The following is a 57,671-nucleotide window of genomic DNA, read 5'->3' on the forward strand; positions in this document are numbered from 1 at the left end:
GGTGGGAGGGTGCGGGAGGTGGGGGGTTGGGCGCGCAGTTCCCCGCGCCCCTTTGTGGGTGCGGGGCTAGGCGCCGTGGGGACGGTGCGGGAGGTGGGGGACTGGGCGCGCAGTTCCTCGCGCCCCTTTGTGGGTGCGTGGCCGGGCGCTGTGGGGAGGGTCTGGCTGGCGCGGACGAGTCTGGTGCGGGGGGTGGGGATCTGGGGGTCCTGGGGGGTGTCCTCGGCGGAGAGGGCGAGGCTGAAGGCGGGGACCATGAGGAAGGCCATGGCGTCCTCGATCAGCAGCGGGGCCGCGGTCTCCGGCACGGTCCAGGCGACCAGGAAGGCGTCGGTGCCCTGGCCCGCGCCGAAGTAGCGGGCCAGCAGCAGGTCGCGGAACAGGCCGAGCAGCGAGCCGCCGGCGCTCATCACCGCGGTGATGCCGAAGGCCCGGGCCAGGACCGAGCGGGTGCGGCCGCGGGCCTCGGTGGGGCGGGGTGCGGTCAGGGTCACGGTGCGGCCTTCCGGTCCGCACCGAAGGTGCCGTACGCGGCCAGGCCGAAGACCACCGAGACCAGCACCGTGGTGGTGCCGCCGATGTCGGCGTAGAGGAAGTCGACGAGCTGCCAGACCAGCAGGCCGAGCAGCGCCGCGCCCAGTCCGCCGCGTTCGCGCAGGGTGCGGCGGACCGTGCCCAGCAGCAGCGACAGGAAGAGCACGGCGAAGGCGGTGAGGCCGACCAGCCCGTCCTCGCTGAGCAGCAGCAGGTACATGTTGTGCGGGGAGAGCAGCGGCTCGCGGGAGTAGCCCGCGCCCGCGCCGCCGGTGTCGCTGCCCGAGGACAGCCGCAGCGGGGCGTGGCCGTCCCGGTACTGCGGGAACTCCTTGGGTCCCACCCCGGTCACCGGGTGGTCCCGCCAGATCCGGCCGGCCGTTGTCCACAGGTCGTAACGGTCCGTCACCGAGTGGTCCGGGGCGGCGCCGGCCACCGTGGTGATGGAGCCGAGCCGCGCGGCGACACTGGCTCCGCCCAGACCGAAGCCGCCGACCAGGACCACGGCAGCGGCGGCGGCGAAGAGCGCCCCGCGCAGCGCGAGCCGGACGTCGGCCAGGACCAGCGCCACGACGGCGGCGCAGCCGGTGGCGATCCAGCTGCCCCGGCTGAAGGAGACGGCCAGCGGGAAGACCAGTACCGCCGCGGTCAGGCCGAGCAGCCAGCAGGCCCGGCGGCGGCCCGCGCGGCGGGCCTCCAGGGCCAGGCCGAGGGCGGCCAGCAGCCCGTAGCTGACCACGGCGGACATGGCCATCACGTCCTGCGCCCCGAAGGTGCCGACCGCGCGGGCGCTGCCGCCGTCGTAGGAGGCGCCGGTGCCGGTGAGGAACTGCTCGGCGCCGACCGCCCCCTCGATCAGCGCGGCGGCCACCATCGCGCCCAGCACCAGCACCAGGTCCCGGCGCTCGCGCAGGGCCAGCAGCACCGCCAGCGGGACCAGGACGAACACCTGGATCAGCCGGACGAAGCCGGACAGGCTCTGGGACGGGTCCTGGGAGGCGATGGTGGAGGCGGCCACCGCGACGGCGATCACGCAGAACAGCACCGCGGCGCGGGTCGGCAGCAGCGCCCGTCCGGCGCGGAACGCGGACAGCACCCGCAGCCCGCAGACGGCCACCAGCCCGACCGAGGCGACATCGGCCGGGGTGACGTGGACGGCCGCGGTCACGTCCTGGTTGCCGAGCGGAACGCAGACGAGCAGCACCGTCAGCGCCGCGAGGGCGCTGGGACGGCGCAGCAGCGCCAGCAGCGCCTCCCGCCGTCCTGGCGGTGCGCTGGGTTGTGGCTGGGCCTGCCGCGGCTGCGGCACGCTGAGAAGGGTCACCGCGGAGTCAGCTCCCGTCGGACTGGAGCACCGAGGAGATGGTGCGCAGCAGGATCTTGACGTCCTGCCAGAGGCTCCAGCTCTCGATGTAGTAGTTGTCGAAGCGGGTCCTGTCCTCGATCGAGGTGTCCCCGCGCAGGCCGTTGACCTGGGCGAAACCGGTGATGCCGACCGGCACCCGGTGCCGGTCGCGGTACTGCGGGTAGGCCTGGGCGAAGCGGGTCACGAAGTAGGGGCGCTCGGGGCGGGGGCCGACCAGGCTCATCTCGCCGCGCAGCACGTTCCACAGCTGTGGCAGCTCGTCCAGGGAGGTGCGGCGCAGGAAGCGGCCGATCGCGCTCATCCGCTGGTCCTGGGAGATGTTCCAGCGGGTGGCCGACTCCTGCTCGTCGGCCGGGCGCAGGCTGCGGAACTTGAGCACGGTGAAGCTCTCGCCGTCCAGGCCGATCCGCTCCTGACGGAAGATCACCCCAGGGCCGCCGTCGATCCGCACCGCGATCGCGCAGGCGGCCAGGATCGGCGAGGCCAGCAGCAGGCCGAGGCCGGCCAGGCCGGCGTCGACGGCGCGCTTGACCGCCCAGGAGGGCCGGCGCATCGCGGTGGGCCCGAGCCGCAGGCAGGGGAACCCCCAGAGCTGGTCACCGACCGCGGTGCGGCGGTTGCCGTACTCGAAGGCGCCGAACTCCGGGAAGCCGGGCACGAACCAGACGTCGCAGCCGTGGCCCGCGCTGGTCCGCAGGGTCTGCGCCACCTCGGTGTCGTCGGCGCCGCCGGAGGTGAGGATCACGTCCCGGATGCCCTGCGCGGGGATCTCCAGGTCCAGCACCGCCGGGCCGCCGAGGACCGGGACGGCGGAGTCGACCGGGAGGAAGATCGGCTCCGGGTCGATGAAGCCGACCGGGCGCAGCCCGTACTCGGGGTGGTCCAGCAGGGCGGCGGCGATCCGCTGGCCGATGTGTCCGGCCCCGGCGATCAGGGTCGGCCTGGGCCGGCGCCGGCGGCGGCGCCGCACCAGGGCGTAGACGGCGCCGCGGCCCAGCACGTCCAGGCCGAGGTGGCAGAGCACCAGTGCGACCAGCAGCCGGAGGTCCACCGGGACCACGGAGAGCCAGAGGCCGTGCAGCCCGCGGTCCAGGGTCAGCGCCAGCGAGACGGCGACGGCCGCCCGGGCCGCGAGCGAGGGGATCTCGTCGAGGACCGAGGGCGCCAGCCGCAACCGGTAGAGACCGCCGTAGGAGTTGAGCATGACCAGCACCGGCAGGATGACGCAGGCCGCCCAGAGCACCCGCAGCGGCTCCCCCGAGCCGAGCAGGGCCAGGGCCAGGACGGGTGCCACCGCGTCCACGGCGAGCAGGGCGGCGGGGATCCCGGTGCCGGGGCGGCGCCGGCGGCGCGCGACGGGCGCGGCGGCCGTCGCGGGGCGCTCCACGGCGCCGGTCGGGGAGGGCAGTTGGGCCGTGCTCATGGTCCCGGTGGTCGTCGGCCCGTTCGGAGTCGGCACAGTGGGGCGCGGCAGTTCGTTGTTGTCAATGGTGGTCATCCGCGCACGTACTCCTCTGCTGTGTGCCCATGGGGACGGGGCCCTCCCGAAGCCCGGGCTCGGTCGAGGTAGCACCTGCCGCCGCGATCGACGACTCGGCCCGATTGCGACAAAAGGAATGAAGCAGGCAAATACGACAGTACAGAATGTCTCCAGTCGTTTTCTCAGCCGACGTGCTCATTCACACCGATGAGCATTAGTCAGATTTTCCGGCTGGAATTCGCGCGGCCGAGCCGCCCGCCGCGGGCGCCGGAATGCGCCGCTCGGCGACCACTTCCTGATACACCGTCAGTACCGCCGCACGGGTCGCTCTCACGTCGTGGTGTTCGGCCATCCGTTCCCTGGCCCTGGCTCCGGCCGCGAGGCAGGCGACCGGATCCGCCAGCCGGGCCGCGAGCGCCTCCCGCAGGGCGTGCTCGTCGTCTACCGGCAGCAGCGTCTCGCCCGGCTCCAGGCACTCGCGGGCGCCGGCCACGTCGGTCAGCAGCACCGGGCAGCCGCAGGCCATGGCCTCCAGCGGGACCAGCGCCATGCCCTCCCAACGGGACGGCAGCACCAGCAGATCCGCCGCCGCGTACCAGTCCCTGGGGTCCTCGGTGCGGCCCGCGAAGACCACGCTGCCGGGGTCGGGCAGCCCGGCGGCCAGCGCCTCCAGCGCGGCGCGCTCGGGGCCGTCGCCGACCAGGGCGAGCCGTGCCCCCGGGATCCGGGCCGGGATCGCCGACCAGGCCCGCAGCAGGACGTCCTGCCCCTTCTGCCGGCACAGCCGGCCGACGCAGACCACCAGCGGGGCGGCGTCGCCCGGACCGTCCCGGCCCTCCGGCCCGGGCCCGGACAGCCCGAGCAACTCCCTGGCCCGGTCCTGCAACGGCAGCCGGACCGGGTCGAAGCGCTCCAGGTCCACCCCGTTCGGGGCCAGCGCCCAGCGTCCGCGCACCCCGGCGGACTCGCCCTCGGCGCGCTCCTGCTCGCTGACGCACAGCAGCCGGTCGGTCCAGCGGACCGCCCAGCGCTCCCAGAACCGCGAGGCGGCCGCCAGCGGTCCGCCGACCGCGGCGAACGACCAGGCGTGCGGCTGGAACACGGTCGGGAAGACGCCCCGGACCGCCAGCCGTCCGGCCAGGCCCGCCTTGGCGCTGTGCAGGTGCACCAGGTCCGGGTGGGCCTCGGCGACCAGCCGGCGCAGCGCGGCGACCTCGCCCGGCAGCCCGGGGCCCGGGGCGCGGACCGCGGTCCAGGGCAGCACCGTCGCGCCCACCGCCTCGGCCGCGTCGGCCAGCGGACTGCGCGGCGGGCAGGCCAGCAGCACCCGGTGGCCGTCCTCGGCCTGCCCCCGGAGCAGGTCGACGACGACCCTGGCGACACCGCCGTCGACGGGTTGGGAGACATGAAGAATGGTCAGGGGCACGACGCGCAACCTACGGGCCGTGAGTCGTGCGTGCGGCATTCCCTCACCCCCAGGAATGAGTAACTCCACCCGGGAGGGTGACGCACCGGATTGCCGCGTAACTATGTACGGAAGTGATTACCGGGGCTTTCCGTCCGCCCGGAAATGACGCCGCCCCGGATCGGGACGGCTCAGTCGTCCAGCCGGTGCGAGAGATGGAGGTCCCGCTCGGTGTGGCCGTCCTCGATCCGCAGCGCGGTGGCCACCGGCGGGTAGCCGCTGGCGATCACGGTGTACTCCCCCGGCTCCAGGTCGGTGAAGCGGAACTGGCCGTCGGAGCCGGTGGTGGCGGCGGCGACCACGGTGCCGGTGGAGTCCAGCAGGGTGACCCTGGCGTCCTCGACCGCGTGCCCGGCGCTGGTGCGCACTGTCCCGCGCAGGGTCCCGCTGCCGGCCATGGCGACGTCCTGGCGGGTCTCGCCGCTGGGGGCGACGTCGACGGCCAGGGCGGCCGGCCGGTAGGCGCGGGCGCTGACGGCCAGGGTGTAGCGGCCGCAGACCAGGTCGCGGAAGTGGTACGCGCCGTCCGAGTCGGCATGGGTGGTGGCGGCGACCTCGCCGCGGGCGTCGGTGAGGGTCACCGTGGCGTCGGCGACCGGCGCGCCCTCGGCGCTGCGGACCGCGCCGGAGAGCCGTCCGGTGCCGCCCAGCACCACGTCCAGGTCGACCGGACGGCTGCCCACGGTGACGGTGACCGCCTGCGGCTGGTGGCCGGGCGCCGCGGCGATCAGCACGTAGTTGCCGCCCCGGGGCGCGGCCAGGGTCCAGCGGCCGTCCTGGCCGCTGCCGGCCCGGGCCACCTGCCGGCCGTCCATGTCGATCAGGGTCAGCACGGCGCGCGGCACTCCGGTCCGGTCCGGCTCCAGCACCGAGCCGCTGACGGGAGTGCCGGGCGCACCGGGGACCCCGGCGGTGTCCAGCGGGGAGGACGAGGACTGGTGCGGCACGGGGGCCTCCTGCGCGGACGGCTGGGCGGACGGCTCCGCCTCGTGGGGGAAGGCGGCCTCGTAGGGGAGGCCGTCGTCGGTACGGGCCTGCGAGGCCGCGTGGGTGACCAAGGGTTTCTCCTTGAGCAGGAAGGCGAGCAGGAATCCCAGCGCCAGGACCGGCACCAGGTAGAGGAAGACCCGCGGCATCGCGGCCGCGAAGGAGTCGACATAGGCCAGCCGCAGCGGGGTCGGCAGCGACCGGACCAGCTCCGGGGTGATCGAGTCGGTCGGCGGGACGCTGCCGGAGGCGACGGCGAGGTGCGCCAGCCGCTGCTGGAGCTGGTCGGTCAGCCGGGAGTTGAACAGCGTGCCGAAGACCGCCGCGCCGATCGAACCGCCGATCTGGCGCAGGTAGTTGTTGGCCGAGGTGGCCGCGCCCAGGTCGCGCGGGGCCACCGAGTTCTGCACCGCCAGCACCATCACCGGCAGCGCCAGCCCGACGCCCAGGCCCAGCACCGCCATGCCCGCGCTCTGCACCAGGTAGGAGCTGTCCGCGTGGAGCAGCCCGAGCATGGCCATCCCGGCGGTGGACAGTGCGCCGCCGACGATCGGATAGAGCCGGTAGCGGCCGGTGCGGCTGATCAACTGGCCCGAGACGACGGAGGCGACGACGATGCCGCCCATCATCGGCAGCATCTTCAGACCGGAGACGGTGGCGCTGGCCCCGTCCACCATCTGCAGGAAGCTGGGCAGGTAGCTGGCCGCGCCGAACAGGGCGACACCGACCACCACGCCGATGGCGCCGGAGACGTTGAAGACGCTGTCGCGGAACAGCCGCAGCGGGATCACCGGCTCGGCGGCCCGGCGTTCGGCCAGCGGGAAGAGCAGCAGCGACAGCACCGCGCCGCCGATCAGCCCGAGGATCACCGGCGAGCTCCAGGCGTACTGGCTGCCGCCCCAACTCGTGGCCAGGACCAGGCAGGTGCCGGTGGCCGCGAGCAGCAGCGAGCCCAGCACGTCCAGCCTGGGCCGGCGTTCGCCCTCGGCCCGGCGGCGCTTCGGCTTGAGCACCAGCGAGGTGACCACCAGCGCGACCAGGCCCAGCGGCAGGTTGACGTAGAAGCACCAGCGCCAGCCGGGACCGTCGGTGAACCAGCCGCCGAGCAGCGGGCCTGCCACCGAGGAGAGCCCGAACACGGCGCTGATCAGGCCCATGTAGCGGCCGCGCTCGCGGGGCGAGACGACATCGCCGATGATCGCCTGGACGCCGATCATCAGCCCGCCGCCGCCGATGCCCTGGATCGCCCGGAAGGCGATCAGCTCGTCCATGCTGTGCGCCCAGCCGGAGAGCGCGGAGCCGATCAGGAAGACCGCGATGGCGAACTGGAACACCGACTTGCGGCCCAGCAGGTCGCCGAGCTTGCCGTAGACCGGCAGGCCGACGGTGGAGGCCAGCAGATAGGCGGTCACCACCCAGGACATGTGCTGCAGGCCGTGCAGTTCGCCGACGATCCGTGGCAGCGCGGTGGCCACGATGGTCTGGTCGAGAGCCGCGAGCAGCAGCGCCATCATCAGTCCGGCGAACACCAGCCGCAGTTGACGCGGGGTCAGGTCGGACTCGGCGGCGACGGCGCCGGACCTGGCCGACGTCGCGGCAACGGGTGTCGCGGGAGCGGTGGTTTTCTTGGCCGGACGGCTCGTCTGGGTCACGGACATGGCACGGATCATTGCATTGACCACGCACCGCCCTCGAACTGGTCATACGATCAGTTCGAGGGCGGTCGAGGTGCTGAATTCGTCCAGCTGACGCCATTACCAGCGGAAATGTGACGCCATGTCGATTAGTGGCGAAACTCGCTTCGTCGACATTTGCGTCAGGTTCACTCCTGCGGGATATCCCTCGTCTCTGTGTTCCCCTCCAGGACCAGTTCGTCGCTGTGGCCGTCGGGCCAGCGGACCACGACCCGGTCGCCCTCCACGGCGGCCTCCGGTGCCGGTCCCGCGGCCTCCGCCGAGCGCCCCAGGGCGACGGCGGCGACGTACACGCTGCCGACGCGGACCCCGGGGCCGGTCTCCAGGAAGGCGACGGCGGCGTGCGGGGCGAAGGAGGTGCGCCCGGTCGACGCCCGCACCCCGGCGCGCAGCCCGTCACCGTGCAGCGCGACCACCACGCCGAGCAGCCCGTCCGGCGCCTGCACCCGGGCCCGTCCGGCCTCCGGCTGCACCGAGGCGGTGGGCGGCTCGGCCCCGGCCACCGCCCAGCCGCCGATCCGCAACCGGCTGCCCGGGGCCGGCTCCCCGAGGATCCGGACGGCGCGCACCTCCCAGGGGCCGCGGAGCAGCGATCCGGTGCTGAGCCAGGGGCCGTCCGCGGTGTCGGTCTGCGGCCAGCGGGCCCGGTGCACCGAGCGGTCCGCCCCCAGCCGGTGCAGCGGGCGCCGGTGCGAGGGGCGGCCCTCGGCGTCCAGCAGGGCGACGTACGAGTCCAGCGGGCCGCCGCCGGGCAGGTCCAGGTCCGGGCTGGAGGGATGGACCGCACCGTCCGCGTCGGTGGCCGGACCAGGGCCGCCGAGTTCCGGGCCGGTCGCGGTCGAGTACGCCCAGCGGCAGTAGAAGGGGTCGTAGGAGTGCTGCCCCGCCCCCGCCCGGTCGTCGGCGTGGTCGGCGCCGTGGTTGGCGATCCGGACGATGCCGTCGGCGCGGGTGCCGCTCGCCACCCAGCCGGGGGCGTGCAGGGTGCGGACGAAGTCGCCCCGCTCGACCGGCAGCGGCTGCTCCACCGCGGTCCAGACCGGATGGTCGGCCGGCAGCAGCAGCCCGGCGAAGCCCTTGCTGGCCCAGTACGGCGAGGCCGGCCCCGAGTAGCTCTGCCGCAGCGGCAGGTGCTCGCCGTACCAGCCGAGCGGCAGCAGCCCGTTGCCGTCCAGGCTGCCCCGGTCGACGAAGTGCCTCAGCATGCCGCTGCCGATCCGCCTGGTCAGGCCCGGTTCCAGGGCCTGCGCCCGGAAGACCTGGTCGGCCCAGAACGCCGCGGCGGCGGCATTGCGGTAGGTGAGCGAGCGGCCCTGGTGCAGCGGGGCCCCGTCGGCGCCGACCAGGTGCTGAAGGTCCGTCAGGTAATCGCGCAGCCGGGACCGGTAGCGGTCGGCCAGGCCCGGCTCGGCGTCGGCCCCGGAGATCCGGCAGTACCAGAGCGGGTAGAGGTGCATGGCCCAGCCGCTGTAGTGGTCGAAGTTGCGCCGCGGCGGGGCGGTGCCGGCCCCGTCCGCGTACCAGCCGCCGCCGGCGTACCAGCTCTCGGTGCGGTCGATGGTGTGCTCGATGTCGGACGGCTTCCAGGGGCCGCCGACCGAGCGCAGGAAGGACTCGACCACGGCCTGGAACCAGACCCAGTTGTTGTCCGGGACCCAGGCGCCGACCATCTCGGCGAGCCAGTCCACCACCCGCCCCTGCACCGCGGGGGTCAGCCGGTCCCAGATCCACGGCCGGGTCTCGTGCAGGCCGAGCGCGATCGAGGCGGCCTCGACCTTGGCCTGGTTGCAGTCGGACATCCGCGGCCAGCGGTCCGCCGCCGCCGGATCGGTGCCGGCCGCCAGCCCGGCGGCGTAGCGGTCGGCGAGTTCCTGGGTACCGTCCGCGCCACCGGCCCCGGCGATCCGGAAGGCAGCCAGCAGGAAGGTCCGCGCATAGCCCTCCAGCCCGTCGCTGTGCCGCCCCGAGCCGCTGGGCGGGCCGGGGAGGTGGATCAGCGCCCGGCCCGGGGTGGCGTACCGCTGGACCGCCGTCAGCATCCGGTCGGCCGTCCGCTCCCAGTGGGCCCGGGTCCAGCCGGTGTACGGCGACAGTTCCCGGTCCTCGTCCGGTAGTTGAAGATCCGTCAGTCGTGGGTCGGTCATCGGAGGCCTCCTTCGGCCAGGCCGCGGCGCCACCAGCGCTGCAGGGTCAGGAACAGGATCAGCAGCGGCACCACCGACACCGCCGAGCCGACCACCACCATCCGCAGGTAGTCCGGGTTCTGCGAGGTGGACGAGTTCCAGGTGAACAGGCCCAGGCTGGTGGTGAACAGCCGCGAGTCGGTGAGCATCACCAGCGGCAGGAAGAAGTTGTTCCAGATCGACACGAACTGCATCAGGAAGATGGTCAGCGCTCCCGGGCCCATCAGCCGCAGCCCGACCGTGAAGAAGGTGCGCAACTCCCCCGCGCCGTCCACCCGGGCGGCCTCCAGCAGTTCGTCCGGGATCGAGCCCGCCGCGTAGACCCGGGCCAGGTAGACCCCGAACGGGTTGGCGGCGACCGGGATCAGCACCGACCAGACGGTGTTGGTGAGGTGCACCCCGGAGAACAACAGGTACAGCGGCACGGCCAGCGCCGTCCCGGGCACCAGCACCCCCGCGACGACCAGCCCGTAGAGCTTCTCCCGGCCGGGGAAGCGGTACTTGGCGAAGGTGTAGCCGGCCATCACCGAGGCGAGCGTGCCGAGGCCGGCCCCGGCCCCGGCGTACAGCACGCTGTTGAGCAGCCAGCGCGGGTAGACCCCGCCGTCCTGCGCGAACAGGTCGCGCAGATTGGCCCAGAGGTGGAAGCCGGACGGCGCGAAGCCGTTGCTGCCGTACAGGTCGGGCAGGGTCTTGGTGATCGCGAACAGCAGCCACACCAGCGGCAGCAGGGTGTAGAGGCCGGCGACCGCGCAGACGCCGAGGTTGAGGCCCCGGCCCAGCGGGCTGTGCCGTACCCGGCGCGGCGCCGGCCTGGCCGGACGGACGGCCCGGGACGACGGGGCGGACGGACGGGCCGGCGGGTTGAGGGTGGTCATGAGTCCGCCTCCTGGGACGACCGGTCCACCCGGCCGACGAGCTTCATGGCGAGCAGCGACAGCACCCCGGCCACGGCCGCCAGCAGCAGCGAGACGGCTGCCGCGTAGCTGTAGTCGTTGGAGTTGAAGGCCTCCGAGAAGGCCAGCAGATTGGGCGTCCAGGAGGCGGTGACGGTGCTCCCGGCGCTGCCCTGGAGGATCTTCGGCTCGGTGAACAGCTGCAGCGAGCCGATGATGGTGAACAGCCCGGACACCACCAGCGCCGGGCGGATGTGCGGGACCTTGATGCTCAGCGCGGTGCGGATCTCGCCCGCCCCGTCCAGCCGCGCGGCCTCCAGGACGGACGGCGAAACGCTCTGCAGCGCCACGTACAGCAGCACCGAGTTGTAGCCGATCCACTGCCACAGCGAGATGTTGACGATCGATCCGAGCACGCTGCCGCTGGAGAAGAAGTTGACGTGCAGTCCGATGTCGCCCAGCCAGGAGGTGAGCGGGCTCAGCCCCGGGGTGTAGAGGTAGACCCAGATCAGTGCGGCGATCAGCCCCGGCACGAAGTGCGGCAGGAGCAGCAGGGCCTGGAAGAAGCGGCGGGCGGTGGTCAGCGCGCTGTCCAGCAGCAGGGCCAGGACGAGTGAGACCGCCAGCATCAGCGGCACGTCGATGACGGCGTACAGCAGCACCCGACCCAGGCCGTCCAGGAAGCGGGAGTCCTGGAGCGCGCGGGCGTAGTCGTGGAACCCGGCGAAGGCGAGATGGGAGCCGTTCCAGCCGAGGCCGGTGAAGCGCTCCCGGAACAGGCTCAGCACCAGGCCGTAGACCAGCGGGGCCACGAACGCGATGACGAAGAGGAGCGCGAACGGGGCCAGCAGCAGCGGGATGTGCAGCCTTCGGCGAGCACGGGCGCGGGTGGGCGCGGGGACGGACGCGGCCTGGGGTGGGGACGCGGTCAGGGCGGACAAGGCAACTCCTCCTTGGCGTGCGGGGGCGCGGGGCGCGCGGGTGGGCGGGGGCTCAATCGCTGACGTTCATGCCTCGTTCGCGCAGGTCGGCGCGGGTGGTCCGCTCCCAGGAGTCCAGCGCCGAGCGCAGTCCGCCAGGTGCGGTCATCGACCCTGCCAGCGCGTCGTTGAGGTCGCTGAGCGACTGGGCCATGTCGGGTCCCCACTGCCAGGCGGTGCCGACGGTCTGGCTGGCCCGCGCGGCGACGTCGAAGAGGGAGGTGCCGGTGTAGTAGGTCTGGGTGCTGTCGAAGACCTGCTTGGCGACCGGGATGCTGGCCAGCGCCGCCGGGTAGGCCCCCGGGCTGACCGGTTCGACGGCCTTGATGGAGTCGGGGCTGTTGGACACCCAGTCCAGGAACTCCATGACCTGCGCCGGGTGCTTGCTGCCCTTGAGCATCACCATGGTGGAACCGCCGTTGGTGCCGTCGCCGGCCGGCTGCCCGGGCCACTGCGGCATCGGCGCCACCGCCCACTTCCCGGCCTCCTTGGGAGCCAGCCGCTGCAGGTAGGCCGCGCTCCAGGGCCCGCCGATGGCCGTGACCAGGTTCCCGGCCTGCAGGTCGGCGGTCCACTGCTGGGCGTACGCGGGCTCGTTGGCGACCAGGCCGCCGCTGACCAGCGGCTGCCAGAAGGCGGCCACCCGGTCGCTGGCCGGGTCCTGGGTGGAGACCTTCCAGGCGTCGCCGGGGGTGCTGAACCACTGGGCCCCGGCCTGCCAGGCGAGTCCGGCGAGCAGCGCGCTGTCACTGGTGGAGAAGGCGCCGATGACCGCCTTGGGGTTCTGCCGGTGGATCGCCTTCGCGTCCGCCGCGTACTGCGCCCAGGTGGTGGGGACGGTGAGGCCGTACTTCGCCAGCAGGTCGGTGCGGTAGTAGAGCACCATCGGGGCGATGTCGCGGGGCAGGCCCCAGACCTTGCCGCCCTGGTCGACCATGCCCCAGACCCAGGCCGGGTACCTGGACTCCAGGTCGGCGCCGCCGTAGGGGGTCAGGTCCTGGATCGCGCCCTGGGTGGCGAAGGCGGGGAGCTCCGGGTACTCCACGGTGGCGGCGTCCGGCGCGTTGCCCGCCCGCACGGCGGTGAACATCTTGGAGTAGCCGCCGGAGGTGCCGGCCGGGATCTTGCTGAGCACGACCCGGACATCGCTGTGGGTGGCGTTGAAGCGGTCGACGACCTGCTGCATTCCGCCGAGCCAGGTCCAGTAGCTGATGGTGGTCGGACGGTTGGCGCCCGCGCTCGCAGCACCGGACCCGGATCCGCAGGCGGTGAGCAGCAGGCAGCAGACGGCCAGCAGCGCCCCGGCGAGACGGCGGGGTGCGGACGTCCGCTGTGACGCGTCCGGTGACGCGTCCGGTGACGCGTCCGGTGGCGTGTCCCTGGTGTGCATCGGCTCTCTCCCCTCGAGTAGCCGCTCACGATGCCCAGCAATCCGCAATGCGTCAACAGCTTCAACCAAGAAACCCAAGAATCTGCTATTTTCCGTAACGGGGCAGCAGTTCAGGCAGGGAACGAGCAGGATCGGTCCCGGACGGGATGGAGGGAACGTGCTCGCACAACAGCGGCATGACTACGTACTGGAGCAGCTGCGCACCCACGGGGCGGTCCGGGTCGCCGACGTGGTCAACGGCCTCGGGGTGTCCGACGGCACTGTCCGCAGGGATCTCGAACTCATGGAGCAGCAGGGGCAGTTGACCAGGGTCCGGGGTGGCGCCGTACTGCCCGGCGGATCCGGATCGGCCGCGGTGGATCCCGCCGGCGCCGAGGCGACCGTGCCGGCGATGCCGGCCGAGGGCGCCGTCGTCGGCATGCTGGTGCCCTCGGCCACGTACTACTACCCCGAGGTGCTCAGGGGCGCGCGCAGCGCCATCGCCCGCGCCGGGGCCCGGCTGGTCCTCGGCGTCACCGACTACGACCCCGGCCGCGACCTGGACCAGCTCCGCGACCTGATCCGCTCCGGCTGCGACGGGCTACTGGTCACCAGCGCCGGCGGCCCGGTGATCCCGGCCCCGGTACGGGAGTTGCTGGACCGCTCGGGCCTGCCCTACGTACTGGTCGAGCGGCGCTCGGCGGCCGCCTTCGACCACGCCGAGTGCGTGCTCAGCGACCACCGCCAGGGCGCCTACCGCGCGGTGGAGTACCTGGCCGGTCTCGGCCACCGCCGGGTCGCCCTGTTCACCGTGTCCACTCCCACCGCCCGCCCGGTGACGGAGGGTCATGCCGAGGCGGTGCGGCTGCTGGAGCTGGACCCGTCGGCGCCGCGGCACATCGCCGAGGAGGGCGCCGACCGCATCGCCGCGGTGGACGCCTTCGTCCGCGACTGCCGCGCCTCGGCCGCCACCGCCGTCCTGGTCCACTCCGACCAGGAGGCGATCCTGCTGGTCCAGCGGCTGCGGTCACTGGGTGTGCGGGTCCCCGAGGACCTCTCGCTGATCGCCTACGACGACGAGGTCGCCGCTCTGGCCGAGGTGCCGCTGAGCGCGGTGGCACCGCCCAAGTTCGAGGTCGGCCGCACCGCGGCCGCGGCGCTGCTGGACCGGCTGGGCAGCCCGACCGACCTCCCGGTCCGGCAGACCGTGCTGCAGCCCCGGCTGCTGGTCCGGGACTCCACCGGGGCACCGCCGGGAGCCGGGGCGGTCACGGCGGCAGGGTCCGGGGCGAGCGCCGCGGCGGCCGCCGTATGAGCCGACCGCTCGCCGCCCTGGCCATGCGGCCCGCCGTCGCCCCGGTCCTCTTCGACGCCGGGGCCAGGCGACGCCTGAACGGCCTGGTCGACCTGGGCCCCGACCCCGACCTGGTGCTGGACGAGTTCGACTCGCCCCGTGCCCGTTCCGTGCTGGCCGGCGTGGAGGTCCTGGTCACCGGCTGGGGCTGCCCGCTGCTGGACGAGGCACTGCTCCACCACGCCCCCCGGCTGCGAGCCGTGGTGCACACCGCAGGGACCGTCAAGAACCATGTGACCGAGGCCTGCTGGCGCCGCGGGCTGCAGATCACCTCGGCCGCGGGGGCCAACGCCGTGCCGGTCGCCGAGTACACCCTGGCCGCCATCCTGTTCAGCAACAAGCAGGTGCTGGCCACCCGGGACGGCTACCGCAGGACCCGCGAGCGCGCCACCGACTGGCACGTCCGGCTCGCGGGGGCCGGCAACTACCGCCGCCGGATCGGCATCGTCGGCGCGTCCAGGATCGGCCGCCGGGTCGTCGAACTGCTGCGCCCCTTCGACCTGGAGGTGCTGCTCAGCGACCCGTTCCTGGACCCTGACGAGGCGTCACGGCTCGGGGCCCGGCTGGTGCCGCTGCCCGAACTGTTCGGCAGCAGCGACGTGGTGAGCGTGCACGCGCCCTGGCTGCGCAGCACCGAGGGCCTGGTGTCGCGGTCCCTGCTCGGCTCCATGCCGGACGGGGCGACGCTGATCAACACCGCCCGCGGCGCACTGGTCGACCAGCCGGCCCTGGAACGGGAGCTGGTCTCCGGCCGACTGAACGCGGTGCTGGACGTCACCACCCCGGACCTGCTGCCGTCCGGCTCACCCCTCTACGACCTGCCGAACGTGCTGCTCACCCCGCACATCGCCGGCTCCATGGGCGGCGAGCTGCACCGGATGGCCGACTTCGCCCTGGACGAGCTGGAGCGCTGGACCAGGGGTGTGCCCTTCGTCGACCCGGTCCACCCGGACGCCTGGGACCGGACGGCCTGAGGGGCTGAGGGGGGCTGGCCCGAGGGGCCGTCAGGCCTGCTCGGCCAGGGTCGGCGCCAGCTCCTCCAGGGCCCCGGTCACGATCGCCCGCATCGCCCGCTCCGCAGCCGCGGCGTCCTGCGCGCAGACCGCCTCGGCGACCTCGCGGTGCAGCGCCACCGCGTAGCGGGCCGGGTGGTGCGGCATCAGCTCGTGCTCGGTGCGCCCGGTGAGCACCGCCCCCACCGCGTCGGCCAGGTGCGCGAACATCTCGTTGCCGGAGGCGCGCAGCACCAGTGCGTGGAACGCGATGTCATGCCGCAGGAACTCCTGCAGGTCCCCGCTCCGGGCGGTGACCGTCAGCTCCACCGCGAGGGCGCTCAGCTCGCGGCAGTGGTCCTCGGACGCCTGCGCCGCCGCCAGCGCCGCGGCCACCGGCTCCACCGCGATCCGCAGCCCGCCCAGCGAGCTCAGCTGCGCCGCCCGGTCCGCCCCGGCCAGCCGCCAGCGGATCACCAGCGGGTCGAACACGTCCCAGGCCTCGCGCGGCTGCACCGTGGTCCCCACCCGGCGGCGTGAAGCGACCAGCCGCATCGCCTCCAGCACCCGGACGGCCTCCCGGACCACGGTCCGGGACACCCCGTAGCGCGCCTCCAGCTCCTCGCTGCGCAGCACCGTGCCCTCCGGGATCTCGCCGGAGGCGATGGCAGGCCCGAGGTCCGCGAGCAGGCGGCCGTGCAGGCCCTGAATCTCCATGGGGTCAGGCTATCCGGACCCGTGGGGACACACTCGTATGACGATTGAATCTCATCCACTTGAATAAGTCATACCTTTGGAGTCATAGTCCTCCCATGGCTTACAACGTCGTCGTCATGGGCGTCTCCGGTGTCGGCAAGACCACCGTCGCCCGGCTGCTCGCCGAACGCGTCGGCCTCCCCTACGCGGAGGCCGACGACTTCCACCCGCCCGCCAACATCGCCAAGATGTCGGCCGGGACGCCGCTCGACGACGCCGACCGCCAACCCTGGCTCGAAGCCATCGGGGCCTGGCTGCAGCAGCAGAACGTCGCCGGTGTCGGCGGCGTGGTCACCTGTTCCGCGCTCAAGCGCCGCTACCGCGACACCCTGCGCGTCGCCTGCCCGGACATCTGGTTCCTGCACCTGGCCGGCGCCCATGACCTGGTCGCCGACCGGATCGGCCACCGCACCGGCCATTTCATGCCGGCCTCGCTGCTCGACTCGCAGTACTCAACGCTCGAACCGCTCGCCGCGGACGAGCAGGGCGCCGTACTGGACGTCGGACCGACCCCCGACCAGCTCGTCGACGCGGCGGTCCGCCTGCTCACCGCCTCCTGAGCAGCCCCCGACCGGCCCCCTTCCCACCCCGCACCCTTGTCAACGGAGACAACGCGTGACCCTCCTGCTGGCCGCCGACGCGGCCCTCCCCCACAGCGGCAGCGACGCCCGACTGGTCACCGCCATGCTGCTCGGCATCGCCGTGATCGTGGCTCTGATCAGCTGGCTCAAGCTGCACCCCTTCCTCGCCCTCACCCTGGGCTCGGGCGTGCTGGCGGCCGTCGCCGGCGTCCCCTTCGACAAGCTGATGAACAGCTTCTCGACCGGCTTCGGCGCCACCGTCACCAGCGTGGGGCTGCTCATCGGACTCGGCGCGATGCTGGGCAAGCTGCTCGCCGACTCGGGCGGCGCGGACATCATCGCGGACACGGTGCTGGCCCGTTCCGGCCCGCGCTCGATGCCCTGGGCGATGGGGCTGATCGCGGCCGTGCTCGGGCTCCCGCTGTTCTTCGAGATCGGCGTGGTGCTGCTGGTCCCGATCGTGGTGCTGGTCGCCCGGCGCGGAAACCTCCCGCTGCTGCGGGTCGGCATCCCCGCGCTGGCCGGGCTCTCGGTCCTGCACGGACTCATCCCGCCGCATCCCGGCCCGCTGGTCGCCGTGTCGGCGCTGCACGCCAACCTCGGTGTGACGCTGGCCCTCGGCCTGCTGGTCGCCGTGCCCACCCTGGTCGTCGCGGGCCCGCTGTTCGCCCGCGTCGCCGAGCGCTGGGTCGGCCCGCTGGAGCTGCCGGCGGTGGACCAGGGCGAGGCGGAGGCCGAACAGGTGGACCGCCGCAGGCCGGGCTTCGGCGCGACCCTCGGCACCATCCTGCTGCCGGTCGTGCTGATGCTGGGCAAGGCCCTGGTCGACATCACCGTCGACAACCCCACCGCCACCCCGCAGCGCATCCTCGACTTCGTCGGGTCCCCGCTGATCGCGCTGCTGCTGGCGGTGCTCGTGGCGATGGTCACCCTGGGCCGCGCGGCCGGCTTCGACCGGGGCCGGATCTCGGCCACCGCGGCGGCCGCACTCGGCCCGATCGCCGGGATCGTCTTCATCGTCGGCGCCGGCGGCGGCTTCAAGCAGACCCTGGTGGACGTGGGCGTCGGCAATGTGGTCAGCAGCTGGGCGACCCATCTGCACATCTCGGCGCTGCTGCTCGGCTGGCTGATCGCGGTCCTGATCCGGGTCGCCACCGGCTCCGCGACGGTCGCCACCATCACCGCCGCCGGGATCGTCGCCCCGCTGGCGACCGGTATGAGCACCGCCCACACCTCGCTGCTGGTACTCGCCATCGGCGCCGGATCGCTGTTCTTCTCGCACGTCAACGACGCCGGCTTCTGGCTGGTGAAGGAGTACTTCGGGATGAGCGTGGGTCAGACCCTCAAGTCCTGGTCGGCGATGGAGACGCTGATCTCGGTGCTGGCGATAGCCCTGATCATGCCGCTGAGCCTGCTGGTCTGACGCGGTGACGGGAGCCCGGCCCGGGCTCCCGCTGCACGGCCGGTCAGCCGACGGAGGACGCCAGGCGCTCCAGGACCTCGTTGTTGATCCGATTCAGGCCCTTGGGCGCGAAGGTCCGCTCGAAGAAGCCGCCGACCCCGCTCGCGCCGGCCCAAGTCGTCTCGACGACGACCTTGGCCCTGCCCTCGCCGGCCGGGGTGACCGTCCAGGTGACCACCATGCTGGAGTTGGCGTCCGTCTCCACCAGCTGACCCGGCGTGGGCTCGGTGACGGTGAACAGGCAGTCGCGCACCCGCTTCTCGGTCGCCTGCAGCTTCCAGTGCACAACCGTGCCCGCGCCCTTGCCGCCCTCGCGTACCTCGTACTCGCTGAACTGGGCCGGGAGGATCGCCCCTCGGGACGACTGGTAGTCGGCCAGCACGTCGAAGACCCGCTCCGGCGACGCGTCCAGCACCCGCTCGGTGACCGCGTAGACCTGGCCCATGGTTGTACTCCTCAAGCTCACTGTGCGTTCCTGCTTACCCGGAAAGACAACCATCGCGCGGCCCGCCGTCCAAACCGGGGCGGCCCTGCCGCGGCCGTCGGGCGTGCTGCGATGATGTCCGCCATGACGACCACCTGGGACGCGGCCGCTTTTGACGCCTTCGAACGGTCGGGCTGGGTCGGCCGGAGCGATGCCTACCAGCGCGGCTTCGCCCGGCTGACCGCCCACACCGTGGAACCGCTGCTGGACGCGGCAGAGGTGGGCTCCGGCACCGCGGTGCTGGACGTCGGCACCGGGCCGGGCATCGTCGCGGCGGCGGCGCTGGCGCGCGGCGCGGTGGTCACGGCAGTGGACGCCTCTCCGGAGATGGCCGCGCTGGCGGCGGCCACCTGCCCCGGCGCGGAGGTGCGCACCGCGGTCCTCCCCGAACTCCCCTTCGCCGACGCCTCGTTCGACGCGGTGGTGGGCAACTTCGTGATCAACCACCTGGGCGATGCGGCGGCCGGGCTGGCCGAGCTGCAGCGGGTGCTGCGGCCGGGCGGCCGGATCGCGCTGACCTGCTGGGAGCGGGAGGCGATGCGCGCCACCGCGGTCTTCGGGGAGGCCGTCGCCGCCGCGGGCATCCCGCAGCCGGACGACCTGCCCTCCTCGGGGCTCTTCCTGGCGGGGGCGACCGACCGTGCCGCCGCCTTCGGCGACCTGCTCGCCACCGCCGGATTCGTCGACGAGCGGTCCCGGCGGGTGGAGTGGGACCACCGGGTGGACCCGGACGCCTGGTGGGCCGCCGTGGTCGCCGGGACCCCGCTGACCGGCTCGCTCATCGTCCGCCTGCCGGACGGCGTGGTCGCCGGGATCAAGCAGCGCTACGACGCGCTGGTCGCGCCGTTCGCGCAGGGAACCCCGGGCCAGGTCGCCCTGCCCGCCGTCGCGGTGCTGGCCACGGCCCGCAGGGCGGGGAGCCCGCTCAGCACCGACGAGATCCTGGACATCGTCGACGCCGAGGACAACGTGATCGGCCGGGCCCCGCGCGGCGAGGCCACTGCCAAGCGGCTGCGCCACCGCTGCGTCTTCATCCTCGCCAGGGACGCCGACGACCGGATCTTCGTGCACCGCCGTACCGCGGAGAAGCTGGTCTTCCCCTCGATGCACGACATGTTCGTAGGCGGCGTCGTCGGGGCCGGCGAGAGCTACGACGAGGCGGCGAAGCGGGAGGCCGAGGAGGAGCTGGGCGTCTCCGGCCTCTCCCCGGTCCCGCTGTTCCGCTTCCTCTACGAGTCGCCGGAGCACACCTGGTGGTCCGCCGTCTACGAGACCAGGACCCCGACCGAGGTCGCCCCGCAGCAGGAGGAGGTCGCCTGGCACACCTTCCTGACCGAGGACGAACTCGCGTCCCGCCTCAGTGAATGGGCCTGGGTCCCGGACGGCCTGGACGCCTGGCGGCGGCTGACCGCCTGGCGCAACGCGGAACCCGCCGACTGACGACCACTCAGGCCCGGTCCTCGTCCAGCCGCAGCGCCGCCCGGGTCAGCCTGCGGCAGGCGCCCAGGTCGCCGAGCGCGTCGGTGCTGTCGACGAACTGGTCGATCCCGCCGGCCAGCGGCAGGGCCCGTACCGCCGGGTCGTCCACCGTCTCCAGCAGGGCCGCGGTGAAGCGTTCGGCGTGGACCACCGGGAACGGGCGGCCGTGGTAGCGGCGGACCGAGGGGTCGACGGTGGCGCAGAGGGCGAGCCGGTTCTGCCAGGCGCCCGCCAGAGCGGCGGCCTCGGCCACCGCCCGCTGCCGGTCCGACGGTGCGTCGGCCCCGAGTGCGGTGCGCAGCGCCGCCGCGATCGGCGCCGCCTCCGGCAGCCGGGCGAAGGCCGTGCCCAGCCACTTGCTGTAGGGGGCGTACCGGCGCGCCAGCAGCAGGCACAGCCGGACGACCTCCCTGGCGAGCCGTGCCGCGACCACCCGGCTGCCCAGTTCGTCGCCGACCTCCGCGGCCCGGCCGACGAAGGCCTCCTCCTGGGAGATCCGCTGCCACTGGCAGGCCAGCAGATAGCGCCAGACCTCGTCCGGGTACCAGGCGAGAGCGGCGCGGGCGTCGGTGAGCCGGCCGAGGCCGTCGTGGTAGACGGCGCCCGCGGTGACCTCCAGCAGGCGCTGGCCGGGGACGGCCAGCCAGTCGAGCAGGCCGGGCCGGTGGTCGAGCGGGTCGAAGCCCAGCGCGCCGGACAGCCAGTCCGCGGTCCCGGCGACATCGATGCGGTGGTTCACCGGCCCGGTGGTCGGTGTCATGACCTGCACCCGTTCGCCCGGCGGGGCGAAGTTGGTCGGCCATCCGCGGACCTCCTGGGGCAGCCGCTCCGCGAAAAGCCGGCGCAGGGCGGCGCCGTGCACGGCGGCGTCCTCCGGACGGAGCAGCAGTTGCAGCCGCGGGCCCCAATCATGGTCGGCCGAGCGCTCCGTGTCGTAGCCAAGCACCTCCGACCCCGACCCGATCCGGGCCGCCGCGTACGGCATCCCCGGGCACGCCTCGTCCAGCAGCGGACGGACCGCCTCCCGGTAGAGGATTCCGCACAGCTCCAGCCCCGGCAGGAAGGTCGCAGTCATGGGCGGGAGCGTAGGCGCTGCCCGGACCGTCCGCATGTGGGTTTCTCCCCCGCCGCGGCGGGGTCGCCGGGCTTCCCCCTTCCTACTTCCGGGTAACCCGGCTACAGTGTCCGCACCGCCCCAGTCCGCGTCGGGAGCCGCAGCGACGGGTCGGTTGTTTCCTTCTGGCATGCCGTCACATCTGTGGATCCGGCAGTGCCCCTTCCCACGGTGACCTCAGTCGCGCCGTGCGTCAGCACCACTCCCCCCTCATCATTTGTTGCGTGGACCGTCCGAGCGACGCGACGGGCGCAACGCTCCCCGAGGAGTACCCAGCCATGACCCTGACTGAGCCCACCCCAGAGCCCGCCCCCGAGCACAGCGCCGACCTGGACGTCTTCCCCGTCGTGGCCGTCGTCGGCCTCGGCACCATGGGCGCCGGGATCGCCGAGATCACCGCCCGCAGCGGCCGCCGGGTGATCGGCGTCGAGCTGGACGCCACCGCTGCCGACGCCGCGCTGCGGCGGATCGAGGAGTCGACCGCGCACTCCGTGGAGCGCGGCCGGATCACCGCCGACGAACGCGCCGAGCTGCTCGGACGGATCAGCGTCGGCCACGACCTCAACGCCGCCGCCGAGGCGCAGCTGGTGATCGAGGAGATCCCCGAGCAGCTGGACTCCAAGCGTGAGCTGTTCGCCGAACTGGACCGGATCTGCCCGGCCGGGACGGTGCTGGCGACCGGCACCACCGCGCTGTCGGTGACCCGGATCGCCGCGGCGACCCAGCGGCCCGAGCGGGTGATCGGGCTGCACTTCTTCAACCCGGCGCCGGTGATGCAGCTGGTCGAGGTCGTCCGCACGGTGCTGACCAGCGCCGAGGTGGCCGAGGCCGCGGCCGGGTTCACCCGGGGGCTGGGCAAGTCCCCGGTGGCCGCGGGCGACCGTCCCGGCTTCATCGTCAACGGTCTGCTGTTCGCCTACCTCAACCAGGCGGCGGCGATGTACGAGTCGCGCTACGCCACCCGGGAGGACATCGACGCGGCCATGCGGCTGGGCTGCGGGCTGCCGATGGGGCCGCTGGCGCTGCTCGACCTGATCGGCGTCGACGTCGCCAAGACCGTGCTGGAGGCGATGTACGCGCAGTCGCACGACCGGCTGCACGCGCCCGCGCCGGTGCTGGGCCAGCTGGTGGCGGCCGGGCTGCTGGGGCGGAAGACCGGTCGCGGCTTCTACAGCTACGCCGCGCCGGGCTCCTCCCAGCCGGTGCCGGACCAGCCGGTGGACGGCGGGGCCGTCGCGGTGCCGGGACGTCAGGTCCGCAGCGTCGGCGTCTGCGGCTCGGGCACGATGGCGACCGGGATCGCCGAGGTCTTCGCCAAGGCCGGCTACGACGTTACCCTTGTCGCTCGCAGCCAGGAGAAGGCGGACCGGGCCAGGGCCGCGCTGGCGAAGTCGCTGGAGCGGATGGTGGCCAAGGGACGCCTCGGCGAGGCCGACCGGGACGCGGCGCTGGCACGGGTCACCGCCTCGGGTTCGCTGGAGGACCTGGCCTCCGCCGACCTGGTGCTGGAGGCCGTCGCCGAGGACCTGGCGGTGAAGCAGGAGCTGTTCGCCACCCTGGACAAGATCTGCCGGCCCGGCGCTGTGCTGGCGACCACCACCTCCAGCCTGCCGGTGATCCAGTGCGCGATGGCGACCGGGCGCCCGCAGGACGTGGTGGGGATGCACTTCTTCAACCCGGCCCCGGCGATGCGCCTGGTCGAGGTGGTCAGCACGGTGCTGACCGCGCCCGACGTCACCGCCACCGTGCTGGAGCTGTGCACGGCCGTGCGCAAGCACCCGGTGGAGTGCGGCGACCGGGCCGGCTTCATCGTCAACGCGCTGCTCTTCCCCTACCTCAACGACGCGGTGCGGATGATCGAGGAGCACTACGCCTCGGTCGACGACGTCGACACCGCGATGAGGCTGGGCTGCGGCTACCCGATGGGCCCGTTCGCCCTGCTGGACGTGGTCGGCCTGGACGTCTCGCTGACGATCGAGAAGGTGCTGCACGGCGAGTTCCGCGAGCCGGGACTGGCTCCGGCGCCGCTGCTGGAGCACCTGGTGGCCGCCGGCTGCCTGGGCCGCAAGACCGGGCGCGGCTTCCGCGACCACGCGCGCCGGTGACAGCGCCGCTGAGGGGACGGATGACCAGGGCGCCGAGGGTGCCCGTTCGGGGGGCCGCGGCGTGTAGCGTTCCGGTCATGAGCGGGGCAGAGAACGGCGCAACGGCAACGGCGGTCGACCAGGCCAACGGCGTTCCGCGCCGGGTGACGGCACAGCGGCAGCAGATGCGCCAGGACCTGGCGGCGGCGGCGATGGAACTGTTCGCCAACCAGGGCTACGAGGAGACGACGGTCGATCAGATCGCCGCCGCCGCCGGCGTGGCCAGGCGCACCTTCTTCCGCTACTTCCGGTCCAAGGAGGAGGCGATCTTCCCGGACCACGACGACACCCTGGTCCGGGTGGCCGACCTGCTGGCCGGGGCCGACCCGGCGGAGCACCCGCTGGACGTGGTCTGCCGCGGCATCAAGGAGGTGCTGCGGATGTACGCGGCCACCCCCGGCGTCTCGGTGGCCCGGTACCGGCTGATCCGGCAGGTGCCGACGCTGCGCGAGCGGGAGATCGCGGTGGTGGCCCGGTACGAGCGGCTGTTCACCCGCTACCTGCTGGGGCGCTTCGACACCGCCGGGCAGGCCTCCGGCGGCTGGGAGCGCGGCGTCGGCGACGACGCGATGCTGGCCGAGGTGTCGGCGGCGGCTGTGGTCGCCGCGCACAACCACGTGCTGCGCCGCTGGCTGCGCTCCGGCGGCCGGGGCGAGGTCGAACCGCAGCTGGACCATGCCTTCGAGGTGATCCGGCGGACCTTCTGGGGGAACGCGCCCTCGGCCGGGGCATCGCAGCTGGCACCCAGTGCCACCAAGGGCGTCACAGAGACGCTGAGCAGCGCCGTGGAGAGCGCCGTGAGTGCCACTCCTTCGGGTGAGGTGCTGATCACCGTGGCCCGTACCGACGCGCCGCTGGACGAGGTGCTGCAGAGCATCCGGGCCGCGCTCGGGGCCAAGTAGGGGACGTAACCGCAGGTCAGAGCAGAATCGTCAGGCCCCTCCCGGCGCGCCGGAGGGGCCTGACGTGTGCCCTGGGGTATGTGTTGCCACGTGATGACGCTCACGTGTCCTGAGTCCATATTGGTGGCACGCAGTGTCTTTACGGGTGGCACAGGGTGCCAGTACCTTGTTACTCACTGGTCGCGGCGCCGCGGCTCCCCACCCTGGCGCGCCATGCCCAGGGCCCGGGCGACACCCCTGCACGGGCGGTCGGCAGCAGCCCAACCAGCACACGACTGAAGCCCAGCCCAGCAGTACCCCCCTCATCACCGGTGTCCGTTCCCGGTACCCCCAACAGACGTCCCCGCACCCCTCAAGCGGGGAAGCCGCCGGAGGCAACCATGAAGGCTCCAGCCATGAAAAGCATTCTCGAAGCGATCACCAGCGGTGATGCGAGCCCGGCCGATTTCGCCGCGCTCGACGTGCCGGAGTCCTACCGGGCGATCACGCTCCACAAGGACGAGGAGCAGATGTTCGCCGGCCAGGACAGCCGCGACAAGGACCCGCGCAAGTCGCTGCACCTGGACGAGATCGCCGTGCCGGAACTCGGCCCGGGCGAGGCCCTGGTCGCGGTGATGGCCAGCGCGGTGAACTACAACACCGTGTGGAGCTCCATCTACGAGCCGGTCTCCACCTTCTCCTTCCTGGAGCGCTACGGCAGGCTCTCGCCGGAGACCGCGCGCCACAACCTGCCGTACCACGTGCTGGGTTCGGACCTGGCGGGCGTGGTGCTGCGCACCGGCCCCGGGGTGCACGCCTGGAAGCCCGGCGACGAGGTGGTCGCGCACTGCCTGAGCGTCGAGCTGGAGAGCGCGGACGGCCACAACGACACCATGCTCGACCCGGAGCAGCGGATCTGGGGCTTCGAGACCAACTTCGGCGGCCTGGCCGAGATCGCCCTGGTCAAGTCCAACCAGCTGATGCCCAAGCCGGCCCACCTCACCTGGGAGGAGGCCGCCTCCCCCGGCCTGGTGAACTCCACCGCCTACCGGCAGCTGGTCTCCCGCAACGGCGCCGGGATGAAGCAGGGGGACAACGTGCTGATCTGGGGCGCCAGCGGCGGCCTCGGCTCCTACGCCACCCAGTACGCGCTGGCCGGCGGCGCGACGCCGATCTGCGTGGTCTCCAACGACGCCAAGGCCGACATCTGCCGGGCGATGGGCGCCGAGGCGATCATCGACCGCAGCGCCGAGGGCTACCGGTTCTGGAAGGACGAGAACAACCAGGACCCGCGGGAGTGGAAGCGGTTCGGCGGCCGGATCCGCGAACTGACGGGCGGTGAGGACGTCGACATCGTCTTCGAGCACCCGGGCCGGGAGACCTTCGGCGCCAGCGTCTACGTGACCCGCAAGGGCGGCACCATCGTCACCTGTGCGTCGACAAGTGGCTATATGCACCAGTACGACAATCGCTACCTCTGGATGTCGCTGAAGCGCATCGTCGGCTCGCACTTCGCCAACTACCGCGAGGCATGGGAGGCGAACCGGCTGATCGCCAAGGGGAAGATCCACCCGACCCTGTCGAAGACCTACACCCTGGAGGAGACCGGCCAGGCGGCGCTGGACGTCCACCACAACAAGCACCAGGGCAAGGTCGGCGTGCTCTGCCTGGCCCCGAGCGAGGGCCTGGGCGTCCGCGACGAGGAGCTGCGGGAGAAGCACCTGCCTGCCATCAACCGCTTCAGGGGTGAATAGCGGATGACCCAGCGAGACCGCCCCTGGCTGATGCGGACCTACGCGGGGCACTCCTCCGCCACCGCGTCGAACGAGCTCTACCGCAGGAACCTGGCGAAGGGTCAGACCGGCCTCTCCGTCGCCTTCGACCTGCCGACGCAGACCGGCTACGACCCGGACCACGTGCTGGCCAAGGGCGAGGTCGGCCGGGTCGGGGTTCCGGTCGGCCATGTCGGCGACATGCGGGCGCTGTTCGACGGCATCCCGCTGGAGCGCACCAACACCTCCATGACGATCAACGCCACCGCCATGTGGCTGCTGGCGATGTACCAGGTCGTCGCGGAGGAGCAGGGCGCGGACATCGCCAAGCTCACCGGCACCACCCAGAACGACATCATCAAGGAGTACCTGTCCCGCGGGACGCACGTCTTCCCGCCCGGGCCCAGCATCCGGCTGACCACCGACATGATCGCCTACACCGTGGCGAACATCCCCAAGTGGAACCCCATCAACATCTGCAGCTACCACCTCCAGGAGGCCGGGGCCACCCCGGTCCAGGAGTTGGCGTTCGCGATGTGCACCGCCATCGCGGTGCTGGACGCGGTGCGGGACGGCGGCCAGGTCGCGCCGGAGCAGATGGGCGAGGTGGTCGCCCGGATCTCCTTCTTCGTCAACGCCGGCGTCCGCTTCGTCGAGGAGATGTGCAAGCTCCGTGCCTTCGGCCGGATCTGGGACACCGTCACCCGCGAGCGCTACGGCATCCAGGACCCCAAGCAGCGCCGCTTCCGGTACGGGGTCCAGGTCAACTCACTGGGTCTGACGGAGGCTCAGCCGGAGAACAACGTCCAGCGGATCGTGCTGGAGATGCTGGCCGTGACGCTGTCCAGGGACGCCCGCGCCCGCGCCGTCCAACTCCCGGCCTGGAACGAGGCGCTGGGCCTGCCCCGGCCCTGGGACCAGCAGTGGTCGCTGCGGATCCAGCAGGTGCTGGCCTACGAGTCGGACCTGCTGGAGTACGGCGACCTGTTCGACGGCAGCCATGTGGTCGAGGCCAAGGTGCAGGAACTGGTCGAGGGCGCGACCGCCGAGATCGACAAGGTGCTGGGCATGGGCGGGGTCACCCCCGCCGTGGAGTCCGGCTACCTCAAGGCGGCGCTGGTCGGCTCGCACGCGGAGCGCCGGGCCAGGATCGAGTCCGGCGAGGACAAGGTCGTCGGCGTCAACTGCTTCGAGACCACCGAACCCAGCCCGCTCACCGCCGACCTGGACACCGCGATCATGCAGGTCGACCCGGACTCCGAGCGGGCCGTGGTGGAGGCCTTCGCGCAGTGGCGCAAGGAGCGCGACGAGGACGCGGCGGTCGCCGCCCTGGCCGAGTTGAAGCGCCGGGCCGGCACCGGGGAGAACCTGATGCCGGCCACCCTCGCCTGCGTCCGGGCCGGGGTGACCACTGGGGAGTGGGCCTTCGCGCTGCGCGAGGTCTTCGGCGAGTACCGCGCCCCCACCGGCGTCGGCGGCGCCCCGATCACCGGCTCGGTGGAGGGCGAGAGCGGCGCGGAGCTGCTGGCGGTCCGCGAGGCGGTGCGGGTCACCGCCGAGCAGCTCGGCTCGGGCAGGCTACGGCTGCTGGTCGGCAAGCCCGGCCTGGACGGCCACTCCAACGGCGCCGAGCAGATCGCGGTACGAGCCCGCGACGCCGGCTTCGAAGTGGTCTACCAGGGCATCCGGCTGACGCCCGAGCAGATCACCTCGGCGGCGGTGGCCGAGGACGTCCACTGCGTCGGCCTGTCGATCCTCTCCGGCGCGCACGCCGAGCTGGTCCCCGACGTGCTGCGGCGGCTGCGCCGGGCCGGGGTGGAGGACGTGCCGGTGATCGTCGGCGGGATCATCCCGGCGGCGGACGAGCAGGACCTGCTGGCGCAGGGCGTCGCCGCCGTCTTCACGCCCAAGGACTTCGGAATCACGCACATCATCGGCCGTATTGTCGACGAGATCCGTCGCGCACACGGACTGCCCCCGTTCTCGGACCTCAAGGAAGAGACCCTCACCGCATGACTTCTTCTTCGGCGAACCGCCTCCGTCCCCGCCGCTCCTGCCTGGCCGTCCCGGGCAGCAACCCGCGCTTCCTGGAGAAGGCCCAGGGCCTGCCCGCCGACCAGGTCTTCCTGGACCTGGAGGACGCCTGCGCGCCGCTGGCCAAGGAGGGCGCCCGGCACACCATCGTGGACGCGCTGAACCAGGGCGACTGGACCGGGAAGACCCGGGTGGTCCGGGTCAACGACTGGACCACCCACTGGACCTACCGCGACGTGGTGACCGTCGTCGAGGGCGCCGGCCAGAACCTGGACTGCATCATGCTGCCCAAGGTCCAGGACGCCCAGCAGGTGGTCGCGCTGGACCTGCTGCTCACCCAGATCGAGAAGACCATGGGCTTCGAGGTCGGGAAGATCGGCATCGAGGCGCAGATCGAGAACGCCAAGGGCCTGATCAACGTGGACGCCATCGCGGAGGCCTCGCCGCGGCTGGAGACCATCATCTTCGGCCCGGCCGACTTCATGGCCTCCATCAACATGAAGACCCTGGTCGTCGGCGAGCAGCCGCCCGGCTACGGCGCGGACGCCTACCACTACATCCTGATGCGCATCCTGATGGCAGCCCGCGCCAACGACCTGCAGGCCATCGACGGCCCCTACCTGCAGATCCGCAATGTCGACGGCTACCGCGAGGTCGCCGGGCGGGCGGCCGCGCTGGGCTTCGACGGCAAGTGGGTGCTGCACCCGGGCCAGGTCGAGGCCGCCAACGAGGTCTTCTCGCCCAGCCAGGAGGACTACGACCACGCCGAGCTGATCCTGGACGCCTACGACTGGTGCACGTCCGAGGCCGGCGGCAGGAAGGGCTCGGCGATGCTCGGCGACGAGATGATCGACGAGGCCAGCCGGAAGATGGCGCTGGTCATCTCCGGGAAGGGCCGTGCGGCGGGGATGCAGCGGACCACCAAGTTCGAGATTCCGGAGGGCTGAGGCCATGCAGTTCGGACGCACCTTTGAGGAGTTCGAGGTCGGCGCGGTCTACAAGCACTGGCCCGGGAAGACCGTCACCGAGTACGACGACCACCTCTTCTGCCTGCTGACCATGAACCACCACCCGCTGCACCTGGACAGCAACTACGCCGAGAAGACCACCGACTTCGGCAAGAACGTGGTGGTCGGCAACTACATCTACTCGCTGCTGCTGGGGATGTCGGTGCCGGACGTCTCCGGCAAGGCGATCGCCAACCTGGAGGTCGAGTCGCTGAAGCACATCGCGCCGACGTTCCACGGGGACACCATCTACGGCGAAACGCTTGTCCTGGACAAGACTCCCTCGAAGTCCAAGAGCGACCGGGGGATCGTGTACGTGGAGACCAAGGGGTACAAGCAGGACGGCACGGTGGTGTGTGTGTTCCGCCGGAAGGTGATGGTCCCCACGGAGACCTATGTGAAGGAGCGGGGTGGGGATCAGGCGGGACGGCCTGAGCCTCTGTCGTGACGGTGCGGACCGTAGCTGGTTGTTCGCGCAGTTCCCCGCGCCCCTAAAGAAAAAGACAAAGACCAGGTGTCCTGCGGCTGCTGCCACGGCCGCGGGACACCTACCCCCCTCATCACCTTTTCAGGAGCCAGCCATGGGACGCCTCGCCCAGACCGAAGGCCTCACCGAGATCCAGCAGGACATCCTCAGCACTGTTCGGAGCTTTGTCGACAAGGAGATCATTCCGGTCGCCACCGAGCTGGAGCACAGGGACGAGTACCCCGCCGCCATCGTCGAGGGGATGAAGGAGATGGGCCTGTTCGGGCTCATGATCCCGGAGGAGTACGGCGGGCTCGGCGAGTCGCTGCTGACCTACGCCCTGGTGGTGGAGGAGATCGCGCGCGGCTGGATGTCGGTGTCCGGCATCGTCAACACCCACTTCATCGTGGCGTACATGATCGCCCAGCACGGCACCCAGGCACAGAAGGACCACTTCCTGCCCCGGATGGCCACCGGCGAGGTCCGCGGCGCCTTCTCGATGTCGGAGCCCGGCCTCGGGTCGGACGTGGGCGCGATCCGCACCAAGGGCGTCCGGGACGGCGACCACTACGTCATCAACGGCCAGAAGATGTGGCTGACCAACGGCGGCACCTCCACCCTGGTCGCGGTGCTCTGCCGGACCGACGAGGGACACCCCGAGGGCACCGCACCGCACAAGTCGATGACCACCTTCCTCATCGAGAAGACGCCGGGCTTCGGCCCGAACGAGAGCGTCCCGGGGCTCACCATCCCCGGCAAGATCGACAAGATGGGCTACAAGGGCGTCGACACCACCGAGATGATCCTGGAGGACGTCCGCATCCCCGCGGACATGGTCCTCGGCGGGACCTCGGGCCGCGGCTTCTACCAGATGATGGACGGGGTCGAGGTGGGCCGGGTCAATGTCGCGGCCCGCGGCTGCGGAGTCGCCCAGCGCGCCTTCGAGCTGGGCATCCGCTACGCCCAGCAGCGCAGCACCTTCGGCAAGAAGATCGCCGAGCACCAGGCGATCCAGTTCAAGCTGTCGGAGATGGCCACCAAGGTCGAGGCCGCGCACCAGATGATGGTGATGGCCGCCCGCAAGAAGGACTCCGGGAAGCGTAACGACCTGGAGGCCGGCATGGCGAAGTACCTGGCCTCCGAGTACTGCAAGGAGGTGGTCGAGGACTCCTTCCGGATCCACGGCGGCTACGGCTTCTCCAAGGAGTACGAGATCGAGCGCCTCTACCGGGAGGCGCCGATGCTGCTCATCGGTGAGGGAACGGCGGAGATCCAGAAAATGATCATCGGGCGCCGACTGCTGGAGGACTACCGTCTCGGGGAGTGAGACGGGCTCCGTCACGAGGGACGATTATCGGCCGGAACCACCGAGTTCCGGCCGATTTCCCCGTTCTGCCTTCGATACTCCGGAGTACGTGCTCCGGCACCCCGATCGGCCCCGCGCGCGGGGATGCTTCGCACGCCCCCTGTTGCCCCCGACAAGCCCCTGACCATTCCTGAGAGAGTTGTCACCGATCCGGTGAAACGCTTGGCCCAGGGGGGTCGACAGCTCTACGTTCGTAGTAAGGGGCGAGGCGTGGAGACGTTCCCTGCCTCCTGGAGGTTGCCTAGTGACCGTCTGCTGCCGATAGCATCCACCCCTGGACAGATACGTCCCCGAACCCCTCGATCACGCGGCCCCTCGCGCGGTCACCGTACGCCGGTACCCTCGGCGTCCATACCGTTCCCGGGCCCCCGCGACAAAGGTCTTCGATGCCCCTCAGTCCGTCCCACCGATCCGCGAGCCGTCCCCGTGTCACGCTTGCACGTGGCTGCTCGCCCTGGCTTGCCCCCACGGTCCTCACCGCCGCCGCCTGCACCGCCCTCACCCGGCGCAGCGGCAAGTGGGCCCTGGCGGCAGTACCGGCCTCCGCGCTCAGCGCGGGGATGCTGTGGTTCTTCCGCGACCCCGAGCGCACCATCGGCCAGGGTCGGGTGATCTCCCCCGCCGACGGCGTGGTGCAGAGCATCGACGCCTGGCCCGACGGCCGCACCCGGGTGGCGGTCTTCATGAGCCCGCTCAATGTGCACGTCAACCGCGCACCGCTGCCCGGCACGGTCACCTCGGTCGAGCATGTGGCCGGCGGGTTCGTCCCGGCGTTCAACAAGGACAGCGACCGCAACGAGCGGGTCGTGTGGCACTTCGACACCGAGCTCGGCGACATCGAGATGGTCCAGATCGCAGGGGCCGTCGCGCGCCGGATCGTCCCCTACCTGCCGGCCGGCACCAAGGTCGAGCAGGGCGAGCGGATCGGTCTGATCCGTTTCGGCTCGCGGGTCGACACCTACCTGCCCGCCGGCGTCGAGCCCGGGGTGCAGGTCGGCCAGAAGACCACGGCTGGGGTGACTCGCCTTGACCGTGACTGACCCCGAGACCCTCCAGGAGTCCGACGACGACCGCGACGGCGCGGCCCGCAGGCTGCGCTGGATGCGCGACCGCGAGCTGCGCGCGCCCCGTTCGCCGCAGCACCTGTCCACCGCGGACATGTTCACCCTCGGCAACGCCGTCTGCGGCTTCCTGGCGGTCTACTGCACCACCACCGGGGTGCTGATCCCGCACCTGACCGGGGTGGCCACCTCCGGGGACCGGCGCAGCGCGGCCACCGCGGTGACCCTGCTGCTGATCGGCTCGATGTGCGACCTGTTCGACGGCCTGGTGGCGCGCAAGCTGCGCTCCTCCGCGCTGGGCGCCGAGCTGGACAACCTGGCCGACCTGATCAGCTTCGGCATCGCGCCGGCCTACTTCGTCGTGGTCTGGGGCATGGTCTCGGACGGGGCGCACCAGCGGGTGTCCGCGGGCATCGCCATCCTGGTGCTCCTCGCCGTGGTACTCAGGCTGGCCCGGTTCTCCTGCACCACGATGCGGCCCGGGGTGTTCCAGGGCATGCCGTGCCCGATGGGGGCGCTGACGGTGATCTCCATCGTGCTGCTCAACCCGCCGTTCGTGCTGGCCGTGCTGGGCATCGTGGCGGTCGCCGGGCTGATGGTGAGCCGGGTGGAGTACCCCAAGCCGCACGGGGTGCTGGCGACGGCGACGCTGTGCTGGATCGTGGTCAGCATGGGCTGCCTGGCGGCCTGGGCCACCGGCGTGCCGGGCGGCGAGACGCTGCTCAAGATCGGCGCGACGCTCCAGGTCACGCTGGCACTGATGGCGCCGCTGATGGTGATCCGCCGCAAGGTCGGCGACGTCCGGGCCCGCCGTGCGGAGTCCCGTACCAGCTGACGTCCCTTTCACGCCGAAGCCCCCGTGACCGCTCGCTGCGGACACGGGGGCTTCGGCGTGGGGCGGCCGGGAACGGGCCGTCAGGGCACCTGGGTCGGCTCCGGGGCGGCCTGGGCGGCCGCCGGCTGCGGCTTCTGCTCCCAGGGCGCCGGCGCGCCGCGCCGGACCAGCGCGAGCACCAGCAGCCCCGCGACGACGCCGGTGACGCCGGCGACCAGGTAGACCCGGTCCAGGCCGGTGGCGAAGGCCGAGTGCACCAGCCCCTGCACGGTGTCCCGCTGGTCCGCGGGCACCGCGGCCAGGACGGCCTGGGCCCGGCCGCCGCTGAGCGCGGAGGCGGCCGCGTGCGGGTCCGCCAGGTGGCTGTTGTCCGCGACGAAGGTCTGGATCCGGTTGGCGAAGATCGTGCCGAGGACCGCGATGCCCAGCGCGTAGCCGAGTTGGCGGCCGGTGTTGACCACGCCGCTGGCCATGCCGACCCGCTCGCGCGGGACGCTGCCCAGGGCGGCGGACATCATCACCGGCATGGCCGCGCCGACGCCGAGGCCGCTGACGATCAGGCCGGGCAGGGTGGCGGTCCACGAGGACCCGGGCGAGACCAGCGTCATCAGCAGCGCGCCGGCGCCGACCAGGACCAGCCCCAGGCCGACCGGAACCTGCGGCGGCGCCTTGTGGAAGATCCGGGCGTTGTTGCCGGAGACCACGAAGGCGGCCAGGGCCAGCGGGCAGATCGCCAGGCCGGCCTGGATCGGGCTGAGGCCCAGCACCGACTGCATCCAGATGCCGGTGTAGGTGAGGTGGGCGAAGGCGGCGGCGTTCACCAGCAGCGCGGCCAGGGTCAGCCCGACGAAGCTGCGGTTGCGCAGCAGCGACAGGTCCAGCAGCGGGTCGGCGACCCGCAGTTCCACCAGTACGAAGCCGACCAGCGCCAGCACGGCCACCCCGAGCCAGGTCAGCACGGTGCCGCTGCCCCAGCCCTGGTCCGCGCCCTCGATCAGGGCGTAGACCAGCGCGCCGGAGAAGGCGGTGAAGGCGACGGCACCGGCGTAGTCAAGCCGGCCCCGGCCGTGTCCCTGATCGTTCTTCAGATGACGCAGGGTCATCACGACGGCCAGCGCCGCGATCGGCAGATTGACGTAGAAGATCGCGCGCCAGTCGATCTGGTCGGTGAGCACACCGCCGAGGACCGGACCCACGGCCGCGGCGCCGCCGCTGACGGCGCCCCAGATGCCGAAGGCGGTGCCCCGGTCGCGGCCCTGGTAGGCGGCGTTGAGCAGCGAGGTGGTGGAGGTCAGCATGGCAGCGCCGCCGATGCCCTGCGCGGCGCGGGCCGCGATCAGGGTCGCCGCGTTCGGCGCCAGACCGCAGGCCAGCGAGGCGACGGCGAAGACCACCAGGCCGACCAGGTAGAGCCGGCGGTGGCCGAGGCGGTCGCCGAGCGCGCCGACGACCATCAGCAGGGCGGCGAGCACCAGCGCGTACATGTCCACCACCCACTGCAGGGAGGTGAAGGAGGAGTGCAGGTCGGAGGCCATGTCGGGCAGGGCGACATTCACGATGCTGACATCGACCAGCAGCATGAAGGTGCCGAGGCAGATGGCGGTCAGGGGGATCCACTTACGCATGCGAACAGCATCGGCTCCCAAGCACCCGATTCCCCAGCCAGAGGCCCGCTACCGGCGGATCTCGACATTGTCTACGCTGGAGCGGTGAAATCCCATGAGTTCGACCGGCTGGACCGGCAGCTGGTGCGCGCCCTCCAGGTCGACGGGCGGGCCTCGTTCAGCCGGATCGCCCAGGCGCTCGGGGTCTCCGACCAGACCGTGGCGCGCCGCTACGGAAGGCTGCGCGGCCGGGGATCGCTCCAGGTGATGGGGCTGACCAGCCCCGCCGTGATGGGCGAGGTCCAGTGGATCATCAGGGTGCAGTGCACCCCGGACGGCGCGGCCCCGGTCGCCGAGGCGCTGGCCCGCCGCGACGACACCGCCTGGATCAGCCTGATCTCCGGCGGCACCGAGATCAACTGCGTCAGCCGCTCGGGCGACGACCGCAGCGACTCGCTGCTGCTGCAGCGGCTGCCGAGGACCCGCAGCGTGGTCGGGGTCACCGCCTACTGCGTGCTGCACACCTACTTCGGCGAGTCGCTGAGCCTGATCAGCAAGCTGGACACGCTGACGGCGGAGCAGACCCGGCTGCTGGAGCCCGGGCCCTCCACCGCCGTACCCCGGCCGGCCGAGGCGCTGGACGAGGCGGACCACCGGATGCTGGCCCTGCTGCAGCGCGACGGCCGCACCGGACTGGCCGAACTGGCGTCGGCCGGCGGGCTCTCGCAGACCTCGGTGCGCCGGCGGATGGCCGAGCTGAAGGCCAGCGGGGTGCTCTACTACGACATCGACTTCGACCGGCGGATCTTCGGGCTCGACACCGTGGCGATGCTCTGGCTGTCGGTGTCCCCGTCCGAGCTGGACCGCACCGGACGCGAGCTGGCCGAGCATCCGGAGGTGGCCTTCTGCTGCGCCACCACCGGGCCGACCAATCTGCACGCGGTGGTGATCTGCAAGGACATCCCGGCCTTCTACACCTACCTGACCACCAGCATCTCCGCCCTGGGCGCCGTCCAGCAGGTGGAGACCGGGCCGGTGCTGCGCCGGATCAAGGCCGCGGGCCCCTATCCCGGCGTGTCCGGGGACGTCCGCTACTGGAGCGGACGGCAGGCCTAGTCGCGGCCGCCGGTTCAGCCCAGCGGGGGCAGCGCCTCCAGGGCGTGGTGGCTGAGCCGGTCCAGGCCGTCCACCACGGCGCCGGTGCGGTCCGGCGGGAGGACCGCGAAGACGTGCCGGTCGAGCTCCTCGACATGGCGGCGGGCCGCCTGCACCAGCCGGGAGGACCCGGCCGGGGTGAGCGTGACCACCTGGACCCGCTTGTCCGCGCTGGAGCGCTGCCGCCGCACCAGACCACCGGCGATCATGCGGTCGATCAGCCGGGTGGCCCCGCCGCTGGTGAGCACCAGGCTCCGGGAGAGGTCGCCCATCGCGGCGCCCTCCGGCCTGGCCGCGAGCAGCAGCAGGACCTCGAACATCGGGTGGCTGAGCCCGCTCTCGTGCTCCATCGAGGAGCCGAGCAGGCGCTCCAGCCGGTTGGCCGCGGTCAGCAGCACGCCGAAGGCCTGGATCCGGGAGTCGGCGACCGCGTCAGCGGGTGAGTCGATCCGTCCTTCGGCTGTCATGCTCACTCCCTCGCCCGGCTGCTGCCACACACCGTACTCGCCGCCGGGCCAGGAGGGTGCCGGGTCAGCGCCCGCCCTCGTGGACGCTAAAGGCGCTGCGGCGGGCCGCACGGGCCACGCCGGGGTCGGGGTGGGCGGAGGCGACGGCGGCCAGCACCTGGCCCGCCCTGGGGTGGCCGATCCGGCGGGCCAGCGCGAACAGCCGGCCCGGGTCGCCGTCGGTGGCGCCCTGGACGTGGCGGACCAGCATGGCGGTGTCGCCGTGCTCCAGCACAGCCGCGCCGGTGTCCACCCACAGCCAGGTGGCGTCCTCCTGGCCCAGCACGTCCGAGGGCAGCACCTCCTCGTCGGTCTGCTCGGCCAGCCACAGCAGCGCGTAGGGGCGCAGCAGCGGCTCCTCGGTGCAGTCCCTGATGGCCGGTTCGGCCGGGTGCCCGGCGACCCGCAGCGCCTCGAAGGCGAGCCCGCGCAGCAGCGCGTCCTCGCCGCGGGCGACGTCCAGCAGGTCGGCGACGGCGCTCTCGGCCTGACGGGCCGCCAGCCAGGCCCGGTACTCGGCGCGGGCCGGGCCCGGGGAGTACTGGGCGCAGGCGGTCAGCAGTTCCAGCGCGGACTGCTCGATGTGGCCGGCGGCGGTCTGCGCCACCGTGCAGATCTCCTCCAGCTTGGCGCGCACCGCCCAGTGCCCCAGCGGGGTGAGCTCCGCGCCGACCTCGACCGGGCCCGCCTCGGCACTGCCCGGCTCGGCGTCGGGCGAGCCCAGGTCGCGGCGGACCACGGCGCCGACGGCCGCGAAGCCGTCCAGCATCCAGTCCAGCACCCCGGCGACCTCGGCCGCTCCCGGAGTGAGGGTCAGCGCCAGCGCGCTGTCGCCGCGGACGGCGCTGACCGCCCAGGCGGCGTGCGGGACCGGTGCGCCCAGCGCGGGCGGCACCCCGCCGTGCCACTGCTCCTCCAGGCCCCGGCGCAGCAGCTCCAGCAGCTCGGTGAGCGGCACCGGGCCGTCCACCAGGTGCAGGAAGGAGAGCAGTTGCGGGGCGTGGTCGACGGCCAGCCCGGCCAGCGAGGTCAGGTTGCGGTCGGGCACCGGCACCAGCAGCGTCCAGGCGTCGAACAGCGCCGCCCAGCCGCGCAGCACGGCCTCGTCGTCGTGCTCCCAGGCGTGCAGCCGCCAGCCGGGGCCGGCGCCGCTGCCGCGCAGTTCCACCAGGCCGGCCAGGCGGGCCCGCTCCCAGGAGGCGACGGCGGCGTCATGGGTCATCGCCAGGGCGCGCCCGGCCGAGACCACGTCGCCCTCCAGCAGGTCCCCGCGCCGGTCGACGTTGGGCAGTTCGCCGGCCCAGCGGGCGATCCGGACCGCGTCGGCGAGCAGCCTGCGGGCCAGCGGGGAGAGTTGGGCAGGGCCGGGCAGCCCGGCCGGGGGCGTGCGGCGGGCATGAGCGCCGGAGCGCGCTGCCGCGCCGGTGCTGCCCATGCCGCCTGAGGTGGCCGCGCGGGGCTGCGGCGGGCGGGCGGCGGTGGGCAGTCGGGTCACCCTCGCGGGTGCACCCTCCTGTCGCCCGCCGACGGTGTCGGGTCGGCCAGAAATCTCGGATCGGCCAGTACGGTCACGCGAATTCCGGGACGTCACGCCGTGCAGTCTTCCCCGTCCGCGGGGCAGTTGTCACATCCCCTGGCGCGGCGGGCTCCACTCGGTCCCGGAATGGTGACGGAAGGGTCACAGGAGGGGGGTGAGGAATCTGAGCAGCGTCGCCTCGTAGCGCTCGGGATCCGCGTTCCACAGCGCCTCGTGCTCGGCTCCGGCGTACTCCTCGTAGACCACCAGATCCTCGCGCCGCCGGGCCAGCTCCCGGGCCGCCCCGACGCCGGCCACCGTGTCGTCCGCGCTGTGCAGCAGCAGGGCCGGGACGGAGAGGTCGGCGCCGAGGGCCAGCCGGTCGAAACCGGCCGGATCGACCGCCGAACGCCCCTGGGCCGCCCGCACGCCGAGTTCGGCCAGCGGTCCGGGGACCCCGCGCCGGGTGGCCTGCCGGCGCACCGTGTCCTCCCAATCCAGCACCGGGGAGTCCAGCACCAGGCCGCGGACCGCCTCGCGGTGGTCCGAGCGGGCCGCCGCCTGCAGCGCCATGGTGGCGCCCACGGACCAGCCGTAGAGCAGGATCCGCCGCGCGCCGCCGTCCACCGCGAACCGGATCGCCGCCTCAACGTCGCGCCACTCGGTCTCGCCGAAGTGGGCGATGCCGTCGGGCGAGCGCGGCGCGCCCTCGTCGTTGCGGTAGGTCAGCACCAGCACCGGCACCTTGAGCCGGTCCAGCAGCGGCAGCAGTGGCAGCGCCTGGCGGCGGTCGGCGCCGATGCCGTGCACCGCGATCACGCACAGGTCGCGCACCCCGGCGAGGTACCAGGCCGGCATCGGGCCGAGCTCGCCGCGGACATGGAGCTCGGAGAAGTCGAGACCGACCGCCGAGCGCGGATCGCCGGTGAGCACCTGCGGGGTGATCCGGACGGTGGTGCCGACGGCCAGCGGGCTGCCGCCGTCCGCACCGGCGCTCTCCAGCCGGCGCACCACGGTCTGGGCGGTGGTGCCGACCACCTCGCCGACCACCGCGTGTCCGTCGTTCCACTCCAGGGCGTAGCGGCCGGGCCGCTGGGTCTCCCAGGACCGGGTCAGCTCGACCCGGCCCGCGGCCAGCGAGTGCACCCGCAGGCCCCCGGCCGCGGCCGGGGCCGCGCCGCGCGGGCGGACCGAGAAGTCGGAGACCACCCGTCCGGCGACCAGCGCGGCAGCGCCCGCACCCACCGCCGTGGCCGTGGCCAGCACAGCCGTTCGTCCCCAGCGCATCTCGCTCCCAAGGTCGGTCCGATACCGGGTGCTCACCCGTTGCGTTCCTTACCCGCTCCGACCCATCCCAGTACCCCGCGACGGCACGCGCCAGCGGTGCGCGGCCATCCGACGGAGTGTCCGAGTCCGCGGCCCACCCCTGACAGAGTGCGCATTGCCGCAGGTCCGGGGGCATCGGTAGCGTGCCGGGCACTATCCGCAGCATGGAAGCAGGTCACCTGTGGGCACGTCCGCCACCGCCAACGGCGGTGTCTCGTTCTGGTACTCGACCATCGGGCTCCCCACCCCCCGCAGGCCGCTGGACGGCTCGGCCGAGGCCGACGTCTGCATCGTCGGCGGCGGCTACACCGGTCTGTGGACCGCGTACTACCTGAAGAAGGCCGATCCCAGCCTGCGCATCACCGTCCTGGAGCAGCGCTTCTGCGGCTACGGCGCGTCCGGCCGCAACGGCGGCTGGCTCTACAACGGCTTCGCCGGACGCGGTGTCTTCGCCCGCAGGTACGGCAAGCCGGGCGCGATCGCCATGCAGCAGGCGATGAACGGCGCGGTGGACGAGGTGATCGCGGTGTGCGCGGCCGAGGGCATCGACGCCGACATCGCCAAGGGCGGAATGATGGAGGTCGCCCGTACCCCGGCCCAGCTGGAGCGGCTGGGCGCGTACGTCGAGAACGAGCACTCCTTCGGCGAGACCGGTCTGGAACTGCTGAGCCCGGCCGAGGCCGCCGCGCGGATCGGCGTGGCGGGCACCCTGGGCGCCACCTGGACCCCGCACGGCGCCCGGATCCAGCCGGCCAAGCTGGTGGTCGGGCTGGCCCGGGTGGTCGAGGCGATGGGCGTGTCGGTGTACGAGTCCACGGCGGTGGACGAGATCGTGCCCGGCGGGTCCGGCGCGCCCGCCAAGGCGGTCACCGCGCAGGGCACGGTGTCGGCGCGGTTCGTGCTGCGGGCCACCGAGGGCTTCACCTCGGCGCTGCGCGGCGAACGCCGGTCCTGGCTGCCGATGAACTCCTCGATGGTGGTCACCGAGCCGCTGCCGGAGGCCTTCTGGCAGGCGGTCGGCTGGTCCGGGCGGGAGACCCTGGGCGACATGGCGCACGCCTACATGTACGCCCAGCGCACCGCCGACGACCGGATCGCCCTGGGCGGACGCGGCGTCCCGTACCGCTTCGGCTCGCGCACCGACAACGACGGGCTGACCGCGCAGAAGACCGTGGACCAACTGCGGGCGATCCTGGTGGACTTCTTCCCGGCCGCCGCCGATGCCCGGATCGACCACGCCTGGTCCGGGGTGCTGGGCGTGCCCCGGGACTGGTGCTCGACGGTGGAGCTGGACCCGGCCACCGGCCTCGGCCTGGCCGGCGGCTACGTCGGCAGCGGGGTGACCACCACCAACCTGGCCGCCAGGACCCTGCGGGACCTGGTGCTGCGCGAGTCCGCGCCGGCCGGTTCCGGGGACACCGGGCTGACGGCACTCCCCTGGGTGAACCACCGGGTCAGGCGCTGGGAACCGGAGCCGCTGCGCTGGATCGGCGTGCACGGCATGTACGCCGCCTACCACGCCGCGGACCGGCAGGAGCGCGGCGGCCGGGCGACCACCTCGCCGATCGCCCGGGTCGCCGACGTGGTCTCCGGGCGGCACTGAGCCGGGGCCGGGCGGCGGTGCGCTGACTGTACGCAGTCGCGCGCGGACTCCCCGAGATGCGGAACGCGGAGCGGTGGCCGAGGCTGGGATCCGGGGGTAGTCGGAAGACCGCAGCAGCACTGACCGCCTGGGGTGCCCATGTCTGTCCTACTCTGCGTCGTCATAGCTCCGATCGGCCTGCTCATGATCCTGGGCATGTCGTGGTTCGAGGACCACTTCCTCCGCCCGCCCACCAGCCCCGGTGAGCAGGTCGTACTCAGCCAGGTCGTCCAGGGGCAGGTGCTCCCCGGGCCGGTCCTCGGTCCGCACCTCGGTCCGCACCTGGGTCCGCTCCAGGGACCGGTGCCGGTCGAGCCGGTGCCGACCGCCGTCGAGCTGCTGCGCGCCGCCCGCTCGCCCAAGCAGCTGCCGGCCAGCAAGGACAACGCCGCCTGAGGCCGGTGTCGTCGATGGAACGCGAGCCCGCCGAGCGGGCGGCTGCCGCGGTACGGGCCTCGCTGGCCGCACCTCGGCAGCCGCAGCTCGGCCGACTGGTCGCGGCGGCGCGGGCGGCCGGCGGCCTGGACGCGCGGCTCGGCTCCGAACTGCTCGCGGTGGCGCGCCCGGCCCGGCTGGTACCGGGGATGCTGGCCGGGGCCGACGACCCGGAGGGGCTGCTCGCCGCCGAACTCCGGGCCCTGGTGGCCGAGTTCCTCGGCGCCGACGCCGAGCGCTGGCACGGTCTGCAGGAGCAGCTCTCCGGCTACCGCGGCACGCTGCCCGACCTGCTCGCGGCCCGGCCCAGTCCCGCCGCGGGCCCGGACGAGTGGTACCCGCCGAGCCGGAACGTGCTCGGGGTGCTGGCCTTCCTGCTGGACCGGCTCCCGGACCAGGACGTCCGCGCGCTGCTGCCCGCCCTGCCCGAGGCCCTGCTCGAACAGCTGCGCCCGCTGACCGCCGTCGCGCCTGCGCCCGCGCGGGCCGCACCGCCCCGGGTCGCCGAGTCCGCGCTGATGGCGCTGGACCTGCTGCGCCGCGCCTGCGGTGACACCCAGCCACCGCTGCCGGAGGACCCCGAGGTGCTGGCCGCGCTGCTGGCCACCGGCGCCTACGACCTGCCCAACTGGACCACCCCGGCCTGGCTGCTCGACGCCTGCGACGCAGCCGGTCTGCCCCGGCCCGAGCGGGTCTACGGCCACCACACCGCGGAGCTGGTCACCGCGACCTTCCGCGAGTTCTGCGCCGCCGCGCCCGCCGAGGGACCGGGCCGGGACGCCGCCGAGTACGCGGACACCGCCCTGGCCCGCGGACTGGTGCGCGCCGCCGACCTGCTGGCGGTGGTCCCGGCTCGGTTCACCCTGGGGCGGTGCCCCGCGTTCCGGGACACGGCCCTGGTTGCCGAAGCCGAGCCGCCCGGGCTGCCGGAGCGAGGACCCGGGCAGGGTTTCGACGAGCTGGGCGACGGGATGGTCGCGCACCTGCTGGACCGCGCCCTGGACACCGGCCGGATGGACGGAGCCGACCTGCTGATCCGCACCGCCCCGGCCGCCCGGGTGCTGATGTACCTGTCCGGCGCGCTGGTCCGCGACGACCTGCCGCAGGCCACCCGGGTGGCGCTCGCCACACTCGCCGAGCAGGTGCCGCTGATCCTGGGCACCGATCCGGTGCGATGGGCCCGCCTGGGCGCGGCGCTGACGGGCCGTGACCCCGGCTGGGACGGCCGCGGCAGCGTGGCCGACCTGCTGGAGCACTGCGCGGGCGGGGCCGCCGCCGGTTGACGCTCGGTCGGCGGACGTGGTGGTATCAGCAGGCCAAACGGAGGCATGGAGAGGAAGCCGGTGAAGGGGGAGACCCCCAGTCCGGCGCGGTCCCGCCACTGTCACCGGGGAGCGCCCTCGAACGACGGCCACGGCGGCGGTCACCCCCCTCTACCGGGTGGTGGCACTGCGGGAAGGCCCGGGGGCGTGTCGATCCGGAAGCCAGGAGACTCTCGCCCCCGGTTCGTCGATCCAGGGCGCGGACCCTGAGTGAGGACATCCACCGCCATGCGCGTTTCTGCTCCGCCACCACCTCTGCCTGCTGTCCCCGCCATCGCCCGGCCCTGCGGCTGACGGCCGTGCGGGCGACGACCGCCCTGGGGCTCGCAGCCGGATACGCAGCCGACGCCGCCTTCGGCGACCCCCGGCGCGGGCACCCGGTGGCCGGGTTCGGCCGGGCCGCCGGGGCGCTGGAGCGGCTGCTCTGGCAGGACCGGCGCGACAGCGGAGCGGTCTTCACGGCGCTCTGCGTCGGCACGGTGGCGGTTGCGGCCCGGTGCGGCGAGCGGGCACTGCGGCGCACCCCGGCGGGAACGGCGCTGTTCACGGCCGCGGCCACCTGGACCGTGCTCGGCGGCGCGTCCCTGGTGCGGGAGGCGCGGACCATCGGCGCGGCTCTGGAGGCAGGCGACCTGGCGGCGGCGCGCGAGCGGCTGCCGTACCTCTGCGGACGCGACCCCAGGGAGCTGACGGAGCAGCAGATCGCCCGTGCGGTGGTCGAGTCGGTGGCCGAGAACACCGCCGACGCGGTGGTGAACGCCCTGGCGTGGGGCGCGGTGGCAGGCGCTCCCGGGCTGCTGGCGTTCCGTGCGGTGAACACCCTGGACGCCATGGTGGGCCATCGCTCGCCCCGCTACCTGCGCTTCGGCTGGGCCTCGGCCCGGCTGGACGACGTGGCGGGCTGGCCGGGGGCCCGGCTGACCGCGCTGCTGACCGTCGCCGCCGCGGGGCCGGACCACCGCGGGGAGGCCTGGCGGGTGTGGCGGGCGGACGCCTCCAGCCACCCCAGCCCCAACGCCGGCCAGGCGGAGGCGGCGTTCGCCGGCGCGCTGGGAGTGCAGTTGGGCGGGACCTTGCAGTACGGCGCGAGGGTGGAGCACCGTCCGGTGCTCGGAGCGGGGTCGCGGCCGGTGGCGGTCGCGGACATCGAACGGGCCTGCCGGCTGTCCCGGCGGGTGGGGCTGCTCGCGGTCGGCGTGACCGCGCTGGTCGCAGGGGTACGGAGGGGGCGCCGATGAACGGGGCACTGCTGGTCGCGGGGACCACCTCGGACGCCGGGAAGAGCGTGGTGACCGCCGGTGTCTGCCGCTGGCTGGCCCGGCAGGGGGTCTCCGTCGCGCCGTTCAAGGCGCAGAACATGTCGCTGAACTCCTTCGTCACCGCCGACGGCGCCGAGATCGGCCGGGCCCAGGCGATGCAGGCGGCGGCGGCCCGGATCGAACCCGAGGCGGCGATGAACCCGGTGCTGCTCAAGCCCGGCTCCGACCAGCGCAGCCAGGTGGTGGTGCTGGGGCAGCCGGTCGCCGAGGTCGGCGCGCTGGACTACCGCGAGCGCAAGCCGGCGCTGCTGCGGATCGCCCTGGACTGCCTGGCCGACCTGCGCGGCCGCTACGACGTGGTGGTCTGCGAGGGCGCCGGCTCCCCCGCCGAGATCAACCTGCGCGACCGGGACATCGCCAACATGGGCCTGGCGGTCGCCGCCGCGCTGCCGGTGGTGGTGGTCGGCGACATCGACCGGGGCGGGGTCTTCGCGTCCATGTACGGGACGCTGGCGCTGCTGTCCGCAGAGGACCAGCGGCACCTGGCCGGATGGATCGTCAACAAGTTCCGCGGCGACGTCCGGCTGCTCAAGCCGGGCCTGGACATGCTGGAGCAGTTGACGCACCGTCCGTCCCTGGGCGTGCTGCCGATGCTGCCGGGTCTGTGGCTGGACGCCGAGGACTCACTGGACCTGGCCGGACTGGTCGACCGGGCGCCCAGCGGCGGCGCCTCCGGCGAGGAGGTGCTGCGGGTCTCGGTGGTGCGGCTGCCCCGGCTGTCCAACTTCACCGACATCGACGCGCTGGCCCAGGAGCCGGGGGTGCTGGTGCGCTGGGCCACCCGGCCGGAGGAGCTGGCCGACGCCGACCTGGTGGTGCTGCCCGGCACCAGGGCCACCGTCGCCGACCTGGCCTGGCTGCGCGAGCGCGGCCTGGACGCGGCGCTGGCCGGACGCGCCGCCGAGGGGTGGCCGGTGCTGGGGGTGTGCGGCGGCTACCAGATGCTGGCGCTGACCATCCTGGACGAGGTCGAGTCCAGGGCCGGAGCCGTCCCCGGCCTCGGGCTGCTGCCGGTTCGGGTGGAGTTCGCGACCGCCAAGACGCTGGCCCGGCCGGTCGGCGAGGCCTACGGGGAGACCGTGGCCGGCTACGAGATCCACCACGGGGTGGCCGCCGTCGAGGGCGGCGAGCCCTGGCTGGACGGGGTCCGCCAGGGCTCGGTCTGGGGCACCACCTGGCACGGCGCACTGGAGAACGACGGCTTCCGCCGCGCCTTCCTGCGCGAGGTCGCTACGGCCGCCGGCCGCCGCTTCGTGCCGGCCCCGGACACCTGCTTCGCGGCGGCCCGCGAGGAACGGCTGGACCGGCTGGGCGATCTGATCGAGGAACACGCCGACACCGCGGCACTGCTGCGGCTGATCGAGGGCGGCGTACCGGACGGGCTGCCGTTCGTGCCGCCGGGTGCGCCGTGACCGAACCAACCACTTCTGGAGAGGTACCTGCTGTGACGACGGTGCTGCTGCTGTCCACCTCCGACACCGACCTGCTGGCCGCCGGTGCCGCCGACGCCGGCTACCGGGTCGCCAACCCGACCAGGGTCGAGGCCGGTGAGGAGCTGGACGCGCTGCTCACCGGCGCGGACCTGGTCGTGGTGCGGCTGCTGGGCGGCCGGCGGGCCTGGGAGGACGGGCTGGCCACGATCGCCCGCTCCGGGGTGCCCGCGGTGCTGCTGGGCGGCGAGTCGGTGCCGGACGCCGAGCTGATGGGGATGTCCTCGGTCCCGGCCGGGGTGGTCGCCGAGGCGCTGTCCTACCTGGTCGAGGGCGGTCCGGCGAACCTGGCCGAGCTGGCCCGGTTCCTCTCCGACACGGTGCTGCTGACCGGCGAGGGTTTCGCCCCGCCGCAGCCGATGCCGCTGTACGGGGTCAGCGGTTCGCGTCCGTTCGTCGAGGGCCGCCCGACCGTGGGGGTGCTCTTCTACCGGGCCCACGAACTGTCCGGCAACACCGCCTTCGTGGACACCCTGTGCGACGCCGTCGAGGCGCGCGGCGGCAATGCGCTGCCGGTGTTCTGCGGTTCGCTGCGCGGCGCCGACGCCGAGCTGTTCGCGCTGCTGGGCCGGTGCGACGCGGTGGTGGCGACGGTGCTGGCCTCCGGCGGCACGGTGGCGGCCGACGCCAGCGCCGGGGGCGCCGAGGAGGCCTGGGACATCGGGGCGCTGGCCCAGCTGGACATCCCGGTGCTGCAGGGCCTGTGCCTGACCTCCACCCGGGCCGCCTGGGAGGCCTCCGACGCGGCGCTGTCGCCGATGGACGCGGCCATGCAGGTCGCCATCCCCGAGTTCGACGGACGGCTGATCACCGTCCCGTTCTCCTTCAAGGAGCTGGGCGAGGACGGCATCCCGGTCTACGCCGCCGACCCCGAGCGGGCCGCCCGGGTGGCCGGGATCGCGCTGCGGCACGCGGCGCTGAAGCACAAGCCCAACGCCGAGAAGAAGATCGCCGTGGTCTTCACCGCCTACCCGACCAAGCACTCCAGGGTCGGCAACGCGGTCGGCCTGGACACCCCCGCCTCGGCGGTACGGCTGCTGGACGCGCTGCGCGGGGCCGGCTACCGGGTCGCCGACTACCCGTCCGGCGGCGACGAGCTGATCCACAAGCTGATCGCCGCGGGCGGCCACGACGTGGAGTGGCTGACCGAGGAGCAGCTGCGGGCCGCCCCGGCGCGGGTGCCGCTGGCCGACTACCAGGCCTGGTTCGCCACCCTGGACCAGGAGTTGCGCGAGGGCATCCTGCGGCACTGGGGCGAGGCCCCCGGCAGCCTGTACGTCGACAACGGCGACATCGTGCTGGCCGCGCTGCAGTTCGACAACGTGATGCTGATGATCCAGCCGCCGCGCGGCTTCGGCGAGAACCCCATCGCCATCTACCACGACCCCGACCTGTCGCCCTCGCACCACTACCTGGCCGCCTACCGCTGGCTGGAGCAGTCCTGGGGCGCCGACGCCGTGGTGCACCTGGGCAAGCACGGCACCATGGAGTGGCTGCCCGGCAAGGGCCTCGGCCTGTCGGCGGGCTGCGCCCCGGACGCGGTGCTGGGCGAACTGCCGCTGGTCTACCCGTTCATCGTGAACGACCCCGGCGAGGGCACCCAGGCCAAGCGCCGCGGCCACGCCACCATCGTGGACCACCTGGTGCCGCCGATGGCCCGTGCCGACACCTACGGCGACCTGGCCAAGCTGGAACAGCTGCTGGACGAGTACGCGTTGGTCAAGGACCTGGACCCGGCCAAGGCCCCGGCGGTCCGGGCGCAGATCTGGACCCTGGTGAAGGCCGCCGAGCTGCACCACGACCTGCATGTCGAGGACCAGCCGGACGAGGAGGCCTTCGACGAGTTCGTGATGCACATCGACGGCTACCTCTGCGAGATCAAGGACGTGCAGATCCGCGACGGGCTGCACATCCTGGGCGGCGGCCCGGTGGACGAGGCCAGGGTCAACCTGGTGCTGGCGGTGCTGCGTTCGGCCCAGGTGTGGGGCGGGAAGGCCGATGCGCTGCCGGGGCTGCGGGCGGCGCTGGCGGCCGAGTTCGGCCTGGTGGAGAAGGAGTTGCTGGCGGAGCCCGGCGCGCCGGTGAAGGTCCCGGCAGAGCTGACCGCGCTGGTGGCCGGACCGGCCCGGAGCGCCGCCGACGCGGTGGACCTGCTGGAGCAGCTGTGCCGCAGGCTGGCCGAGGGGATGGAGCAGGCGGGCTGGGCCGCCTCCGCCGCCGAGCCGCTGGTGCGCGAGGTGCTGGGGCATGCCAACGCCGAGGCCGCCGCGGTGCTGCGGTTCGCCGCCGACGAGGTGGTCCCCCGGCTGGAGCGGACCACCGACGAGCTAACCCACATCCTGCGGGCGCTGCGCGGCGGTTACGTCCCGGCCGGTCCCTCCGGGTCTCCCACCCGCGGGCTGGTGAACGTCCTGCCGACCGGGCGGAACTTCTACTCGGTCGACCCCAAGGCCATTCCGTCCCGGCTCAGTTGGGAGGTCGGGCAGGCACTGGCCGACTCGCTGGTGGCCCGCTACCTGGCCGACACCGGCGGCTATCCGCGCTCGGTCGGGCTGACCGTGTGGGGCACCTCCTGCATGCGCACCCAGGGCGACGACATCGCGGAGATCCTGGCGCTGCTCGGCTGCCGTCCGGTCTGGGACGACGCCTCCCGCCGGGTCACCGGCTTCGAGATCGTCCCGACCGCCGAACTCGGCCGTCCCCGGGTGGATGTGACGGTCCGTATCTCCGGCTTCTTCCGGGACGCCTTCCCGCACGTGGTGGCGCTGCTGGACGACGCGGTGCAGGCGGTGGCGGCGCTGGACGAGCCCGGGGACGCCAACTACGTCCGGGCCCACGTCGAGCAGGACACCGCCGAGCACGGCGACCGGCGCCGGGCCACCGCCAGGATCTTCGGGTCCAAGCCGGGCGCCTACGGGGCCGGGCTGCTGCCGCTGATCGACGCCCGCAACTGGCACTCGGACGCCGACCTCGCCGAGGTCTACGCGGTCTGGGGCGGCTACGCCTACGGCCGCGGCCTGGACGGCCGGGCCGCGCGGGGCGACATGGAGCAGGCGTTCCGCCGGATCTCGGTGGCGGCCAAGAACATCGACACCCGCGAGCACGACCTGGTCGACGCCGACGACTACTTCCAGTACCACGGCGGCATGGTGGCGATGGTCCGTCATCTGACGGGTGCTTCGCCGGAGGCCTACGTCGGCGACAGCGCCACCCCGGACCAGGTCAAGACCCGCACCCTGGGCGAGGAGACCCACCGGGTCTTCCGGGCCCGGGTGGTCAACCCCCGCTGGATGGCGGCGATGCGCCGGCACGGCTACAAGGGCGCCTTCGAGATGGCCGCCACCGTGGACTACCTCTTCGGCTACGACGCCACCGCCGGTGTCGTGGACGACTGGATGTACGAGAAGCTGGCCACCGAGTACGTCTTCGACCCCACCAACCGCGAGTTCATGAAGCAGTCCAACCCCTGGGCGCTGAGGGGCATCACCGAACGCCTGCTGGAGGCGGCGGACCGGCAGCTGTGGGCCGAGCCGGACCAGGACACCCTGGACCAGCTGCGCGCCACCTACCTGGAACTCGAAGGCGACCTCGAAGGGGACGACCAGTGACCGACTCCCGCTATCCCTTCACCGCGATCGTCGGCATGGACGACCTGCGCCTCTCGCTGCTGCTGAACGCGGTGTCCCCGCAGGTCGGCGGGGTGCTGGTGCGCGGCGAGAAGGGCACCGCCAAGTCGACCATGGTGCGGGCGCTGGCCGGGCTGCTGCCGTCGATCGCGGTGGTCGACGGCTGCCGCTTCGCCTGCGACCCGGCCGCACCGGACGCCCAGTGCCCGGACGGGCCGCACGACACCGCCGCACCGGCCGCCGAACGGGCCACCCGGCTGGTGGAGTTGCCGGTCGGGGTGTCCGAGGACCGCATCGTCGGCTCGCTGGACCTGGAGCGGGCGCTGGCCGAGGGGGTCAAGGCCTACGAGCCCGGGCTGCTCGCCGCCGCGCACCGGGGCGTGCTCTACATCGACGAGGTGAACCTGCTCAACGACCACCTGGTCGACCTGCTGCTGGACGCCGCCGCGATGGGCCGCTCCTACGTCGAGCGCGAGGGCGTCTCGGTGCGCCATGCGGCGCGGTTCCTGCTGGTCGGGACGATGAACCCGGAGGAGGGCGAGCTGCGTCCGCAGCTGCTGGACCGGTTCGGCCTGACCGTCGAGGTCGCCGCGACCCGGGAACCGGTGGAGCGGGCCGAGGTGGTCCGGCGGCGGCTGGCCTACGACGCCGACCCGGAGGGCTTCGCGGAGCGCTGGGCGCAGCAGGAGAAGGAGCTCGCGGCCCGGATCACCGCGGCGCGGGCGCTGCTGCCCGCCGTGCTGCTGGGAGATCCGGCGCTGCGTCAGATCACCGCCGTGTGCGCCGCGTTCGAGGTGGACGGGCTGCGCGCGGACATCGTGATGGCGCGGACCGCCGTCGCGCTGGCGGCCTGGGCCGGCCGGACCGAGGTCACCGCCGAGGACGTCCGCACCGCCGCGCAGCTGGCGCTGCCGCACCGGCGCCGGCGCAACCCCTTCGACGCGCCCGGCCTGGACGAGGAGAAGCTGGACCAGACCCTGGAGCAGTCGGCCGCCGAGGAACCGGACGGCGGCCCCGACGACGACGGCCCCGGCCCCGAGGGACCGCCCGACGGCGGCGGTCCTGACGGTCCGTCGGGCGGTGGCCAGGACGCTCCCGAGCCAGAGGCCTCCGGGCAGGAGAACTCCGGTGAGGAGAGCGCGCCCAGCCGCACCGCCCCGGCGCCGCCCCAGCCCGCCGCACCGGCCGCCTCCCCCTACCGGACCCGGCTGCTGACCGTGCCCGGGCTCGGCGAGGGCGCCGGGGGGCGCCGCTCGCGGGCCCGCACCGACAGCGGCGGCCACACCGTCCGGGCGGCCCGGCCGACCGGGGCGCTGCAGCGGCTGCACCTGGCCGCCACCGTCCAGGCCGCGGCCCCGCACCAGCTGGCCCGGGGCCGGGACGGACGGGCGCTGCGGCTGCGCCGGGACGACTTCCGCGAGCAGGTCCGCGAGGGCCGCGAGTCCAACCTGGTGCTGTTCGTGGTGGACGCCTCCGGATCGATGGCGGCCCGGCAGCGGATGTCGGCGGTCAAGGGCGCGGTGCTGTCGCTGCTGATGGACGCCTACCAACGGCGCGACAAGATCGGCATGATCACCTTCCGGGGCTCCGAGGCCGTGCTGGCGCTGCCGCCCACCTCCTCGGTCGAGGTCGGTGCGGCCCGGCTGGAGCAGCTGCCGACGGGCGGCCGCACGCCGCTGGCCGCCGGGCTGCTGCGGGCCCACGAGACGCTGCGGCTGGAGCGGCTGCGCGATCCGCGCCGCCGTCCGCTGCTGGTGGTGGTCACCGACGGCCGGGCCACCGGCGGGTCGCAGGCACTCCCCGACGCCCGTCGGGCGGCGCAGCTGCTGGCCGCGCAGGGCACGGCGGCCGTGGTCGTCGACTGCGAGAGCGGACCGGTCCGGCTGGGCCTGGCCGCCGAGTTGGCGCAGCACCTGGCCGGCGAGGCGGTCCGGCTGGAGGAGCTGGCCGCCGACAGCGTCACCCACCTCGTCACCGACCTCATCCACACCGACCGTGGACACAGCAAGCAGAAGGAGGCGGCGTAGCCATGCCGCAGGGACAGCCGACCACCGTTCCCGACGACGGCCTGACCACCCGTCAGCGCCGTACCCAGCCCGTGCTCGCCGTGCACACCGGTCCCGGCAAGGGCAAGTCGACCGCCGCCTTCGGGCTGGCCCTGCGGGCCTGGAACCAGGGCTGGCCGATCGGGGTGTTCCAGTTCGTCAAGTCCGCCAAGTGGAAGGTCGGCGAGGAGCACGCGCTGCGGGTGCTGGGCGCCAGCGGCGAGGGCGGCAGTGTGGCCTGGCACAAGATGGGCGAGGGCTGGTCCTGGGTGCAGCGCGACATCGAGGACAGCGAGGACGCCGCCCGCGAGGGCTGGGAGCAGGTCAAGCGCGACCTGGCGGCCGAGACCTACCGGCTCTACGTCCTGGACGAGTTCACCTATCCGCTGCACTGGGGCTGGATCGACACCGACGAGGTGCTGGCGGTGCTCAAGGACCGTCCGGGCAGCCAGCATGTGGTGATCACCGGCCGCAACGCCCCGGCGGCGCTGGTGGACGCCGCCGACCTGGTCACCGAGATGACCAAGGTCAAGCACCCGATGGACGCGGGCCGCAAGGGCCAGCGCGGCATCGAGTGGTAGCGCTCCCCCGGCTCGTCCTGGCCGCCCCCTCCTCCGGCAGCGGGAAGACCACCGTCGCCACCGGGCTGATGGCCGCGCTCACCGGGCTGGGGCTGGCGGTGTCGCCGCACAAGGTCGGTCCCGACTACATCGACCCCGGCTACCACGCGCTCGCCACCGGCCGTCCCGGACGCAACCTGGACGCCTTCCTGTGCGGACCCGAGCGGCTGCCCGGGCTGCTGCTGCACGGCGCGGCCGGGGCGGACGTCGCCGTGGTCGAGGGCGTGATGGGGATGTTCGACGGGGCGGCGGGGCGTGGGGAGTTCGCCTCGACGGCGCATGTCGCCAAGCTGCTGCGGGCGCCGGTGGTGCTGGTGGTGGACGCCTCCTCGCAGAGCAGGTCGGTGGCGGCGCTGGTGCACGGGTTCGCGTCCTGGGATCCGGAGGTGCGGCTGGGCGGGGTGATCCTCAACCGGGTCGCCTCGGACCGGCACGAGGAGCTGCTGCGGGACGCCCTGGAGAGCGGCGGCGTGCCGGTGCTCGGTGCGGTGCGGCGGCAGGCCGAGGTGGTGACGCCCAGCCGGCACCTGGGGCTGATCCCGGCGGTGGAGCGGGACGCCGAGGCGCTGCGCGCGGTGCGGTCCATGGGCGAGCTGGTCCGGGCCGGGGTGGATCTGGAGGCGCTGCTGGCGCTGGCCCGCAGCGCTCCCCCGCTGGACGCCGAACCCTGGGACCCGGCTGCGGAGATCGAGGCGCTGGGCGGACCGGTGCCGGGGCGGCCGGTGGTCGCGTTGGCCTCGGGTGCCGCCTTCTCCTTCAGCTACGCCGAGAACGCCGAACTCCTCGCCGCCGCCGGCGCCGAGGTCGCCCCGTTCGACCCGCTGCGCGACGAGAAGCTGCCGGAAGGCACCTCCGCGCTGGTCATCGGCGGCGGCTTCCCCGAGGTGTACGCGGAGCGGCTGTCCGGCAACACCGCGCTGCGGGAGTCGGTCCGGGCGCTCGCCGCCTCCGGTGCGCCGCTGGTGGCCGAGTGCGCCGGGCTGCTCTACCTGGCGCGCTCGCTGGACGGGGCCCCGATGTGCGGGGTGCTGGACGCGGAGGCGCGGATGACCGAGCGGCTGACCCTGGGCTACCGCGAGGCGGTGGCGCTGTCGGACAGCCCGCTGGCGACGGCCGGGACCCGGCTGAACGGGCACGAGTTCCACCGCACGGTCTGCGAGCCGGGCGGCGGTCCCGCACCCGCCTGGGGCTGGCGCGGGGCGGCCGGGCCGCGTACCGAGGGGTTCACCTCGCCCACCCTGCACGCCTCCTACCTGCATCTGCACTGGGCCGGCGCCCCGCAGCTGCCGCACCGGCTGCTCGGGCACGCACTGCTCGGCGCCTGAACCGCCGTCAGCGCCTGCGAGCCGCCGTCAGCGCTTGAGCCGCCGTCAGCGCTTGAGCTGTCGCGCCTGCTCGCGGCCGTAGGCCCGCAGCAGGAAGGGCAGCCGGTAGCGGCCGGTGCCCGCCCCGTACCGGACCAGCACCGAGGCCCGGATCAGCCCGGCCCAGGCGGCCTCCAGCGCCGGGCCCGAGAGCGGCGTCCCCGGCAGCGCCAGCCCGGCGCAGGCCTGGTGCGCGTCGGCCAGGTCGAAGCCGACCGGGACCCCCGACAGCGCGGCCCACAGCAGCCGCTCGTCGTCGGTGCACAGCTCGTGGCTGGCCTCGGCGGCGGACCGCAGCGTGCGGTCCGGCAGATGGCGGCGGCCCGCCTCGGCGTGCGCCGGATCGAGTTCGCCGGGAGCCAGCGCCAGCAGCCCGGCCGGGCAGGCGGTCTCAGTCATCAGCCGCCGGGGCGGGGTGTCGACCAGGCGGCTGGCGGCCAGCACCAGGGCCAGCGGGTTGCGGTCCAGCAGGTGGCACAGCGGCAGCGCGTCCAGGTGCTCCCTGCCTCCCCGGGCCATCGGGCCGGCGCCGAACTGACGGGCCCTCAGCCGTAGCAGCGCCACCGCCGGGGTCTCGGCCAGCGGTTCCAGGCGCTGGACGTGCTCATGGTGCGAACCGGGGCCGGCCCGGCCTGCGCAGAGCACCGTCAGCTCGGGGCAGGTGTCCAGCAGGTACTCCAGTGCCGCCGCGCCCCGGCCCCTGAGCCGTTCGGTGCCGTCAAGCAGCAGCAGGGTCGGCTCGGTCCCCAATGCGCTGGCCAGGCCGCCCAGTTCGGAGACACCGGGACGCTCGGGCACCCGCAGGGCGTAGCCGAGGGTGACCGCGAAGAGCTCGGGTGCGAGCAGCGAGCCGAGATCGGCCCGGCGGACCCGGCCGCCGACCTCGCCGTGCCAGACCTCCGCGGCCTTCCGGGCCAGCCGGGTCTTGCCTACGCCCACCGTCCCGGTCAGCGCGACCAGCCGCCGGGTGCCCAGTGCCTGGTGCAGGGAGGCGAGTTCGCGGTCCCGGCCGAGCAGGGTGTCGTCGGTCGGGCAGGGCTCGGGCGGAGTGGCTGCCTCGGTGGCCATGGCGGCCTCCTCGTGTCGGTGCGGAGCGAGTCGGTGCGAGGACGGGTCAGTGCAGGGCGGGCGCCCGGAACAACGACCGGGCCCGCCACGGCACCCCCCGCCAGTGGAACCGGGGGAGCCCCTGCTGCAACGGCGGATGCCGTGACGGTCGCCGGGCTGCCCCCCGTACCGGTCCCAGAGGCCCTTGCGGACCCCCTGCTGTACCCGGCTCCGGTGCGGCCCGACGTGCTTCCAGCATCGACCGCGGGCCCCGGCCCGGGCATCGGTAACCGACCGAAACAGGTATACCTAGATCTGCGCCGGCACCTACCTAGACGCTGTCCTCCACGACCTGCGAGCGGGCCACGGCCGCGGCGATCTCGGTGCGCGAGGAGAAGCCCAACTTGGCCAGGATGTGCTCGACATGGGCGTCGGCGGTGCGCTTGGAGATCACCAGCAGCTCGGCCACCTGACGGTTCGACATGCCCTGCGCGACCAGCGCGGCGACCTCGCGCTCACGGCGGGTCAGCAGATCCGGTCCCGGGGCCCGCGCCGGCTGCTCCGGCCCGCTCGACTCCGGCCCGCTCGGCACCGGCTGCGGGGTGTCCGCCTCGGAGAGGGCCAACTCGACGGCCCGCTCCGGCTCGCAGGACGCCCCCTGCCGGTGGCACTCCGCCCGGAGCGGCTCGCCGAGGGCCGCGACGATCAGCCGCACCGCCGTGTCGTGCGGCCCGTGCAGCTCGACGGCGCCGCTCAGCGGGAGCCCGGACCGCTCCCAGAGCGCGGCGGCGGCGCCCAGCAGCCAGGCGGCCCGGCGGTGCCGGCCCTCCGCGGCCGCGACCCAGGCCAGCACCTCCAGCGCGTACGCCTGCCCGGTGCGGTCGCCCAGCTCGGTGCGCAGCCGCAGTGACTGACGGGCGGTCAGCGAGGCCTCCTGGTACTGGCCGAGGGCGAACTGCGCCTGGGCCTTCACCAGCAGCAGGAAGCCGCGCAGCCAGCACTCGTCCGGCTCCGCGGCCAGCACCGCCAGGTGCGCGTCGCAGATCTCCACGCCCTTGTCCGGACGGTCGGTGGTCACGTGCTTGAGGGCCCAGTGCGCCATCATCAGGCCGTCGCTGACCGGGTCCTCACCGGGGCGCAGATACTCGAAGATCTTCTGGGTGTGGGCCTCGACCTGCTCGTAGTCGCCGCGCCAGCCCGCGGCCAGGGTCAGGAAGTGGTGCGCGTGCAGCCGCAGCCGGTCGTCGTCCAGCCGCTCCGCGATCGCCAGCGCCTCCAGCAGGCCCGGCAGCGCGCCGTCGTGGTCGCCGGCGAACAGCGACAGCTGGGCGCCGAGGCTGAGCGCCAGCGACCGGGCCGCGGTGGGCGCGGGCTGCTCGGCGAGGGCCAGGTCGATCCAGTGCCGCCCCTCGGCGTGCAGCCCGGAGCAGACCCAGAAGGCCCACAGGTCGGTGCAGAAGGACAGGGCCTGGTCGGGATCGGTGGAGCTGTCGATCTGGAAGCGCAGCGCGGCGCGCAGGTTCTCCAGTTCCGGGCCGAGCGCGCGGAACAGCGGCAGCTGCGCGTCGGTGGCGAAGCGGGTCCGGAACTCGCCCGCCATCGCCCGGTAGTGGGCCAGGTGCCGGTGCCGGACCGCGGCCTCCTCGCCGGTCTGCTCCAGCCACTCGCCGCCGTACTCGCGGATGGTGTCCAGCAGCCGGTAGCGGGTCCGGGCGTCCTCGGAGTCCACCCGCAGCACCACCGACTTGTCGACCAGGCCGATCAGCTGCTCCAGCACCGTGCCGGCGGCGAGCTCGCCGCCGGCGCAGACCCGTTCCACCGCGGTCAGGTCGAAGCTGCCGGCGAACACCGACAGCCGCGCCCAGAGCAGCCGCTCCTCGGCCGTGCACAGCTCGTGGCTCCAGCCGATGGTGGTGCGCAGGGTCTGGTGCCGCGGCAGTGCGGTGCGCCGGCCGCCGGTGAGCAGCCGGAAGCGGTCCTCCAGCCGGGCCACCAACTGGTCCAGCGGGAGGGCGCGGAGCCGTACCGTGGCGAGTTCGATGGCCAGCGGGATGCCGTCCAGCCGTCGGCACAGCGCCAGCACGTCGGCGCGGTTGCCGTCGCCCAGGGCGAAGCCCGGCAGCACCGCGGACGCCCGCTGGGCGAACAGCGCCACCGCGCCGACCCCGTCCGGGCCCTCGTCCTGGACCGGCAGCGGGGGGATGACCAGGGTGTGCTCCCCCGGGACGTCCAGCGGCTGCCGGCTGGTCGCCAGGATGCCGATCCCCGGCGCGTCCCGCAGCAGCAGGTCGGCGAGCATGGCGCAGGCGTCGACCAGGTGCTCGCAGGTGTCCAGCACCAGCAGTGCGGTCCGGTCGGCCAGGTACTCGGTGAGGAAGTCCAGCGGCGGACGGGCCGTCTGGTCCACTATCCCCAGCGCGGCGCAGACCGCCCTGGGCAGCAGTTCGGGCTCGGGCAGGGCGGAGAGCTCGACCAGGAAGACGCCGTCCGGATAGCGCTCGCGCATCCCGGCGACGGTGCGCAGTGCGATCCGGGTCTTGCCGACCCCGCCGGGGCCGGTCAGGGTGACCAGTCTGGCCTGCGTCAGCAGCCGTTCCACGGTGGCCAGTTCGGCGCTCCGGCCGACGAAGCCGGTGACCTCGGCGGGCAGTTCCCCGACTCGCCTGCCATGGACGCTGAAGGTCATGTCCACCCCGCCCGCCTCGCCGGTCCGCACTCTTCCGAGAGTATCGGTTCGTTCACTCCCGGTGGTGGTGATCAGTCAGAACGGCGGGGAACGGGGCGTGGGCGACGACACAGCCGCCCCGGTTGACCTGGCGACGGGCCACGTGGTGGGATTTTGGAGCCTTGTACGGCGGCAATGATGAGGAAGTCCGGTGCGAATCCGGCGCGGTCCCGCCACTGTCACCGGGCGGCGCGCCCGAGCACCGGGTGCGGTCGTCCCCGAGCCAGGAACTCTGGCCGCCGACACCACGATCCGGGGCGCGGACCCCGAGTGAGGACTACTGCCATGCGCTGCTGCGCCCCTGTGCCCTGCCGCCTGCCCGCACCGTGGTGACGCCGCGACTGACCGGGGTGGGGATGGGTCCCGGCGATCCGGAACTGGTCACCGTCAAGGCGGTCCGGGTGCTGCGCGAGGCCGCCGTGGTGGTCGTGCCGGTGCTGGACAGCGGCGAGACCGGACGGGCCGAGGCGACGGTGCTGCACCATGTCGCCGGTGCCGCGGCCAAGGTCGAGCGGGTGGTCTTCGCCCTGAACGAGCGCGAGGACCGGGCCCGCCGTGAGGCCGCCTGGGACGCGGCCGGTGCCCGGGTCGCCGAGCTGCTGCGGGAGCACGGCAGCGTCGCCTTCGCCACCATCGGCGACCCCAATGTCTACTCGACCTTCACCTACCTCGCGCAGACCCTGGCGCCGCTGGTCCCCGGCCTGGTGGTGGAGACCGTCCCCGGCATCACCGCGATGCAGGACCTGGCCGCGCGCAGCGGCACCGTGCTGGCCGAGGGGACCGAGCCGCTGACGCTGGTCCCGGTGACCGCCGGCGCGGAGGTGCTGCGGGACGCCCTGGCCGGGCCCGGCACCGTGGTCGCCTACAAGTTCGGACGGCTGGCCGAGCAGGTCGCCGCCGCGCTGCGGGACACCGGCCGGGACAGCAGCGCCGTCTGGGGGTCCGCGCTGGGCCTGCCGGACGAGCAGATCCGTCCGGCCGGACACCCGCTGACCGGACCGCTGCCCTACCTCTCGACCCTGATCGCGCCCGCGACCCGCACCCGCCGTGGAGGCAAGCTGTGACCGGTACCGCTGCGACTTCCGACAACGGCACCGCCGGCAGCACCGGCAGCACCGGCAAGGTCACCTTCGTCGGCGCCGGCCCCGGCGCGGCCGATCTGCTCACCTTCCGCGCGGCCCGGGCCA

43 protein-coding genes, 2 pseudogenes and 2 riboswitches (1 of these 47 running past the window's edge) are annotated in these 57,671 nt (G+C 73.4%); of the genes and pseudogenes, 27 read left to right on the forward strand and 18 right to left on the reverse strand.

From position 1 onward, the window contains the following. The 9 genes and pseudogenes from IF29_RS42615 to IF29_RS0133550 all read right to left on the reverse strand — a co-directional run. A pseudogene (locus IF29_RS42615) lies at window positions 1–494 on the reverse strand (hypothetical protein); the annotation flags it as partial. Continuing rightward, the gene (locus IF29_RS0133515; protein WP_232242711.1) at window positions 491–1,858 is read right to left on the reverse strand and encodes an O-antigen ligase family protein; all 1,368 of its coding nucleotides are present in this window, start codon (window positions 1,856–1,858) and stop codon (window positions 491–493) included. The pseudogene IF29_RS42615 and the gene IF29_RS0133515, both read right to left, overlap by 4 nt. Before the next feature lie 7 nt (window positions 1,859–1,865). Continuing rightward, window positions 1,866–3,398: a sugar transferase gene (locus IF29_RS0133520; protein WP_051726362.1), complete on the reverse strand. Its 1,533-nt coding sequence runs from the start codon at window positions 3,396–3,398 to the stop codon at window positions 1,866–1,868. A 196-nt stretch (window positions 3,399–3,594) separates the two neighbouring features. Further along, the gene (locus tag IF29_RS0133525) at window positions 3,595–4,845 is read right to left on the reverse strand and encodes a glycosyltransferase (RefSeq protein ID WP_030263102.1); all 1,251 of its coding nucleotides are present in this window, start codon (window positions 4,843–4,845) and stop codon (window positions 3,595–3,597) included. A gap of 131 nt (window positions 4,846–4,976) precedes the next feature. Next, a complete protein-coding gene (locus IF29_RS0133530) occupies window positions 4,977–7,490 on the reverse strand; it encodes an MFS transporter (RefSeq protein ID WP_232242712.1) in 2,514 nt (837 codons plus the stop codon). Window positions 7,491–7,654: 164 nt separating this feature from the next. Next, window positions 7,655–9,670, reverse strand: a complete 2,016-nt coding sequence (locus tag IF29_RS0133535) for a DUF2264 domain-containing protein (protein ID WP_051726364.1) — start codon at window positions 9,668–9,670, stop codon at window positions 7,655–7,657. Next, complete coding sequence (locus IF29_RS0133540; RefSeq protein WP_030263109.1) at window positions 9,667–10,587, reverse strand: carbohydrate ABC transporter permease; 921 nt, start codon at window positions 10,585–10,587, stop codon at window positions 9,667–9,669. The genes IF29_RS0133535 and IF29_RS0133540 overlap by 4 nt, the downstream gene beginning before the upstream one ends. Continuing rightward, window positions 10,584–11,546, reverse strand: a complete 963-nt coding sequence (locus IF29_RS0133545; protein WP_232242713.1) for a carbohydrate ABC transporter permease — start codon at window positions 11,544–11,546, stop codon at window positions 10,584–10,586. The genes IF29_RS0133540 and IF29_RS0133545 overlap by 4 nt, the downstream gene beginning before the upstream one ends. Before the next feature lie 52 nt (window positions 11,547–11,598). Further along, complete coding sequence (locus IF29_RS0133550) at window positions 11,599–12,975, reverse strand: ABC transporter substrate-binding protein (RefSeq protein WP_051726365.1); 1,377 nt, start codon at window positions 12,973–12,975, stop codon at window positions 11,599–11,601. Window positions 12,976–13,132: 157 nt separating this feature from the next. Here IF29_RS0133550 and IF29_RS0133555 point away from each other — a divergent pair, with 157 nt between their 5' ends. Together IF29_RS0133555 and IF29_RS0133560 are read left to right on the forward strand one after the other, a co-directional pair. Beyond that, window positions 13,133–14,269 (forward strand): substrate-binding domain-containing protein, encoded by a 1,137-nt coding sequence (locus IF29_RS0133555; RefSeq protein WP_037597581.1) that lies wholly within the window; start codon window positions 13,133–13,135, stop codon window positions 14,267–14,269. Further along, a complete protein-coding gene (locus tag IF29_RS0133560; RefSeq protein WP_030263120.1) occupies window positions 14,266–15,282 on the forward strand; it encodes a hydroxyacid dehydrogenase in 1,017 nt (338 codons plus the stop codon). The genes IF29_RS0133555 and IF29_RS0133560 overlap by 4 nt, the downstream gene beginning before the upstream one ends. A gap of 30 nt (window positions 15,283–15,312) precedes the next feature. On the opposite strand, the gene IF29_RS0133565 is transcribed toward IF29_RS0133560, so the two are convergent. Then, a complete protein-coding gene (locus IF29_RS0133565; protein WP_030263123.1) occupies window positions 15,313–16,017 on the reverse strand; it encodes a FadR/GntR family transcriptional regulator in 705 nt (234 codons plus the stop codon). Between the two features lie 95 nt (window positions 16,018–16,112). On the opposite strand from IF29_RS0133565, the gene IF29_RS0133570 reads away from it, so the two are divergent. Together IF29_RS0133570 and IF29_RS0133575 are read left to right on the forward strand one after the other, a co-directional pair. Next, the gene (locus IF29_RS0133570) at window positions 16,113–16,616 is read left to right on the forward strand and encodes a gluconokinase (protein ID WP_030263127.1); all 504 of its coding nucleotides are present in this window, start codon (window positions 16,113–16,115) and stop codon (window positions 16,614–16,616) included. Window positions 16,617–16,671: 55 nt separating this feature from the next. Then, a complete protein-coding gene (locus IF29_RS0133575) occupies window positions 16,672–18,060 on the forward strand; it encodes a GntP family permease (protein WP_030263130.1) in 1,389 nt (462 codons plus the stop codon). Window positions 18,061–18,103: 43 nt separating this feature from the next. Here IF29_RS0133575 and IF29_RS0133580 read toward each other — a convergent pair whose 3' ends face one another. Further along, window positions 18,104–18,544 carry an SRPBCC family protein gene (locus IF29_RS0133580; RefSeq protein ID WP_030263133.1) on the reverse strand — a complete coding sequence of 147 codons (441 nt, stop codon included), beginning with the start codon at window positions 18,542–18,544 and terminating at the stop codon, window positions 18,104–18,106. A 123-nt stretch (window positions 18,545–18,667) separates the two neighbouring features. Between IF29_RS0133580 and IF29_RS48105 the strand changes: the two are divergent. Next, window positions 18,668–19,105, forward strand: a pseudogene (locus IF29_RS48105) (class I SAM-dependent methyltransferase); the annotation flags it as partial. A gap of 372 nt (window positions 19,106–19,477) precedes the next feature. Next, on the forward strand, window positions 19,478–20,023 hold the full coding sequence (locus tag IF29_RS47115; RefSeq protein WP_037597611.1) for an NUDIX hydrolase: 546 nt from the start codon (window positions 19,478–19,480) through the stop codon (window positions 20,021–20,023). Between the two features lie 7 nt (window positions 20,024–20,030). Here IF29_RS47115 and IF29_RS0133590 read toward each other — a convergent pair whose 3' ends face one another. Next, window positions 20,031–21,137, reverse strand: coding sequence for a DUF4037 domain-containing protein (locus tag IF29_RS0133590; protein WP_030263140.1), 1,107 nt, complete (start codon window positions 21,135–21,137; stop codon window positions 20,031–20,033). 317 nt (window positions 21,138–21,454) lie between these two features. On the opposite strand from IF29_RS0133590, the gene IF29_RS0133595 reads away from it, so the two are divergent. From IF29_RS0133595 to IF29_RS0133635, 9 genes are all read left to right on the forward strand, one after another. Then, window positions 21,455–23,281 carry a 3-hydroxyacyl-CoA dehydrogenase family protein gene (locus IF29_RS0133595; RefSeq protein WP_084715363.1) on the forward strand — a complete coding sequence of 609 codons (1,827 nt, stop codon included), beginning with the start codon at window positions 21,455–21,457 and terminating at the stop codon, window positions 23,279–23,281. Between the two features lie 77 nt (window positions 23,282–23,358). Further along, window positions 23,359–24,222 carry a TetR family transcriptional regulator gene (locus IF29_RS0133600; RefSeq protein ID WP_030263147.1) on the forward strand — a complete coding sequence of 288 codons (864 nt, stop codon included), beginning with the start codon at window positions 23,359–23,361 and terminating at the stop codon, window positions 24,220–24,222. Between the two features lie 395 nt (window positions 24,223–24,617). Beyond that, entirely contained in the window at window positions 24,618–25,955 is a 1,338-nt protein-coding gene (gene ccrA, locus IF29_RS0133605; RefSeq protein ID WP_030263151.1) for a crotonyl-CoA carboxylase/reductase, read from the forward strand. A gap of 3 nt (window positions 25,956–25,958) precedes the next feature. Beyond that, window positions 25,959–27,989 carry a protein meaA gene (locus tag IF29_RS0133610; protein WP_037597590.1) on the forward strand — a complete coding sequence of 677 codons (2,031 nt, stop codon included), beginning with the start codon at window positions 25,959–25,961 and terminating at the stop codon, window positions 27,987–27,989. Then, entirely contained in the window at window positions 27,986–28,954 is a 969-nt protein-coding gene (locus tag IF29_RS0133615; protein ID WP_030263157.1) for an HpcH/HpaI aldolase/citrate lyase family protein, read from the forward strand. Before IF29_RS0133610 ends, IF29_RS0133615 begins: the two co-directional genes overlap by 4 nt. Before the next feature lie 4 nt (window positions 28,955–28,958). Then, window positions 28,959–29,462 (forward strand): MaoC family dehydratase, encoded by a 504-nt coding sequence (locus IF29_RS0133620; protein WP_030263161.1) that lies wholly within the window; start codon window positions 28,959–28,961, stop codon window positions 29,460–29,462. A gap of 133 nt (window positions 29,463–29,595) precedes the next feature. Beyond that, a complete protein-coding gene (locus tag IF29_RS0133625) occupies window positions 29,596–30,807 on the forward strand; it encodes an acyl-CoA dehydrogenase family protein (protein WP_030263164.1) in 1,212 nt (403 codons plus the stop codon). Window positions 30,808–31,232: 425 nt separating this feature from the next. After that, the gene (locus tag IF29_RS0133630; protein WP_030263166.1) at window positions 31,233–31,886 is read left to right on the forward strand and encodes a phosphatidylserine decarboxylase; all 654 of its coding nucleotides are present in this window, start codon (window positions 31,233–31,235) and stop codon (window positions 31,884–31,886) included. Further along, entirely contained in the window at window positions 31,873–32,742 is an 870-nt protein-coding gene (locus IF29_RS0133635; RefSeq protein ID WP_380522512.1) for a CDP-alcohol phosphatidyltransferase family protein, read from the forward strand. The genes IF29_RS0133630 and IF29_RS0133635 overlap by 14 nt, the downstream gene beginning before the upstream one ends. A gap of 80 nt (window positions 32,743–32,822) precedes the next feature. Here the strand turns inward: IF29_RS0133635 and IF29_RS0133640 are convergent, their stop codons facing one another. Further along, window positions 32,823–34,367 (reverse strand): MFS transporter, encoded by a 1,545-nt coding sequence (locus IF29_RS0133640; RefSeq protein ID WP_030263175.1) that lies wholly within the window; start codon window positions 34,365–34,367, stop codon window positions 32,823–32,825. A gap of 84 nt (window positions 34,368–34,451) precedes the next feature. On the opposite strand from IF29_RS0133640, the gene IF29_RS0133645 reads away from it, so the two are divergent. Next, on the forward strand, window positions 34,452–35,462 hold the full coding sequence (locus IF29_RS0133645; RefSeq protein ID WP_051726366.1) for an Lrp/AsnC family transcriptional regulator: 1,011 nt from the start codon (window positions 34,452–34,454) through the stop codon (window positions 35,460–35,462). Between the two features lie 14 nt (window positions 35,463–35,476). Here IF29_RS0133645 and IF29_RS0133650 read toward each other — a convergent pair whose 3' ends face one another. From IF29_RS0133650 to IF29_RS0133660, 3 genes are all read right to left on the reverse strand, one after another. Next, the gene (locus tag IF29_RS0133650) at window positions 35,477–35,968 is read right to left on the reverse strand and encodes a MarR family winged helix-turn-helix transcriptional regulator (protein ID WP_030263182.1); all 492 of its coding nucleotides are present in this window, start codon (window positions 35,966–35,968) and stop codon (window positions 35,477–35,479) included. A 64-nt stretch (window positions 35,969–36,032) separates the two neighbouring features. Next, window positions 36,033–37,442 (reverse strand): hypothetical protein, encoded by a 1,410-nt coding sequence (locus IF29_RS0133655; protein WP_030263186.1) that lies wholly within the window; start codon window positions 37,440–37,442, stop codon window positions 36,033–36,035. A 243-nt stretch (window positions 37,443–37,685) separates the two neighbouring features. Further along, on the reverse strand, window positions 37,686–38,810 hold the full coding sequence (locus IF29_RS0133660; protein WP_030263190.1) for an alpha/beta hydrolase: 1,125 nt from the start codon (window positions 38,808–38,810) through the stop codon (window positions 37,686–37,688). 220 nt (window positions 38,811–39,030) lie between these two features. Here IF29_RS0133660 and IF29_RS0133665 point away from each other — a divergent pair, with 220 nt between their 5' ends. The 9 genes from IF29_RS0133665 (at window position 39,031) to IF29_RS0133705 (ending at window position 52,673) form a co-directional block, all read left to right on the forward strand. Beyond that, window positions 39,031–40,452: an NAD(P)/FAD-dependent oxidoreductase gene (locus tag IF29_RS0133665; RefSeq protein ID WP_030263193.1), complete on the forward strand. Its 1,422-nt coding sequence runs from the start codon at window positions 39,031–39,033 to the stop codon at window positions 40,450–40,452. Window positions 40,453–40,590: 138 nt separating this feature from the next. Next, on the forward strand, window positions 40,591–40,887 hold the full coding sequence (locus IF29_RS0133670; protein WP_157624061.1) for a hypothetical protein: 297 nt from the start codon (window positions 40,591–40,593) through the stop codon (window positions 40,885–40,887). A 14-nt stretch (window positions 40,888–40,901) separates the two neighbouring features. Further along, complete coding sequence (locus IF29_RS0133675; protein WP_030263200.1) at window positions 40,902–42,209, forward strand: hypothetical protein; 1,308 nt, start codon at window positions 40,902–40,904, stop codon at window positions 42,207–42,209. A gap of 24 nt (window positions 42,210–42,233) precedes the next feature. Next, window positions 42,234–42,443: riboswitch (cobalamin riboswitch) on the forward strand. A 104-nt stretch (window positions 42,444–42,547) separates the two neighbouring features. Next, window positions 42,548–43,486, forward strand: a complete 939-nt coding sequence (locus IF29_RS0133680) for a cobalamin biosynthesis protein (RefSeq protein ID WP_030263203.1) — start codon at window positions 42,548–42,550, stop codon at window positions 43,484–43,486. Then, complete coding sequence (locus IF29_RS0133685) at window positions 43,483–44,979, forward strand: cobyric acid synthase (protein ID WP_030263206.1); 1,497 nt, start codon at window positions 43,483–43,485, stop codon at window positions 44,977–44,979. The genes IF29_RS0133680 and IF29_RS0133685 overlap by 4 nt, the downstream gene beginning before the upstream one ends. 32 nt (window positions 44,980–45,011) lie before the next feature. After that, on the forward strand, window positions 45,012–48,665 hold the full coding sequence (cobN, locus tag IF29_RS0133690; RefSeq protein ID WP_030263209.1) for a cobaltochelatase subunit CobN: 3,654 nt from the start codon (window positions 45,012–45,014) through the stop codon (window positions 48,663–48,665). A gap of 35 nt (window positions 48,666–48,700) precedes the next feature. After that, on the forward strand, window positions 48,701–50,710 hold the full coding sequence (locus IF29_RS0133695) for a putative cobaltochelatase (RefSeq protein WP_051726381.1): 2,010 nt from the start codon (window positions 48,701–48,703) through the stop codon (window positions 50,708–50,710). A 2-nt stretch (window positions 50,711–50,712) separates the two neighbouring features. Continuing rightward, on the forward strand, window positions 50,713–51,309 hold the full coding sequence (gene cobO / locus IF29_RS0133700; protein WP_030263216.1) for a cob(I)yrinic acid a,c-diamide adenosyltransferase: 597 nt from the start codon (window positions 50,713–50,715) through the stop codon (window positions 51,307–51,309). Beyond that, on the forward strand, window positions 51,303–52,673 hold the full coding sequence (locus IF29_RS0133705; protein WP_030263219.1) for a cobyrinic acid a,c-diamide synthase CobB: 1,371 nt from the start codon (window positions 51,303–51,305) through the stop codon (window positions 52,671–52,673). The genes cobO and IF29_RS0133705 overlap by 7 nt, the downstream gene beginning before the upstream one ends. 45 nt (window positions 52,674–52,718) lie before the next feature. On the opposite strand, the gene IF29_RS0133710 is transcribed toward IF29_RS0133705, so the two are convergent. Then, window positions 52,719–53,780: a hypothetical protein gene (locus tag IF29_RS0133710; protein ID WP_030263222.1), complete on the reverse strand. Its 1,062-nt coding sequence runs from the start codon at window positions 53,778–53,780 to the stop codon at window positions 52,719–52,721. A 310-nt stretch (window positions 53,781–54,090) separates the two neighbouring features. Next, window positions 54,091–56,475: an ATP-binding protein gene (locus tag IF29_RS0133715; protein WP_051726367.1), complete on the reverse strand. Its 2,385-nt coding sequence runs from the start codon at window positions 56,473–56,475 to the stop codon at window positions 54,091–54,093. Window positions 56,476–56,585: 110 nt separating this feature from the next. Further along, window positions 56,586–56,739, forward strand: a riboswitch (cobalamin riboswitch). Window positions 56,740–56,813: 74 nt separating this feature from the next. On the opposite strand from IF29_RS0133715, the gene cobI reads away from it, so the two are divergent. Next, entirely contained in the window at window positions 56,814–57,548 is a 735-nt protein-coding gene (cobI, locus tag IF29_RS0133720) for a precorrin-2 C(20)-methyltransferase (protein WP_030263227.1), read from the forward strand. Then, window positions 57,545–57,671, forward strand: partial view of a precorrin-4 C(11)-methyltransferase gene (gene cobM, locus IF29_RS0133725; RefSeq protein ID WP_051726369.1) — the 5' portion only. The gene runs 728 nt beyond the window's last position; 127 of the gene's 855 nt are visible here — the first part of the coding sequence; it begins with the start codon at window positions 57,545–57,547; its stop codon lies beyond the right edge, outside the window. Before cobI ends, cobM begins: the two co-directional genes overlap by 4 nt.

The organism is Streptacidiphilus jeojiense, from assembly GCF_000719095.1.
GTDB lineage: Bacteria > Actinomycetota > Actinomycetes > Streptomycetales > Streptomycetaceae > Streptacidiphilus > Streptacidiphilus jeojiensis.

Coding starts and splice junctions, on each gene's coding strand:
- IF29_RS0133520 (WP_051726362.1), bottom strand. CDS start 3,398: ATGACCACCATTGACAACAACGAACTGCCGCGCCCCACTGTGCCGACT.
- IF29_RS0133525 (WP_030263102.1), bottom strand. CDS start 4,845: ATGCCGCACGCACGACTCACGGCCCGTAGGTTGCGCGTCGTGCCCCTG.
- IF29_RS0133530 (WP_232242712.1), bottom strand. CDS start 7,490: ATGTCCGTGACCCAGACGAGCCGTCCGGCCAAGAAAACCACCGCTCCC.
- IF29_RS0133535 (WP_051726364.1), bottom strand. CDS start 9,670: ATGACCGACCCACGACTGACGGATCTTCAACTACCGGACGAGGACCGG.
- IF29_RS0133540 (WP_030263109.1), bottom strand. CDS start 10,587: ATGACCACCCTCAACCCGCCGGCCCGTCCGTCCGCCCCGTCGTCCCGG.
- IF29_RS0133550 (WP_051726365.1), bottom strand. CDS start 12,975: ATGCACACCAGGGACACGCCACCGGACGCGTCACCGGACGCGTCACCG.
- IF29_RS0133560 (WP_030263120.1), top strand. CDS start 14,266: ATGAGCCGACCGCTCGCCGCCCTGGCCATGCGGCCCGCCGTCGCCCCG.
- IF29_RS0133565 (WP_030263123.1), bottom strand. CDS start 16,017: ATGGAGATTCAGGGCCTGCACGGCCGCCTGCTCGCGGACCTCGGGCCT.
- IF29_RS0133570 (WP_030263127.1), top strand. CDS start 16,113: ATGGCTTACAACGTCGTCGTCATGGGCGTCTCCGGTGTCGGCAAGACC.
- IF29_RS0133580 (WP_030263133.1), bottom strand. CDS start 18,544: ATGGGCCAGGTCTACGCGGTCACCGAGCGGGTGCTGGACGCGTCGCCG.
- IF29_RS0133590 (WP_030263140.1), bottom strand. CDS start 21,137: ATGACTGCGACCTTCCTGCCGGGGCTGGAGCTGTGCGGAATCCTCTAC.
- IF29_RS0133595 (WP_084715363.1), top strand. CDS start 21,455: ATGACCCTGACTGAGCCCACCCCAGAGCCCGCCCCCGAGCACAGCGCC.
- IF29_RS0133600 (WP_030263147.1), top strand. CDS start 23,359: ATGAGCGGGGCAGAGAACGGCGCAACGGCAACGGCGGTCGACCAGGCC.
- ccrA (WP_030263151.1), top strand. CDS start 24,618: ATGAAAAGCATTCTCGAAGCGATCACCAGCGGTGATGCGAGCCCGGCC.
- IF29_RS0133610 (WP_037597590.1), top strand. CDS start 25,959: ATGACCCAGCGAGACCGCCCCTGGCTGATGCGGACCTACGCGGGGCAC.
- IF29_RS0133615 (WP_030263157.1), top strand. CDS start 27,986: ATGACTTCTTCTTCGGCGAACCGCCTCCGTCCCCGCCGCTCCTGCCTG.
- IF29_RS0133620 (WP_030263161.1), top strand. CDS start 28,959: ATGCAGTTCGGACGCACCTTTGAGGAGTTCGAGGTCGGCGCGGTCTAC.
- IF29_RS0133625 (WP_030263164.1), top strand. CDS start 29,596: ATGGGACGCCTCGCCCAGACCGAAGGCCTCACCGAGATCCAGCAGGAC.
- IF29_RS0133630 (WP_030263166.1), top strand. CDS start 31,233: ATGCCCCTCAGTCCGTCCCACCGATCCGCGAGCCGTCCCCGTGTCACG.
- IF29_RS0133640 (WP_030263175.1), bottom strand. CDS start 34,367: ATGCGTAAGTGGATCCCCCTGACCGCCATCTGCCTCGGCACCTTCATG.
- IF29_RS0133650 (WP_030263182.1), bottom strand. CDS start 35,968: ATGACAGCCGAAGGACGGATCGACTCACCCGCTGACGCGGTCGCCGAC.
- IF29_RS0133655 (WP_030263186.1), bottom strand. CDS start 37,442: ATGGGCAGCACCGGCGCGGCAGCGCGCTCCGGCGCTCATGCCCGCCGC.
- IF29_RS0133660 (WP_030263190.1), bottom strand. CDS start 38,810: ATGCGCTGGGGACGAACGGCTGTGCTGGCCACGGCCACGGCGGTGGGT.
- IF29_RS0133670 (WP_157624061.1), top strand. CDS start 40,591: ATGTCTGTCCTACTCTGCGTCGTCATAGCTCCGATCGGCCTGCTCATG.
- IF29_RS0133675 (WP_030263200.1), top strand. CDS start 40,902: ATGGAACGCGAGCCCGCCGAGCGGGCGGCTGCCGCGGTACGGGCCTCG.
- IF29_RS0133685 (WP_030263206.1), top strand. CDS start 43,483: ATGAACGGGGCACTGCTGGTCGCGGGGACCACCTCGGACGCCGGGAAG.
- IF29_RS0133695 (WP_051726381.1), top strand. CDS start 48,701: ATGGACGACCTGCGCCTCTCGCTGCTGCTGAACGCGGTGTCCCCGCAG.
- cobO (WP_030263216.1), top strand. CDS start 50,713: ATGCCGCAGGGACAGCCGACCACCGTTCCCGACGACGGCCTGACCACC.
- IF29_RS0133710 (WP_030263222.1), bottom strand. CDS start 53,780: ATGGCCACCGAGGCAGCCACTCCGCCCGAGCCCTGCCCGACCGACGAC.